The sequence below is a fragment of the Williamsia muralis genome (assembly GCF_051487485.1).
Taxonomy (GTDB): Bacteria; Actinomycetota; Actinomycetes; order Mycobacteriales; family Mycobacteriaceae; genus Williamsia; species Williamsia muralis_B.
Window position 1 is genome coordinate 1 of sequence record NZ_JAHVCV010000014.1, and the last position, 56,732, is coordinate 56,732.

Below are 56,732 nucleotides of genomic sequence, written 5' to 3' on the forward strand. Positions count from 1 at the left end.
GGCGATTCCTATCGCCTGCGAGACCACCACGCCCGATCAGAAAACCACCGCACCGCCGCCGGAACCATCCGCCGGCCGCTACAGTAGACCCACCTCACGGGTGGGGAATTTCGATGAGCACCACTGGGGAATTTTCCTGAGCCCCGTCAACTCACCAAGAACGTTCTAGAGACCGCGTTAGACGCGGAGATGACCGAGCACTTGGGCTACGAGAAACATGATGCTGCCGGCCGCGGCAGCGGCAACTCCCGGAACGGTACACGGTCCAAAACCGTACTTACCGAGATCGGGCCGGTGGAGATTGAAGTGCCACGTGACGTCGACTCTTCGTTCGACCCGCAGATCGTTAAGAAGAGACAGCGACGCTTGACGGGTATTGATGAGATCGTATTGTCCTTGACTGCAAAGGGTTTGACGACCGGCGAGATATCCGCGCACTTTCAGGACATCTACGGAGCGTCGGTGTCGAAGGACACGATCTCACGCATCACCGACAAGGTCGTCGGGGAAATGACGGAGTGGCAGAACCGGCCACTCGATCGGGTGTATCCGGTGATATTCATCGATGCGGTGCACGTGAAGGTGCGCGATGGGCAGGTCACAAACCGGCCGATGTATGTGGCGATCGGGGTCACCGTTAATGGCGAACGCGACATCCTGGGGATCTGGGCCGGCGAGGGCGGTGAGGGCGCCAAGTTCTGGCTTTCGGTCCTGACCGAGATCAAGAACCGTGGTGTGGCGGACGTCTGCATCGTGGTGTGCGACGGACTCAAAGGATTACCTGAGGCGATCAACACCGTCTGGGAACTCGCCGTGGTGCAGACGTGCATTATTCATCTGATACGCAACACCTTTCGGTTCGCATCACGGAAGTATTGGGATGCGATGGCACGTGATCTCAAACCTGTCTACACCGCTCCGTCGGAGTCTGCGGCCAGGGAACGATTTGCAGAGTTCACGCAGACATGGGGTCAGCAGTATCCAGCGATCATCAAGATGTGGGACAACGCGTGGAGTGAGTTCGTTCCGTTCCTGGACTACGACGTCGAGATTAGGCGGGTCATCTGCTCGACGAACGCGATCGAGTCTGTCAACGCTCGCTACAGGCGCGCGGTACGGGCGCGTGGGCACTTCCCGACCGAACAGGCGGCGCTCAAATGCTTGTATCTGGCCACGCGTGCTCTGGACCCGACAGGGAAAGGTAAGGCACGATGGGCAATGAGGTGGAAGCCCGCGCTCAATGCGTTTGCGATCACCTTCGAAGGACGCATCACCCCGAACGGTAACTAACCGACATCAAGGTCGGATCCACCGTTAATCGGACACTCCCGCCCCACCGGACCGCGCTAATACAAGCAGCTAGTGTGAGCGTTGTCGTCTCGCGAGATGTGAATGGGTGTTGACCGGATCGACATCGCGAGCGCTAATGCTGCTGTCACGGTGGCTTCGTGTCTGTGGGTTCCGGCCCACCCAATCAGCCTTCCTCGAATGGGCAATTGCCCACTTATGAGATTCGTTGTGCGGCTTCACCGCGGCTTTCGGATGTGGTTCTGGGAGTCAGTGCGAGCCGACGACAGCCCTGCCGAGCGCTCTCCTTCCGACTACTCGACCGCAAGGGCAGCGACCTTTCGGGATGTTCACGTCATCGCTGCCGGTGTAGCGGCAGCAGTAGCGAGCTCGGGGCAACAGCACATACGTGGATCGCACCCTTGCCTTGGAACTGGCAATAGACGTGCCTGGACTCGCGGGGCACCTCGTAGGTGTCACCGGAATGCACCGACCGCCCATGTCGACGTCGGCCCCGTCAACTTGCGGTCCTACACACCGCCTTTTAGATTGCTTGGCAGGCCTTGCGGTCGAACAGGGAGCCGCAGTGCCGCTGTACTTCCCCGGGGGTGAGTGAGGGTAAAGGGCAATGATGGCGAGTCAGGACGAGACCCGGCAATGCATGGTCGTCGGATGCCGCCGACCAGGGACATGGACCGAGCTGGAATACGCCTCAGACGGAGTGTCTGAAACTGAACGCGTGCGGTTGTGCGGCGAACATGCAGTCGGCCTGTCGGGCTAGGCAGCTCGGTTCACGGAGGGATTAGTTCTGGCAACCCGAGTGGGCAGGCTGAACCGTCCTGGACCGGATGGAGACCCGGTTCAAGCCACCTCCGCCTCGGAGGCGACCTGCTCACCGTAGCGGCTCTCGTACTCGATCGGCGAGCAATAGCCGATGGACGAGTGCAGTCGGTCGCTGTTGTACCAGTGCACGTATGCCGCTGTCTCACGTTCAACCTCGGCCCGGTTGCTCCAGGAACGATCCCGCTCAATCAACTCGGTCTTGTACACACCAATCGCTGATTCCATGAGGGCATCGCCCACCGTTCCGATAGATCCGGTGATGCCAGCCTCGCGCAGTTCCTTGCTGAAAGCGATCGACGTATACTGACTCCGGGTGTCGTTGTGATGCACCAAACCCGTTGCAGTGAACGAGAAGTCGTATCTTCGACGACAAACAACCTTGCTCGACGACACTGGAAACCAGCGGAGTTTCCTTGTTCGACATCACTCGCCACCCCAAAATGCGACGCGAGAAGACGTCGACAAGGAACGCCACGTACACAAACCCGGCCAGCGTCCAGACATATGTAACGTCGGCGACCCACAACTGATCCGGACGGTCAGGCGAATCTCATTGCCGCTTACCATGATCAGGGTACCTGGGCGCCTTGTCCTCGCGCCGGGTGGTGACCGTGCGGTGTGTGCCGCGAACCGCGCCGGAGATCCCGCTGATTCCCATCAGTCGGGCGACCTGGTCGCGGCCCATCATGTGGCCGGCGCGCCACATCGCATGCCACATTTTGCACACTCCATAGGCAATAGCTCGGTGGTGCATCGAACTACGCTGGCGGGTGAACTCCAGGTAGACCGCGTGTGCGTCGTACGCCTCGGCCAGCATCGCGGCCGAGGATCGGGCCCGTTTTCTTGCGGGCGTAGTAGGTGGACGGGGCGATGTGCATTCCGTGCTCGTGGTGAGCACTCGGCAGATCGGATTGACCCCGAACCGGCCCCTGTGAGCGTCGATGTAATCGACGATCACCGCAGTCGGCGGTCGACCTCCGCCGCTGCGAAGAACGCCGAAGCAGTCTTCAAAATCTCATTGGCCCTGCGTAATTCAGCATTCTCTCTGCGCAGCGACGCGAGCTCAGAATCTTGTTCAGCGACTGTCTTCGAACCCTCCGCCGCCGCAACGGGCAGGTCCTTCTCGATCCAGTTCCGCAGAGTCGCCGGATTGATATCCAACAAGGCGCCGACGTGCTTACGTGCCGCCAGCTTAGACTCATCATGCGACGCCAGCCGGTCCTCGTACATCCTCACAGCCCGCTCGCGGGTCTCTTGGCCGAACTTCACATTCTCCTGGTGAGATCACGGTCCACCAGACCCAGGACGGTTCACGTGAGCCCTCCAACTAGCGCGCAAAGTGCGTCTTTGACGCCCGCCGTGCGCACGGTGCGCTAAGGGGGCCGTCGGCCTACTCGAGGCCACGGCAGGTGCACCCGCGAACGGCTAGTCGATTGGTGGCCGGAGAGGTACCAGATTGTGGCGCATTTGGCTCTAGCCGTGCTTCTCGTACGTCGAGTCGCGCGGTCAATGACTGCGGGCCGGAGTGCCCGGCCATTTCGTCACGTGACAGCAGGCTGCGTGCGTTGTCGGCATCATTGGCGGAAGCGGGCTTCACGCCTCCTAGTCACAGATGTCTTGCGTCGAACTAGGCTGTATTGGCGTATCTCCGCGCGGTTCCACAAGGCACTCCCGACTGGCTGGACAGCCTTCGACGAGCGTCGTTGGAGTCGCGTCGGCCGCAGTCGCGGAACATGCTGTCCGTCAGCGGTGCACTGAAGCGGCAGCGCGGTAGCCGCCCTGGTTGCCGAACTCACCCGAATTAAGTCCCGCGTTAATGCACGCATTACGTGTCGCCTTAAGTACGGTTGACGTGGGTCCTGCAAGCGGACGCATGCGCAAGCTGGGCGGGTCCGCGAACTACTTGCCATGAATCTGCGCGCCGGTCGGACAAATGAGCAACGCAATATCTACACCTGTCGGCGAGGGGGTAGGCCCACGGCTTCCGGATCGGGATAGTCCGGACGTACAAGTCCACCGTCTCGACCTCGGGCTTGGTCTGTTCCGTGTGCCTCGGCCATTGACTACCGCGCCCGTTCATCGACCGCAGGACGCACGCGTTCCCGAAAGTAGACCATGTCTGACGCACCGGGTCGGTCTCTACGTACGGAGCGCCACCACCGCATATCGCCCACGCCGACACCCCACAACTGTCACGCCGTCGATGACCGTTTGACCCGTTATCGCCAGGCGGAGTCCCTTGTACACGAAGCTAGTTCGCCCAGTTCAGAGCCTATTAAGGCTGGCCGTAATGCACGCATTAATGCCGCCATTACGTAACTACATACGTCCATCCTTAGCGTCGGTCCCGAATACGGCATGCTTTCATACAGTACTTGCCACCCTGCCCGCCGCCGCAGTATTCGATATACGTGCAGCCACACTTCGGCACGGACGCCATCGACTAATTCTTTAACTAAGTTCTCATCTACAGCCCGCGTCATTGCGCACTGTATAGAAGCAACTGCGGTCCTTCCTAGGTCAAGCTACACATCGGCCCCTAGGCTAGGCAGCAGGCTCGGACGCATTAGCAGAACTGAAGCGGGCTGTAGTGAAAACAGTGCGTGTCGCATCAGGCGATGCCATACAGCTTGGACTATCGTGGCTCCTACATCGCGCACCCATACGCACTTCACTTCGTGTCGCACACCGCGCAGCAACTCACCATCGAAAGCAGGAAGTCATGGACGACTTAACGCCGGAGCTTTCTCGCGTCGTCGCCTTTGCGAACGGCAAAGGCGGTGCCGGTAAAACCTCAGTTTCAGTGAATTGTGCGGGGCTTGCCGCTGCGGCCGGCTGGCGAACTCTGTTTATCGACCTGGATCCTCAGGGCAACGCCGGCGAGGACCTCGGGTACAACCAAGCCGGGTCAACCGACAATGGCCAGCATCTCCTCGACGCGCTCGGTTCAAGCCAGAAGCTAGCGCCGGTCTTGAGCGAGGTCCGCCCGAATCTCGATGTAATTCCCGGCGGTGAGGCTCTCGACGACCTGGAGTCCATTCTCGTAGGTCGGGCTCAGCGATCGAAGCAAGTCCACAGCATGTTGGCTGAGGCGTTGACCCCGTTGGCAGGGGAGTACGACCTCATTGTTCTTGACACACCGCCGACGCGCCCCAGCCTTCTTCAGGTCGCCCTGGGCGCTACGCGATGGATAGTTGTTCCAACCAAACCTGACCGTGCGAGCATCCTTGGTTTGGGGGCACTCGCGACTCAGATTATTCAGGTTCGTCAGTTTCATCCCGACATTGATGTCCTGGGCGCAGTCCTGTTCGACGTGTCGACTTCGGCGAAGGCTGTACGACGCAATGCGATTCAGGATATTACTGACGCGCTTGGCGGCGCCGCTCCCTTGTTTAAATCCGTGATCCGCCACACGGAGACCTGCGCTGTGCAATCCCGCGAGGAGGGGAAGCTCATCCATGAGCTCGCTGAGCAAGTCGAGGATGCCGAGCCGTACTGGAAAGCGCTGAAAGAGGGAAGGACCCCGACGCGGGTGCCAGGAAGCGCTCCCGCATTGGCTGAGGACTACGTACTGCTTTGTCAGGAGATCTTGCAACGTATCGCGCAGATGGAATCAGCTGACGCGGAGGATGAAGCCGTATGAGTGAGCGACCATCGCTGAGTGCGGTGCCCGGCCTCAAGCGAGCGAACGCGCTTCCTGGGCCGCCTCCACGAAAACCGCGCGTTAACCCAACACCAGGCGATGCGGTCAAATCGTCGCCGCCAGCAGCAAATACCGAATCGGCCGCGGTCTCGACCGCACCGCCCAAGGAAGTCAAGCAGCCACGCATGCCTAGGCGCGCGAACGACTCGGCTGCCAATTCGCTTGTTCCAGTGACGTTGTCACTGCCTGTACCTTTAGTTCAACGTCTCAAACGGTATGCGAAGGACCACGAACTGGCCTACGCGAACGTGATCATGGATGCGATTGTTGCCCATCGGGATGAGCTAGGAGCACTGGTAGCTCACCTGCGCCCGAATGTAGCGTCCGACGGCATATTTGTGCGAACCACACCGAGAAAATCGGCTGAACGGACAACGCTGTCCTTCCGAACTCGCCGCGCGAATGTTATCGCTTTAGACGAACTTTGGGAGAGCGAGGAGATTGCTGCCGAGAACCGGTCTCAACTGTGCCACGCTGCTCTGGACGCGTACCTGCCTTAACGAAGAACGCGCGCGCCCACACAGACTCACGCCACACTAAGACTGTCATGTAATGCAACCCGGTCTAAGGCTCGGCCGTACGCCATACGCCCCTCAGCATTGGTCGGAAAGCGGCCGTAGCGGACCCGCTCAGGTGCTGCGATAGGCAGTGCGATGGCGGCGGGGTAGATCTCGGCGGGCCGTGGCCCACGTTTTCGTTGCTTACCTCTACGCTTACGCCAAGCAACTTCTTGATTCCACCAGTCGCGAACCGCTCTCTCCCAGCGATGGCGATGTATACGTCGGGTCATGACGCCCGCGACGTCAAGCAACTGACTACTTAGAGTCCAGTTGGGCCACTCCACGAGAAGGCCCAACCGTTGCATTCGGTCCAGCCAACGAGACACCACCACGCGTCCGTACCCCGTACGCCGAACAACGTCCTCCACGGTGCCCACCCCTAGCCCCCAGGCACGGTGGATTTGTTCAGCCGCACCTCCAAGACCACCATTCCAAACCCAAACGTCCCTTTGAGCGTGCTGGAGACGTTCTGTAAGCCCAGATCCGTAGGGGCGTGATTCCACTTGTGTTGCAGCTGTGGATAGTGGGGGACGATTCAACCTCCACGTTGCTGAACAGGTGCCCTCCGCTTCAGCGGTTCTTGTAATCCAACCTTGGGCCTGGAGACGATGCAGTGCACGACAGGCCGTTGCGGCGTGCACGTTCGCACCTTCTGCTAGGCGTCTAACGTCGATGTTAATCGTAGTGCTATGCGCCGAAATGCAAACGGAGAGAAACGCACACAGCACTCGCTCGGCGCTGGCGCCGCCGGGAGCTGACCATCGAGCAGGCCATCTCAGAAGTGCACTCTCTGCCTCAGCGATGGCGCCGCTGACAGAATCATCCGACACCTCATAGGCTGTTCTAGGCCAGGCTGTTTGTGCCGCTACAGCTAACGCTTTGTGCCACTGCTTGATAGCTCGGCCGGGGTTGCTCTCGTAATCCTCACGCAGTCGAGTCAGTCCTGGCCTTCGAATCTGACCAACGACGTCAGTCCAACACCACCCGCTGGCAGCCATGCCTAACAGAACTCTCCACGCCACGGATGACCGATCGCAGGATGCCGTAAGGGGGTCGTTGAGTAGCTGCGCAGTCCCCCCAGTCAGAGGAGTGCGAACTCGGTCTAATCTCTGGGCGGGACCCGAACCGGTCGTGCTAATTCCGAGCGCCTTGTGCGGCGCGTGCTCCCGAGGCGTGGGCCGCGTCGGGAAGCGAGCGTGCAGCCAATCGACGACTTCCACGGGTGGTGCATCTCGATCCATTGCCAATAGAGCTGCGTCGAGGTCATCGGCCCGGAGAAGCGGTTCTGCACAGCCTCCAGCGCGGTGCGCTGAGCCAGGGATCCGGACGGCGCCGGTTGCCGGGTTGCAAAGGGGAGTGATATCGAGAGTGGGTAGGTGGGACCTAACGGCTCGAGCCAAGGCAGCAACTGATTGAGCATCTGCGCCGTATTGCAATCGAACCCAGACATGGATGCCGCCGGCAGGGCCGGACCGCACAGTGAGGTGCGGAACGCCTAGCTCCTCGAGCACCCTGGCCATGACCGAAGCATCGGCGTCGACTGCATCTCGTCCGTACCGGCCGACGTCGAAGTCGAAGGCTAGGAGCTGAAAGACCCCAGACCTGTCTGCTAAATAGCTAGCGGTCGGAATGTCTGACAGTGAAATTGGCCAGGACGAGGAGCGGTAGGAATGATCTTTGTCGACGTCGAGCCTCACCGTTGCGCGTGGCGACCAACGCCGCCACCACGCCAGAAGTGATAGACACGAGGAAGCGGGCCTATCAAGGGTTCGACTGTGCGACACGCGGGGTGTAGGGATTGCGGGCGCTTTCGGGCGCGAGCTACCCTGAGACCTGTCAGGCAAGACAGTCCCTTCGGGGAATGGCGAGACCCGCGAGACGAGCGCTTACTCGACCTCGTATGCCAGATCAAGAGCCCTCCGGCTGGTACCCGGGGGGTTCTTATCGTTTGGGCCCGCGCTACGGGGCGTTCATGAGTTCGTTAAGTGAGCGGGTAGGACTCCGATCGTTCGGCGCATACAGGCTTGGCGATGGCGGTCGCCAATGTTGCCAGCCGCGAAAACTCGGCCGAATTACAACGATGTAAGTATATCGTCGAGCTTTACGCGCATTTTTAACTCGGCCGATGCTGGCGAGTCGACCGCAAGTCCGGACTACCGCTACGCAAAGATGCAGGTCACACGCAGTGCGCCTGGTGCATTTTTGCGCTAATTATGAGACAATAAGATGTGGAACGGACCCCTGGCACCCGGCGTGTAGCCGAGGCTGTCCCAACCACACGTGGCCTTGAGAACGACTCGGGACGCGCACCGGTTGTCACTGCCTACTGCGCAAGACCTCAGTGCCGCAAAGAATTTCGGCGAACTATGGGGCGCGGGCGGCCGCGGACGTACTGTTCGAGCGAATGCCGGCGAGAGGCCGAAGGCGACGCGCGACGGCTTACTGCGCAGATCGAACACCATCGGACCATGGCCGACATGCTCACACGCGACCTCGCCGCTTTCGATCTTGATACTGCACCAGCCGCTCCCAACCACGCCGTAGCTCCAGGTATCGAAGTCGCGGTGGCGCGAGCCGAAGGAGTCTTGCTCGGGCTTAACGATGGGAGCACATTGGCGACGGAGTTCAACCGACTGTTAGAGGCCGTCCGCAGCGCGGCAATACCGCAGGATCAGCAGCATCGGGCTTCTTGAGGTCCGTCCCCGTTTCGTCCACCTGGTGGTGCGTACCCAGCGAAGCCGTCGACCCTGTCGTTAAGCAGGTACAACGTACGTCCAAGCTAGGGCGCCGCAGCCAAATGATCGGCCTGCCTGTCAGCTAACGCTCGAGCCATGCAGTTCTTCACCTTTCTCCGTGACTGCAGCGAACCGCGACGTCGCCGTAGGGGAGTAGCCACCCGTGATCATCGCAGGCGTCGCATAGCAACACGCCTCGACGGCGAACTTCGTATTCTTCTTGCCGAGCGTCATCCAGAGCAGCAGGTCGGTTGTTGAGGTCACCATGGCGATTCAAGATGCCCGCAAGCAACAAAATCGGCCGTTTCGGGTCGTGGGCGACCCAGTTGCCGTTACCGGGAAGCGTGTGGTCGCGAAGCAACTGATTGAGGTCGCGGTCAGTCCAACCGTATGCCGCTGGTTTCGCCAAGACATGTGACCAGGCCGCAGGGGTATACCGCCGAGCCCACTGCGGCGTACGCGCATTGCTTCGCCATCTTGAAGCGAGCAACAGGCCTCTGGTGTCCGGTTTGCGCCGTGACGGTGGGGTTCTTGTAGTTGCTGGGTCGCGCGTAGCGCGGCGTTGTTGCTCTCCAGCATTGCTGGATGGGGTTAGTAAGTTCTTCGATACGTGAGATGAGCGCCCTAAAGGGCGCCCTTCGGGATGGGGTGCCGCAGTTCTATTACCTGCGCGTTTATCCACAACTTGCGCACCGTGCAGTGCGTACACCGAGGCCCATCCACGACCTCGGTCTCCGACTCGGTACGAGGCGAGTCGCTCATCAAGCGTTCGCTGACGGCCACGCATGACTTCGGTGGCAACGCCAATCAGCCGCATCACTTTGCGGGCGCGCTGGACGGTGCGTTCGGCGCACCCGCTTATTGCAGCAACCCGCGCGACAGTAGGCCGGCAGTTACGGCCGGTGCGATAATCAGCGTGAACGGCATGGGCGGCCGCCACCTTGGTCAATACAGCAAGAGAAATGCCGTTCTTTGGGCCACCGAGGTGCGGAAGCACCCGCGCATAGTGCTGCGCGTACGCAATCGGCAGCGTCCACCTCAGCCAATGTTCGTCGCGATTCCAGCACGGAACACCCGCATGTGCATAGTCGCCGAGATCAAGAGCGATGGGCTGTAGCCCAAAGCACCCAAGTTTTCGAAGACGCACGGGGGCTGTGGTGCTCCGACCACGTCTGGGCCGCACCGGGCTGGACCCGCAGTAACGGCGGACCAGAAGAAAAGAGTCGGATTTTGTATCCGACACGCTATGTGCAGGGATTGCACGCGCCAGAGGGTGCGCGCTACCCTGAGACCTGTCCGACAAGACAGTCCCTTCGGGGAATGGGGCGGTTTCGCAACCGTCCTGACCCAGAGTTGGCGCTCTGAGTTCAAAACCTTGAGAAGCCCTCTGGCCCGCCAGCCAGGGGGTTTCTTAATTTGTTGCGAAAACCCGCCGTGTGAAGTTGTGTGGTGTTCCTATGCCGTTAGGCCGTCAGAGGCAGCTGCCCCTCCTTCACTAGGTCGGGGCCGACCTTGAGATCAGATCGACCAGCGATGTCGCATAATAGGTCCGCTACATACCTGCTGACCTGGCTGTATCCGGCGTGCGCTGCAAGTTCGGGTACGTCCACAGGTTCAGGGACGCGCACCATGTGTTCCTTGCGCTTTCCGAGATTCGGTTGAGCCATTCGGTGACCTTCCTTCCTTGCAGCCCGGCCAGCGGAGCACGTTCATAGTCGCGCAAACCTGTACCAGTAACAGGTAGCGACACGCCTGTAACAGAAACAGATTCCCCGAAGGTTCTCCGTTGGAGAACACTGCACCGACAGATCTTCCGTGCGGCTGGCTGTGAAGGTTCAGCGTGCCGATTGCACGAAGATCGCTACCACAGCCTCAAATCGCCATCACGCGCTCGAGAAAGTCGACCTGTGCCGCCATCCAAGCCGATTCGTGCACTCCGTTCTCTAGCTCGAAATGGCCAACAGGAAGCGTTTTCACCTCGCACGTGGGCGCCGCAGCTACCACCTCGTCAACCAGATAGCCCGGGGTCATGGGATCGTCTTCGCCAACGCAAAGAAGTAGTGGGGGAGCGCCCGCAGCGTACTCAGCCGGCCGATAGCGGACAAGATCAAGTAATACTCCAGCCGAAACCTTGTTGCACCAGGAGGTCCCGTCGAAAAGCCGCGAAACCCTTTCTGGCTCTGCGTTAGTCATAGCAGCGGTGCTTCCTACCGCGCCAACGAGCGGAATGTAATGAGGCTCGAGCCGGAGCGCTCGCCGGATCCGATCTGACACGGCCGCTGCGGCGAAACGCATTGTCCCCGGGAGGCCTGACTTGCTCGCGACTCCGACGAAGGGTAGCTGCGCAACAACGCCGCGCACGGGGTGCCTGCTCGCAGCGGCGATCGCGTGAGCACCGCCTAGCGATGTACCCCATAGCGCCACACGATTGGCGTCCACGCGAGAGTGTCTCGCCACCGCCTTCACGGCCGCGACGACCTCTTCAATTTGGAGAGCTACCTCTGCAACTTGGCGTGGAGAACCGTCGCTGTCGCCGAAGGAACTGTAGTCAAACGCGAACACCGCAAACCCAGCTGCATTGAATCCTCGAACGGCACTCTGAACTACGGGACCGTCGCGGGTGCCGCCCAGCCCCGGGCAGACGACAACTGTCAGCCCGTTCGCCTCGTCGATAGCCGGGGCGGTGAAAACACCCCGGCAGGTCGACCGCTCCGTTGAGAACTCAATGGTCTGTTCTGTTTTACTCACCGACTCACCCCCTGCCGGGAGCGGGTAAGATCCGCCGCTCTGCGGAACCAACCCGCCACACGAAACTGGACATTCCTTACTGCTAGCGAACCGCCACCAATCTCTTTCAGACACTGGTCATCTCGATCGTCGCACTGCGACATGTCATTTGCCACACCGCCCCTTCAGAGTAGGCGCGACACCCATTGGTCTAACTGCACGAGTAGCGGACGGACGCGCGCCGAATGCATCGCCGAATAGAATCGGGCGCACGGCTCGGCAGGCGGCCTTCCACCCATGTGTCGGTAATGAGAGTCGGCCCGAAGGTCTACCTTGTTGTTGGCAGATCGGAAGGCGAAGCTGCAGCACGGGACGAGGCTAACAGTTTCAATGCCTACTGTCATCCGTACAACACCTATAGAGTCATCACAACACAAGTATTGCGCTACACAAAGGGGCCTTTATGACGGACTTTGAGGTAGGAAATATCGCTGCAACTGCAGTTCTGACAGCGAAGATGCGTGCGTTGGAGACTGATCGGCCTGAGCCACTTATTTCAGATCCCTACGCGGCGTGTCTCGTTGAGCACTCGGGTCTGGACATGGCATCGGTGCAGCTGGAGCAGATGACGGGCCAGCGCCTGTTCGAGTCGAATATCGTGCGCACCCATTTTCTGGACACGTCGCTGCAGGCCGCGATTGCCGGCGGGGTGACCCAGGTCGTGATCTTGGGTTCCGGTTTGGACACCCGGGTCGCGCGCCTTGAGCTGCCCTCGCAGTGCGTCGTTTTCGAGATCGATCAAGCGAACGTGATCGCTTACAAGAAGCGGGTGTACGCCGAGGAAGGTGTTGTGGTGCCAGCCGACTGGCGGCCGCGTAGTGGCGACCTGGAAGGGGACTGGATCGGGGAGTTGACCACCGCGGGGTTTGACCCCGAGGTGGCGACTGCTTGGGTGATCGAGGGGGTGCTGTTCTATTTCTCCGATGACGTCGTCGCAAAGCTGATTCAGACGGTTTCGGACTACAGCGCACAGGGCAGCCAGCTACTTGCGGTCCACTTCGGCGCGGGGGCTCTCGTTGAAGCCCAGACGCGCGAGATGGCCGCAGCAGCAACCAATGCCGGCGGGTACGGGTTCAAGTCGATTGTCGCTGAGCCGGTTGGCTGGTTGGACGAATACGGCTGGGATGTTGAGGCTGAAACCTTCGGTAGTGCCGCACAGCGCTTGGGACGCACTATTCCCTACGACATCGAGGAGACTCCCGGCCAAGAGATTGCTTGGCTCATCAAGGCTGTTAAGCGATAGAGCCAGTGGGCTGGTCGTCGGCGGGGCGACCAGCCTTACGGTCGGCCGCGTTGCGGGCATCGGCCAGCTCCACTTGAAGGCTGTAGGCCGACAGAGGGTCCTTGGCTGCTGTCCAACACTGCCACTGGGTGGCCGGCGGGTCGGCCATAGGCAGTGCGAACTCCGGGTACTCCTGTCGTGCCGCGAGCCAGGTCGCTGCCGATTTCCTCAGCACTTTGAAGCGCCGCACCCGGTAGGGGAGTCGGACCGCCGGGTAGATCAGGACGGTCGCCATCGCCGCGAGTGCGATGAGCAGAGCAAGTATCAGCGAGATGGTCTTGACGTGCTCGGTGTACCAGTTGTCTTCGATGTCGAGCTCGGTCATCGCGAGATCGACAATTTTGTTGACCGTGTAGATGCAGGCCAGTGCTGCGGTCGTCGCCCAGCCGCTCAGCGTGAGCGCGAAGGGACCACTTCGCACTACTCGGACAGCCTGAACGGCAAGTGCGGCGTTGAGAGCGCCCGCAAGCCCAACTGATCCGAGGAACACACCCCAATACATCCAGACCGACCAAGTGAACGGGATGTCGGTGGTGATGTAGGAGCTGGGGATATCAGCAATCGGTGAGATCACATACGCGATGAACATCGCGCCAGCGATGGCGGCCTGGGCGATGAACCAGGGCCGGTAGGCCACTGGCCGACCTGTGAGCGCGAGCATCAGGACTACCGCCGGAACGGTCGCGCATGCAGCGAGCGACATTCCAACAAATGTCATGACGTTCGCCAGGCCAGTGACAGTCTTTAAGGCCGGGTTGATGACGTCGTCGGTGATGACCGGGGTGCGAGCGAGTTTTGCCAGCCCCACCAGCAAACACACTTGGGTGTAGGCCCAGTAGGTCGGCGTCGATTGTGCCGAGCCGTTTCGGATTCGCACTACGCCCACTGCCACCAGGAGTAGGCAGATGCCGGCGGTCAATACAGAGATCATCCGGTTCTCCGGTTCACGGTCACGGCCAGCCGAATGTTTGAGCGGCTTTCTCGAGCATCCGCCGCTGGGCTGCGGTCGCGTTCGCGGGAATGATGGTGTCGCGGTACTCATCTGCGCGCGCGATGAGCAGACGAGCGAACCACTCGGCCTGCAGTTCGAACGGGTGCTCATAGTTGGACCGAGCGAGAGAACACGGCAGCGTGAGCACGTTCGCGACGATTCGCGCTGGCATCAACGGAAACAGCGATGCGAGGTAGCTTTCGCGTTCCTCGGCAGAAAGCGTGTGTTGCAGCAGAATGTGGCCGAGTTCATGTCCGATGGCAATCTCCCTGGGCACGCCAGTGAGATCTGGACGGACATACACCTGGTCGCTGTTCGCAGTCGGCACCCACGCCGCGGAGCACTCGTCGACAAGATCAGGTGGCAGATCGTGCAGGGTTATGGGTCGGTCACGCTCAAGGGACAGCGTCGCGATCGCTGCCTCGATAGTCCACGGCCGACGGAACGGTACTTGCGCAACGGCGGCCGCGGCCACCGTCTCCGGATCAGACGCCGTCATCGAGAGAGTTGTCAGGGTTGGCCAGACGCGCGAGTGCACTCCGGGCCTTGTCACTCATGGGCTTCTCGGACGCGCGTAGCGCGATAAGACCGGTGGTGTTGTTCGCAATGAGGAGGAAATTCTCAAGTTGAAGGGCATATGGCGTGTAGACGTCAGGGTTGTCCGAGACCAAGTAGGCAGCTGCCTCGCCATCGAAGCCGAACGAGACAGCCAAGGCAGTGCGTTCTTCCAGGGAGGGGAGTGCCTCTCCGGCAAACCACCGGTCCACTGTGTGGCTGTCGATGTGGCGATGCAGCCTGTCACTGAGGGTGCGGGACAGTTCCGCGCTAGTTTTAGGTTGCTCCCCGACATAGTTAGCCAACTCGCGCAGTCGGCTGATGCGGACCTCGAGCGGCAGAGTCGTAGACATGGAACCCCCTCCTAGTCGTTCTCCTGACGCAGCATAATCGATCGCCGCTTAGCCCTCCACCGCGCCGTAAAGACATCAATGAGGCCTTTTTCATCCTCCGGAAGCATGCCGGCGAGCCACCGTCGGTACAACTGATCGACACGAGCAGGGTCGCCCGCGGGTGCGAGCGGGGAATTCAGATGCGCGCGAAAGGTCAGCTCGATCGCCGGCGCAATCGTCGCACCAGGTCCGCCCACACGCTCGAGTACTTCGGTGGCGTAGATAGCGGTCAAACGCTGAACACACCTCCGCAAAGCCTCATGCGTATCGGGCGAAGGGGAGCCAATCGCTCCATCAGCCGCACGAACAATGTCTCGAACGATCGCCACGGGCATTTCAATCGTGGTGAACGACAGCGCATCTGTTAACTCGAGCGTTTCATTGTCAACGGGAGCACCGGACGAGGATGTGCCGCCGTGAAGCATCTTGGCGGCCGTGCCTTCCGGCCATTGCAGCCCCTTGTCCAGGCGCCGCAGGGTTGTCGGCCTCGGCTCGGTTGTTTGAGCATCGGGGTTTTCGATCCGCGCCATCGTAGTGTCGGCCGGACCGCCATTTCCGTGCACCTCTGCGCGCGTGAGGGCGAGCGCGCGACGCCGTTCTAGTACGGCCTTCGCAAGGCGCTGCAAGCGTTCTAAATCACCCGGCATGATCGAAACCGTATCCCAGCTAAAGGCCGCCTCGAAGCCAAGATCTGACGTGTTTGGGGCCGCTTTGGGTTCCGAATCGTCTATTAGAGGGAACATCGCCGTTTTGCTCCTAGTTTTGCAGTCCTTGCAACCACCATATGATTGGCTTACAGTGCCTTTATAACGTACGAGTGGTACTCAAAGAGTGGACCGTGTGCGCTATGCTACTGCCAGCAACTGCGAACGGGGAGGTACGACGTTGCTACCGACTACGGACTTCACTGCGTGCCCGGGGGGCCCGGTCTCGCGCTCCGGCTTACGCCCGTCAAGTACCGCATCAACGCCCAGACGCCACTCGGCGTACTAGTGGCGTCCGTCGCGGGAGATAGTCCTGCCATAAATCGCTGGTCGCGAGCCGACCGCCGGGTACCGCAATTCGAAAGACGGAGCCACGGATGAACATTCGCCGCGGGCGGCCACCTGACAGACCGGGGGGCCCTGGGAGAGGCCAAGATTTGCCGTCCAACCTCTCCCAGGGCGAAAAGGCCCTAACGAGTGCTCAAGATTTGCCGTCCAAGCACTCACAAGGCCCCCACTGTCCAGCCGCTGATTTTGTGCCCACAGAGCCGAACGTCCCCAGCTTAGGCGTTATATCCAAGCCTGCCTCGAGGATTGGCTGCCCGGCGCAACCTGTGGGCTTCATCTGTCTTCCCCATCGCGAGGAAGCTGCTGCCCCGACCTGTCCCCTCGGTCACACGGTTGAACGACTCCACATCCCTTGATGCATCGCTAATACCGCGATGCCTCGCGGAGATCTACAAAGCCCCTCAGTTTGTTCACGTCGAAAGGAAATGCCTTGCCATATAACGCCGTTCATACTCCTCGTCACGCCTTGCCAGCGCGTGGCAACAGCTTCACCCGCTCGTTGGAGGCCACGTCGTTGGCGTCGCGGCGGGTGATCGCGGCCGCGATCGCGACGGCTGCTGTGGTCAGTTGCGGTACCGCCGCTGCCGGGGGAGCGTTCGCCGAGCCCGGCGGCCAGGGCGGGGTGACTGTGCCTCCGTCTGGAGGCCCCGGCCAGGGCGGTGTTACCGCCGCACCGCCGGCACCGGCCGAACCGGTCGCCCCCGTGTTTGATGACGGCCCCGGCTCCATCCCTGACCCGGTATTTAGTGCTCCGCCGGTGTACGAGGGAACTCCTGAGGACTCGTCGTACGATCCGTCCTACTACCAAGCGCCGCCGTCGTATTCGACGATCTACAGCCCGGTCCCGCAAGGACCGATCCACGCACCCGTGGCCACCAAGCCGGTCCGGCCGATTCTGCCGAAGCCAGGCAACGTCCGGGTCGGCAACATCACCGCCCCGCAAGGTGTGCTCTCCGATGCCGACACCCGCTCGATCAATCGGTGGTCTGCCTACGGTGAATCGGAGTTCGCTCGCGCGTTAATCTCGGTGGGGGTGCCTGCTGATGTGGCCTCGCGGCAGGCCGCAGCGATGGCCGTGGGTGCGGGTACCGGAATGCTGATCGCGACTGTTCTGTTCGTCCCGCCGGCGACGCTGATCGGCGCACTGGCCGGGCTGGGTATCGGTGCCGCTGTCGCACCGTTCACTCCACTTCCCCCGGTAGCACCGCTGGTCGGAGCCGGCGGCGGTGCTGCTGCTGGCGCGGCCACCGGCCTCGCATTGGCGCTGACGATCGGTGGTGTGACCGGCGGAACCCTGGGGTGGCTGTTCGGTGCTGGCGATCCAGGAGCGAACGGAGATACACCGACCGCGCCGGGCACCCCGGAAAGCGAGTTGAGCAAGCCGGAGCCGCCGAATCCGGATGCCAACCAGTACGAGCTCAACGCACAGGGCCTGCCGGGCAACGGCACTGTCAACTATGTCGTCAACTCTCGCGGTGATGTCAGCGGCAACGTGAATGTCGGCCCGGTGAACGTGCCATTGGAGTGGTCAGCTGAGCAGGCCGACGCTCCGTATGAGGCGGCTGGGTTCTTGGCGCAGACCGCCCGCGACACCGTCGCTGATGTGACCGCGCAGGTCAGTACGCAGATCGAGAAGGTCATTCCCGGTGTGCGCGTGGAGTTCCCGCAGCTGATTCCGGCTGCTACTCCTGCTGTGAGCTGAGCCCGGTTCAGTAATGGCTGCGACGCGATACTCCGCGAGTCGCCGCCCCTCGGTGGGGCAGCGACCCCGATCTGCGGGCATGCCGACGGCACCGGCACCTCAGCCACGGCAGATGCGTGGCGGTCGCCGGGGCTGGCAACGCCCCGGTGCCCGCCCGGCCGCGGCCACGCCAATGCCCACAGGGACCCGGGTTCCGGCTGCTCCGGCGGCACCAGCTGCTCGGCGGCGACCACGCCCGACGGGTTCGCGACGTCGTCGGGGATCGGTCATCGTGGCCGCGGCGATCGTGGTGCTGGTGATCGTGGTGGCCGGCGGTGTGATGGTGCTGACGTCGTCGTTGTCGGTTTTGCGGTCGGACCCACCGAATGTGGACCTGCCGGCCGCCGATCAGGCGAACTGGACCACGATTCCGTCGCCGTCTCCTGCGCCGCCGCCGTCGGTCACCAATCCCGCCTGCCCCACCACCACGGTGGGCAAGGTGTCGTGGGGCCGAGATGCCGGCGGCACGAGCAACGGTGTCGACGCCATCAAGGCGTTCGACTACGGCTACTACGTGCAGCGCTCGGGCGAGGCGGCCCGCGCGGTCGTGGCACCGGATGCGGCCCTGGTTGCTGATGCGCCCACGATCCAACGGGCCGTGGACGCTCTGCCGGCCGGGACGACCCATTGCTTGGAGATCACCGACACCGGCCGCGGTGTGTACGAGGTCAGATTGGCTGAGTTCCTGCCCAATTCGGCTGCACCGAGCCTGACGTTTCAGGTGATCGAGACCGGTGTTCGTGAGGGTCGCACGGTCATCACCGGGATTCCAACAAACGTGTCGATAGGGGAGTGACCAGTGGTCACGCACACAGTCCTACTGCGAGTAGGGCGGCCTGGGAGCGGTTCAGATTGGCGTCGAGTGACGCTCCCAGGCCGCGGGTTGCCGATGTTCATCCACACGAAGCGGACGCCGATCGGCGTCCCTCAGTCTAGGCGGTAGGGACATACATGAGTCGAGCGAAGATGCGGCCACTAGTGGCTGGATTGGCGACCCTGTCGGTGACGCTGACCGTGGTGGCCACCGTGCCCGCCACCGCCAGCGCCGCCCAGCCGTCGAGCTGCACCCCGTATATGGCGTACCTGGTGCCCGGAACGTGGGAAACCACCGCCACCGCTGACCCCTCCAAACCGGCCGGGCTGCTCGGCAAGGTCGGCGCCGAACTCGAAGAGTCCTACGGTTCGCAGATCACCGTGATCTACCCGAACTATTCGGCGTCAGCGTTCGACAAAGGACAGACCTACGCCAGCTCGGAAGCCGATGGCGTGCAACGTCTTCGCGGCCTGCTCGAACAGTGCCCCGAATCGCAAAACGTGCTCGGCGGCTACTCCCAAGGCGCTGACGTGGCCGGCGATGTGGCCTGGCAGATCGGCAACGGACAAGGCCCCGTCGATCCGGACAAGATCGACGCGGTCGGCCTGGTCGCCGACCCCAAACAGGGCAACGCCCCGGTCGCCGGACCCGCCCCGACCGGTAAAGGCATCGCCGGCACCCGTCCCGGTGGTTTCGGCACACTCGCCGACAAGGTCCGCCAGGTCTGCGCACCCGGTGACCTCTATTGCTCGACGAACTCCTCCGAGCACTCCTTCATAGCCGGTCTAGGGCAGATGCTCGGATCATCGGGCAACGGTGAAACCGCACCCACCACAACCACAGTCGCCGACACCACGACCAGCACCACACCGACTACGGGTAGTGCGGTGACATCGCCGGCCGATGCTCAAGCGTTGACCAGTGACTACTCGCGCACCGATGTGCCAGGCACCGTCGGGGCGGCGACCGCGCTCAACGATCAGATCGCCGAGCTCCAGGGCCAGCCCGCGCCGGCCTCGGGCGGTCAGGCCAGCCAGATCGCCTCGCTGGCGTCGTTGGCCGGACAGCTCCTGGAAACCTTCACCGCGGTGGCCGATACCCAGCAGTGGGTGCAGACCACCCCCGGCGCAGACAAGTACCTGAGCAACGCCAAGCCTGGCACTCCTGCCGCGCAGGCGAACTCGCTGCTCTCGACGTTCAACGCGATGGACGTTCCGGCGATCCTGTCGACCACCAGCTCCATTGCGTCGTCGCTGTCCCAAGCGCTCGGGTCAAGTCCCACCGTCCCCCTCGCCGGCACCACCACCACGTCGTCGACCACACCCACCACCGCGTCGAGCGGTGCGGGGTCGACGACCACTCCATCCGCTGCATCGCCGACGTCCGAGAGGGGTGAGGCCGGCGGTGCGGCGGCTGTTCCGACCGGTGAGGCTGTTTCGGTCTCGCCGACGGTCCCCACAGGGGCAGGGGAGGGGAGTGCACCGGCCTGGCAAGGCACCGGTGCACTCCCCACACCCCAAACCGGTGGCGCCGCTCCGGATTACGCCGCTCTCGGTGCCTCCACGGCCCAGCTGGTGGCCCAGGTCGCACCGTTGAACTCGGCCGATAAGACAGCGTTGACGTCGGCGGCCACCGTGCTCGGTGGCCTCAAACCGGAGGTGCTGATCGGGCAAGGGCTCAACGTGGTGACCGCGGTGACCAGCACCGACTACCGGGGCATCGTGGCGGGCCTGCAACGGCTGCCGCAACAGATTTTCACCGGCGACATTCCCGGGGCCCACAAGACTGCCGGGGATCTCAACAACATGTTGTCGCCGTGGGTGACGATGGCCGCCCAGATCGATTTCAAGACCGCCGCCAAACTCGTGGCGTTGATTCCCGATCCATCGGGGACCACCCAAATCGCGTCGGTGGTCCTGGGATTGCTGGGCAACCTCGACATCGTGCGCCTGGCCCGCAACGTCGGCCAGCTCCAAGAAGTGGCCTGGCAGGTCCTCGAATCGCACAACCTGATGGCCCTGACCCAGCTCCTGCCGATCGGGTTGGATTTGGCGTCGGTGGCCTTGGGTGTGCTCGAACCAGGCGCGAAGATGTCGCCGGAACTCCTTGGCGCGGGCGCCACCCCCGAACAGCAAGCGCTGGCCACCCACAGCCAGGGCCAGGACATGGTCGGCATGTTCGGGTCGCTGACCCAGTTGGTCTCTTCTCAAGGCGCACAGGACCTTTCCAAGCTCGTCGGGGAGGGCCTGACCGCTGCCACGTTCTACGCCTCCAATGCGCACGGGCAATACGACAAGCTGATTATCGACGGCAAAACCGCCCTGGACTGGCTCTATGACTTCTTCCGCGAAGCGCTGGGCGGGTGATGTGCAGCTGATCTGACACCCGCCGTGCGCGCTACGGGCGCGCACCACTTTTCCTCTTTTTGCTTGTCCTGGCCGGGCGCGTGAAAAGCGAAGTAATGCAACCAAAGTGAGGAGGTAGACCCGATGGCACAACAACCTGGCACCACCAAGAAACTCTCGTTGGCCGGTGTCGTCGGTCTGCTTCTGGCGGCGATCATGTTCGTCGGGTTCGGATCAGATAACCCCGAACCACCCACCGATTGCCTACCTCAGGTCGCCGCCCAAGGCCCGACCGTGCAGGGCCCGGGCACCAAGGTGCTGCCCATGAAAAAGGACACCTACCAGTTCAGTTCCCCGTTCGGGCCGCGGTGGGGAACGATGCATCAGGGCGTGGATTTCGCTGCACCGCTGGGCACCCCGATCTATGCGGCGATGAGCGGAACGGTCGCCGACGCCGGGCCCGCCGGCGGATTCGGCTACTGGATCATCATCGACTTCGACGCCGACGGCAAGAAATTCTCGAACGTGTACGGCCACATGCCTGGCAGCTCGTTCAAGGTCAAAAAGGGCGACCAAGTCTCCTCCGGCCAGCAGATCGCCACCGTCGGTTCTGAAGGCGGATCCACCGGACCCCACCTGCACTTTGAGGTGTGGGACGGCGGCCGTCTACCCGAGGGGGCCGGCACTGCTGTTGACCCCATGCCGTGGCTCTCAGGTGCCGGCGAGCCGGGAGCCCCGGCCAGTGACCCGTCGGCAGATCCGGGCGCACCCCGCGGACCACCACCGGCCGAGCAAGTCTCCGATCCGGCCGTGGTGTCGGTCGCCGACTGGGAGAAAGTCGCCAAGCTCGAGTCCGGCGGCGATTGGGCCATCGACACCGGTAACGGCTACTTCGGTGGGCTGCAGTTCAACCCGCAAACCTGGACCGGTAACGGCGGCGGCGAGTTCGCCCCCACGGCGAATGCTGCCACTGCCGGTGAGCAGATGGAGGTCGCCAACCGGGTCCTTAAAACCCAAGGCTGGGGTGCCTGGCCGGTCACCAGCAAAGAAGCCGGTGTCACCGACAAAAAGCCCGCACCCGACGGCAGTTTCGTCGACGCAGCCACGTCCACACCCGAATCGGCCACCGTCGAGCTGGCCGCAGCACGCGGACCTGCTCCCGGTGCCGGTTGTGCCCCCGCCGGCGGTTTGGGGACTGCCCTCAAACCCGGATCGGTCCCGGCCGAGTACGAGCCGTGGATCATCAAGGCCGCCACCACCTGCCCCGAAGTCACCGCACCGCTACTGGCGGCGCAGCTGGAAAACGAAGGCGGCGGCTTCAACCCGAAGGCGTACAACGCCGAATCCGGGGCGATGGGCAACGCCCAGTTCATTCCCTCGGTGTGGCCATCGAAAGGCGTCGACGGCGACGGCAACGGTTCCAAAGACCCCTACACCGTTCCTGACGCGGTGATGTCGATGGCCTCGTTCGACTGCGAGCTGGTCGGCATCGCCAAAGAGGGCCTACAACAGGGAAAGCTCAAAGGCGACCTGACCGAGCTGTATCTGTCGATGTACAACTGCGGCCCCGGTGCCACCCAAGCCCAAGGTGGGGTCTGCCAGAACGACCAAACCCAGAACTACGTCCGCAACATCCCGGCGAACGCGGTCGCCAAGTTCAGCGCTCCCGCACCCGGCGGCGCTGACCTTCCCCGGGGTGGCCCGTTCGGGCAGCGTGCGGTCGCTGCAGCGATGAAGTGGCGCGGCACCACCTACGCCTGGGGCGGTGGCACTGCACACGGGCCTAGCGGCGGGATCTCCGACGGCGGCGGTGCCGCCGACGCTGCCGGTGACTTCGGAAAGATCGGGTTCGACTGCTCGGGACTGATGATCTACGCGATCGCCCAAGCCTCCGATCAAAAGATCATCCTGGACCACTACACCGTCAACCAGCTCAACGATCCACGCGGAAAACCCGTCCCCATCAACGCCTTACAGCCCGGCGATGTGGTGTTCCCCGGCGGCGGTAACCCCCAGCACGTGGCCATGTACATCGGCAACGGCCAGATGGTCGAAGCCCCCCAATCAGGAGACGTCGTCAAGGTCTCCCCGTTGTCGAACCTCGGCGACGGTATCGACGCACGGAGGTTCGGATGACCACCACCCACATACCTACCCGCCGATCAGCTGCTGGCCGGCTGACGGTCGCAGCGGCGGCGATCGCTATCACCGCCGCACTCATGGCCGGGTGCTCCGGTGAGGACGGCGAACCCACCGCGGCATCGACGACACCGCGCACCCCGGCCCAAGCCCAGCAGTGGGATCCGGGCGACCCGCCGCGCACCATCGAGCCCACCGCGGCCACACCCAGCTCCGCTCTGCCCGACGCAGCGGCCGAGCTCGACCGATCCAACCCTGATGCGGTCTCGCAAGCGGCGGTTCAGATCTGGTTTTCCTGGGACACCGCCACCGACCGTGGCCCCAACGACGCCACCGCCCGCGCGGCCCCGTTGCTGACCCAAAAGTTCGCGGACAGTTTGTTCGCGACCGGCTCTAACAGTCCTGGCGGGCAATGGCTGACCTGGGCCAAACAAGATGCCGTGGTCACACCCACGATCCGGTTGATGCCCGACCAAGGGGCACCGCAAACGCCCGACCGCAAGTACTACGTCTACGAGGTCACCCAGACCGCGCGCACCCCCGACGGTGAGCAAGTCGGTGCACCGGTGACCACCTCGGCCTGGGTGATCTGCGTGCGCAACGGACCGATCTGGGAGGTGAGTCAACTCGCCCAACGATGACCACCACCGACCTGTCCCTGCCCCGGACCCAACCTCGAAGGAGGACCGTATGAGCTTTTCCAGCAACGCCTATCCGCAATCGAGCGTCGGCAGCCCGTACGACGCCGAAACACCAGTGAACCTGCGCGCACAAACACTGCGCCGCCGCCCACCCGAACCAGAACCAGAACCCGTCGACGACACCACCGTCGACGACAGTGAGGCCACCGATACGGTGGCGGCCGAACCCGTCGAGGGTCCGCGCACCACCCGTGAGGCCGCCGAAGCCACCCGCGCAGCGATCTTCGCCGCCGCGACCACCGACCCGACCGACGCCGCGAAAACCGAAGTGGTGCGGCCCGCGCCGGTCGGACCAGGCGAAGCCCCGACTATCGAGTTCGGTCCACCGGTCCGCGCGATCGCGCCGCCTGTCGTCGACGAGGACTATCGCCACCAGGTGCTGCGCGGGGAGCTGCTCGCCGCGAACCCGGGTATCGAGACCGACCCGGCCGAGTGGGGCCGGCGGGGCCGGATCAATCAGACCCTCGGGATGAAGCTGCGCCCTGAACCCGCCGAGATCGACTACCGCTACGACGTCGAGCTGATTTCCCGTGCGGTCTTGCCGCCGTGGTTCGTGGTGATGATCGCCAACCCCAAAGGCGGGCAGGGAAAAACACCGACCACTCTGATGCTCTCTTACATTTTCGGGCTGTTCCGCGGTGCGGGCGTGGTGGCATGGGACAACACCGAATCCAAAGGCACCCTGGCCGACCGCGCCGAAGCCACCACCCCTGGCGAGCAGCTGCACGTGTGGGATCTCCTCGAGCACGCCAGTGAGCTCGCCGGGCCGAACGCTCAGGCCGGGGCGCTGGGGGCGTACCTGCGCCGTCAGCCGATCACCATGGTCGATGTCCTGGCCTCGGATAGTTCGTCCAAACGCGACAAAGCCATCGGCAACGCCGAATGCGATGCGGTGGCCGCCGTGCTGCGCCGACACCGCCACGGCGTGTTCGTCGACACCGCCGGCGAGGACCTGTCGGACAACTGGCAGTGGACCGCCCACAATGCCCACCAGCTGGTGATCCCGATGACCTACCGCCGCGACGCCGCGCGCGCGGTGCTGGAAATGCTCGACGGGCTGCGCAGTCGGCACGGCCGACCGGACCTGGTCACCGACGCGGTCGTGGCACTCGCGGCCATCCCCGGCAGCGCCGACCCGACCGACCGGGATGCCATCATTGCCGACCTGGTCGACCTCGGCATCACCCGGATTATCGACGTTCCCTACGAGCCGCTGTTCGAGGGCTCCGGTACCCGCATCGCCGAAGCCCAGCTCGCCGCGCCCACCCACATCGCCTACACGCGGGTGGCAGCGGAGATCGCCGACCAGCTTTCCCAGCTGCGCAGTAGCGCACCCATCGAGTACACCGCCGGTGCGGTACCCACCTCGATCACCCGTCCGGCTGTCCACATCGGCCCACCAGCAGCAGTCGGGCCACCGCCCAACACCGGTCCCTACAACCCCCACCCAGCAATGAACACCTATCCACCACAAGGAGGTAACTCATGACCACCAGCACTAGCACCGGTAGCAGGTTGCAGCGCAACAGTATTCGCGCTGCAACCATCCTCGGCATCGTCACCTTGGCCTGGCTGACCAGCGCCGGTGTCGCCGGCGCCGACACTGTCGTCGCGATTGACAGCCCACTGGACGGCATCACCCCCGACTTTTCTCTCTGGGGTACCGGCGTAGGGGACACCTGGCGTCGGCTCATGGCTGCGTTCTGGGCTGCCTGCCTGGCCGCCTGCGCCATCTGGGTCATCGCCGCCTCGGTGAAGATGGCCATGGCCAACCGGCGAGGTATGGCCGGACAGCAAGTCGAGGCCAAAGCCTCCTTCATGGACGCCCTCACCGGGCTCGGCGCCTGCGCCGGGGCCTCGATCCTCATCGGCGGCGTCCTGTTCGCCGTCTCGGGCTAACCCAAAACCCACCAATCCCACTCACAGAAAAGGACATTGACATGACATCTTCTCCCAGCCCCCGCGCTCGCCGCCCCATCAACCCCGGCGCCGCCCCCGTCCCCCCACGAGCTGGCGGCGACCGCCACAAGCTGCGCCGCGTTCGGTTCGTCGTGTTCTTCGGCGTAGCGCTCGTGATCACGCTGCTCATCATCCTGCTCACCGTCATCCTCTAACCCCGCCCAACGTCCTAACAATCAAGGAGCACAGCATGATTGGCAAGAAACTACCGAGCGAGTCGCCCAACCCGACGGGGGGTGTGCGGTGATGGCTCGCGACTACAGCCGAGTCGGCACGCCTTCGGCCGCAGGGGGCGGTGCCCCGGCACGATCGCGTACGCCGTGGTGGATCGGCGGCGGAGCATTGCTGATCATCGTGGTCCTCATTTTTGTTCTCGCTGCTGCGTGCGGCGGTGATGACGGCGGCGACTCAGGCGCAGCGAACAAGAACTCGACACAGGGGATCGGGTCCGCCCATGGCCCGCAATCGATCACCGACGGCATCCCTTCGGGGTACACCAGGGACAAGGTCGGCGTCACCACGGCCGGGGTGAATTTCGTGCAGGCGGTGACTCAAGCTGGCCAGGGCCGTATCTCCGGGGAGAAGCTGCGTGAGCAGTCGGTCGGCACGAGCGCAACGCCGGCGCTGCTCGAAATACTGGATCAGGTCAGCGGTCGCGGCGAGACCGAGAACGTCTACCTGACGATTCCGGTTCTCCCAACTGTGACGGAGTTTTCGCCCGACAAGGCCGTGGTGAGCGTGTGGCAGGTCGATACCGGCCAGTCAAAGATCGGTGACGCGGGCAAGGTTGGCGTGCAAACGATCTGGTCGACAACGACAGTGACCCTGTCGTGGAGCGGCACTGATTGGAAAGCGGTCGACTGGAAGTTCGCACGGGGCCCTAATCCTGCTGACACCACCTTCCCGGCCGCCGATTCACCGCTCGCGCAGAAGGCGACCAACGGCTACTACAGCTTCTACGTCGACTAAGTCGCCGGGCTACAGGAGAAACCCATGAGGACCAGCATCTTTCAACGAATCCGCACACACTATCGCCGTACGCCCCGAACTGGTGGGCACTCGGTGTGGGTGCGGGCGCTGCTGCTGGTGACCGCAGCACTGGTGCTGGTCACCGTGGGGGCCGGGCAGGCCGCCGCCGCACCCGAAGACGCACCGGCATCGTCCATGACCGGCGGTAAGCAACTCCCCAAAGGGATGCCCGCTGAGCTCAATCAATTCGTCGCCGGCACCGACGAGTTCAAGAACGGCCCCTGGTTCAAAGGGGTCTGCGCGGACAAGGGCGGTGACTTCGCCGGCTACCTGGCCGCGATGTTCCCGAACGAGGAAGCGTTGCGGTACTGGGGCCTTCCCGCTGATCAGAAGGTCAAATTGATTCAGGCCAAGGCGATGGGCTTGGTCGTGTCGAATGTGGAGCTGCCCAGCGGGGAGTCGCTGCCCGCTGAGGCGTTGCGCGACGAGAAGAAGGCCAAAGAAGCGGTCGACGCAGGCTGGGCACCCCCGAGTGACTGGTATCAGGAGACCTTTCCCAACGACCGTTCTGAGTTCTACCCCTCGACCACACCGGTGTGCGCCGACGACCTCAAACGCTGGACCAGCGAAGCGATCACAACGTGGGGCTTCAAGTGGGCCAAACAACCCGACGCGGCATCGATGGACATCATGACCGCCGCCGAGGACGGCCCCCGACGCACCAACGCCGAGGCCGGCGACCCGCAACGCAACCGGATCGAAGATCCCTGCAACACCGGCGAGAAACGCGGATGGGCGTACTGCGAACACGCATTCTTCGTCAACTGTGACCAAGCAGCCCGAGGTCCGGATGTCGCGAGCTGCACGGACTGGAACATCAACGTGGGCAAAATGTTCGACGAGACGGCAGCGTGGATCGACCGCAACACCGAGCTCAGTGACCGGGTCGACGAGGCAATCAAGGAGACCGGGGCCTACAAGCTCGGTGCCGCCGCAGTCGATGCGTTCTCGATGCTCTGGACCGGGGCGGTGGCGATCGCCAAGTTCGTCGAGGATCCCAGCAGTGTGATCGACGATTGGGCCAACACGATGAAAGAAGGCTCGATCGGACTGCTGCAGAAGGTGTTACCGGGCCTGGCCGAGGTCGGCAATTTCGACTTCAAGGCCCAGTGGTTCATCGCCTGGTACGCCAAGGCCGTAGGGCTGGGCATCGCGGTGCTGGCGGTGCTGTTCCTCGCCGCGACCGTGCGCGCCGCCCGCAGCGGTGGGGGGCGAGAACTGCTGTTCAACACCCTGGGCTATGCGCCGATGGCAGTGGCGTTCATGCTCTTCGCGCCCGGGGTGGCGTACATGATCGAAGCGTTCTGTGCGGCATTGTCCGATGCCCTCGTGGGCTTTATGGGGACATCGGTCGACGAGCTGGTCAACAATGTCTCGGCCACCCTGGGCGCGGTCAACAAAGACACCCTGGTCGGCGGAACATTGATGGGACTGATCGGCTTTGGCCTGCTGGCGATCGGGGCGTTCGCTCTGTACGTGGGTCTGTTGATGCACCAGATCGGCATCCCGTTGGCCTCCTGCGCGATGGCGATCGGGTTCGCCTTCTTCGTCTATCCGCCGATGCGCAAGAAGGCGTTGCGGATCCCGATGACCCTGCTGTCGCTGATGCTTAGTGTGCCGCTGCTGTTCTTCATGCTCGGGCTGCTCAGCGACCTGCTCAACGACGCTGCTAAGAACTCGATCGCCGGCACCGGGGAACTGCAATCTCTCGGCATGCTCACGCTGATGGCACTGGCGTTCGTCGTCATCGGTCTCGCGCCGTTCTCGATGCTCAAATGGGCACCGGTCCTGCCTGACACCGAAGACTCCGACCGAATGGGCGACTCCGGAGGCGGATCAGGCCAAATCATCGGCGCCGGCATGGGCGGTGCGATCGGGGCCTCCCGCGGAGCCTCCGGTGGTGGTGGCCACGGCGGCGGAGGCGGCGGTAGTGGAGGGCCGGTGGGTGGGCAGAGCGGACAGACCGCCCACAAAGCGACCAGCGCCGCGAACGCCGGCCCCGGCGGAGGCCATACCGGCGGCAAGGGCGGCGGTGGACACAGCGGCGAGCTGGGGTCGGGCATCACCAAGGGCTCCAAAGCTTTGGGCAAAGCTGGAGCGCTCGCCGGCCCCGAAGGGGGCGCCGCAGGCCGGCTACTGGCGGCCGCCGGTTCCGGGCTCGGTAGAGGCGTGTCGATGACCGGCCACGCCGCGAGCGCCGGAGTCTCGGGCGGTGCCCGGGCCGCAGCGATCAACGCCGCCAGCCGCACCCACGGCGTCGCCGCTGACTCCGCGCCCACCCCCGACAACACCTGACCAGCCATGCCTGACCAGAAAGGACAACGACCGCGATGACAGTCCCCATGCACGAAGAGGTTCGGACTTCGGTCCTCGGCGGCGAGGTCGCCTCACGTGGCCTTCCGGCCGCCCAGCTGATCTTGTGCACGATCGGGGCGCTGAGCGGGCTCATGGTCATGATCATGATGCCTGGCCTGATCGGGTTGGGACTGTGCGCGGTCATCATTGTGGCCACGGCCGGGTCGACATTGAAGTTGATCGGCGACGAATCGCTGGCCGGGATTGCTGCGCACCGGTGCTCGACGTGGTGGCGGCGGCGCGATGGCCGCCACATTTGGCTCACTCCCGGCGACCCCGCTCTGGGTATCGCCCCTGACCCTGATTACGGCGACCCGCAGGTTGATCCGGGGTGGACGTTCCCGCCGGCGCTGGGGGCGTGCGAGCCTATCGACCTGACCGGCACGGGTCTGGATGATCTGTTCATCTTGTGGCACCACAACCCGGGGGAGCGGCCCTACTTCCAGCTGATCATGTCGGTCCAGGGTCAGGCCGAAGGGCTGCGGTCGAACGAGCGGTGGGCGCAAAACCAGGCGGCCTACAGCGAATCTGTCCTCAACGCCGCGGCCCGCGACACCGTGTTCACCCGCAGTTTGCAGCTGGTGCTGCGGGTGGTGCCGGCCGACCTGGACCCGCACGAGCAGTGGGTGCAGAAGAAGATCGAACAGCTCCGTGAAACCTCACCGGAGAGGGTCGAGTTACTGACTCCGGCGATCGTGTCCTACGGGCATCTGATCGACGACGCCCGGCCGTACTCGGAAGAGCCGTATTCGTATCTGTCGATCGCGGTCCCGGAGAACGGGCGGTTGATGCGGGAGGCCGCGCGGATCGCCCGCAGTAAGAACGCGACCCCTGAAGGTGGCGTGGCACAGGTGATCCGCGACGAAGCCGCCCGGATTCAACGGGCGCTGCAGTCGGCCGGGTTCGGCCGGGTCGACGTGCTCGGCGAACAACGAGCGTGTGCGGTGATGCGGGCCATGATGAACCCCTCGTTCGCCCTGGACCGCCACCAAGGCGCGAGCTGGCGGAACTGGATCCCCTCGTTCTTCGGTGGCCACGACTCGGTGCTGGTGCGCGCCTCCACCGACCCCGACCGCCGCGACGAGTATTGGCACACCCGCGTCGGGGTGATACCGCCGAGCAAGATCCCGCCGGTACAGCTGGGGCCGGCATGGCTGACCCCGTTGCTCTCGCGCGTCGAGCCCGATCCCGGTGACCCCGGCGATGATCTGCCCCCGGCGCCGACCATGCGCACGATCACCGTCCGCATGGATCTGGTGCCCGCCCGGATCGCCCGTCAGGCCACCAAACGACATGCCACCAACGACGCGGCCAAAGCCATTGAGCTGCAACAAAAAGGGCAGATCAGTGACGGCTCGGAAGAAGTGCTGTCCTCGTCGTCGGCGCGGCGCCGCGAAGACCTCAAAGCCGGCACCGGCTACCACGGGGTCATCTGGTCTATGGCGGTCGCGGTCACCGGCCGCGACGCCGATGACCTGGACCGGGCGTGTGACCGGGTGACCGCCGCCGCCGGCGATTCAGCGATCCCGGAAATCCGTTGGTGCACCGACGATCACGACATCGCCCAGTTCTGGACCCTGCCCCTCGGGCGTGGTCTGGCCCGTACCAAGTTCACCCGCAACTAGCCCCCAAGGTCGCACTGATGAGTACACGAACCGGCGCCCACGCCTACCCCGACGAGCCCTACTATTCCGACGAAGACGTCGAGCGTTCGCGCAGCCAGGCCATTCGCGGCTGGATGCGCTGGGTGATGGGTAAAGCCGACGAGCCGGTGTACCTCGATGACGACGGTATGGAGCACTACGACGCCGACCTGGCCGATGTGCAGCTGCTCAGAGAACAAGCCCGCCACGGTAATGGGGGCGGCGGCCTCGACGAATGGGGCGCTTACGCCCCGATGATGGAGCGGCGTGATCCGCCGCTGCGTAAACGTTGGCTTGATCGGGCGGGCTGGTACGAACGCCGCCCCGCCGGCGGCTGGACCACCACCCGCCAGGCCGAAGCGCTCAACCTGTTCACCACCCGCCGCGCCATTGCCCACTCCGGCCTGATCACCGGCCAGAACCTGATGGGCCAATCGGTTGTGCGCCTGGACCCGTTCGAGCTGTACAAAGAAGGCGTCATCGACGGGGTGAACACCTGCAACATCGGCGATGTCGGGACCGGCAAGTCCTCGGACATGAAAACCAGTGTGTTTCGGCAACTTATCCTCAACCGGCAAGTAGTCGTCTTCGACAAAAAACGCCAAGGCGGGCGGGGTGAGTACGGGTCGATCGCCGATGCCTTGGGCGCACCGTCGATCGAGTTCCTCCTCGACGGGGCCGGGGTGAGCCTGAACCTGCTCGACCCGGCCATCTCCACCGACGGCCGCCACAAGGGCGGTGTGGCCGGCGTCGTCCCGGCCGGCCAGCAAGCCCTGCTGCTCGCGGTCCTCAAAGACGCGATGGAACAACCCATCACCCCGAAAATGCGGGCCGCGGTGCGCCGCGCCCTGGCGATCGTGAACGAACGCGCCAAAGCCGCCAACCGAGAGCCGCTGCTGGTCGAGGTCGCCGGCCAACTCCTCGATCCCGACCCCGGCATGTCGACTGCGGCCTACGACGCGGTCCGCAACGGCGCCGAACTGTCACCGGAAATCTTGGACAACCTTGGCGACGGCGGCTACTTCGGCTCCCGCTGGGCCTCCCGCTCGCTCGAATGGGGCGTGGACGCCGGGCTGACCCTGCTCGAGCTCATCGACGGCGAGCTCCGCGGACTTGTCGACCGGCCCACCAGCCAAGCAGTCCACGACGCTCTCGAGCACCCGTTCGTGCACTTCGACATCTCCGGCCTGCCTGAGCAGGGCAAAGCCGTCCAGGTCGTGATGACCACCGCGCAAACGTGGTTGTCGAACCGGCTTGCTGCCCGCTCACAGAACCGCACCCAAACCGTCGAGGTGTTCGAGGAAGGCTGGTCACTCGGTGACGGCTCCACCGGCGACACCGCCCGCGCCAACATGAAACTTTCGCGCGGGCTGGGTCTGTCGACGTCGAGTGCGTTTCACCACCTGTCCGATCACCCCGCCGACTCTCCGTCACGGGCCCTGATGCAGGAAGCCGACATCGTCAAGCTCTACAAACAGGGCCGCGCCGATGACGCCGAAGCGGTGTGCGACATGTACCACCTGCCCCCGGAAACCCGCGACGTCCTCATGCAACTCGGCCGCGGCCAGTGCCTGGTCGTGATGAAAAACCGCGACCCGATCCTCATGCAACACATGCGGTCCTCCGACGAAATCGCCCTCACCAACACCAACGACGTCCTCGAAGGCACCACACCCTAAAACCCCTGCACCGCAGCGAAAGGACGATCCATGGCCACGATGCTCACGGCTGTACCGACCATGATGGACGGGATTGATCGGTTCACCGTCCGCTCCTCAATGAAGCCACCCCGGCGCTACACCGCGATCGTCCATGGGTTCCTCGCCCCGGCGACGGCAGCCGATATCGGGTCGACTGAACGCGAGTGCACGGCCTTGATCGGTGACTACCTGCACGCGGTGCCGACCGTGGAGGTCATTCCCACCCGCCGCGCCGGGGAGGTCTTCGTGGCGATCGAGGTGATCACTGCTGAATCTGAGCGACGCGTGCGGCGGGCCCTGGATGCCGCCTGTGATCACGTCGTCGCCCACAGCTCCCGACTCGGGCTGACGTACGCCGCACGCACCGACCCACTAACCGACGCTGCCGGACGCGACTGACCTGCCCTGCCCTGCCCCAATCATCCACCACGACAAGGAGAACGACCGATGAGCACCAAAGCTGACTGGACCACCGCTGAAACGGCTGTGCGCGAGAACGCCGACGAGCTGCGCACCCTCGACACCCACACCGCCCTGTACGGGTGGGCCAAAACCCACAAACTCGACACCCGCACCTTGTGGCCGAAAGTGAAAACCGAGATGCGTAAACAACTCGGCATCGACTACAACGAGATCCGAGACCGGGTGGTGGCCGAACGCGCCGCCCAGGTCGTCGAATCCGCGCACGAGGCACCAATGATCGAGTTGTGGTCAGCCGGCGACGCCGAAGTCAGCACCTACGCGGTGTGCAACGCCGACGGCACCGAAGCCTGGTACGGCGAGTTCCATTCCAACGACAACATTTACGACCGGGGCGACGATCTGTCCGCGGAACTGTCGGCGGCGGAGAAGGCGGTGTTCCTGGCCGGCAAAGCCCGTGAACACCAAGGGTTGGAGGTCGTGCGGCTGCTGCTGCACACCTGCCACCCTGACATCGATGCTGATTCGGTGGCCGCGTCCGCCGCCCGCCACCAAGTCGCGATCACCGTCGATGTCGCCGAGCAAAACCCGGCCGTGCCGCAGTGCCGGGTGCCCGGCTATCAGAGCTGGCACGAAGTGCGCCTGGACACCCTGTTCGTCGTCGACGACAGCGAAACGGCCGCGTCATGACCGACACCGTCGATCCTCGCCGGATCGCGCTGCGTGCGGAAATCTCCCAACTGTTCGGGCGGGCCGATGCCCCCGGCATCGACGCGACCGAAGCGCGAACCCGGATCGCGGCCGCAGCTGCGCTGACCGCCGTCCTGGCCAGTAGCGAGCCCGACCACTTCACCACGACGATCCTCGCGGCCGCCGACACCGACTCTGACCGCACCGTGGCCGCTCACCTGCGTGAGGTAGCCGCGAACCTGCCCACTGCACGCCCGGTACCTGTACCCGCCGGCCAGCTGACCACAACCCAGACAGGGGCCCGATCGTGAGCGCCATCGGAGGACGACCCGCACCCGCACCGCCCCGCACACCGCTGATCGCGTGGTGGGTGTTCCCGCTGTGTTTGCTGGTGTTCGTGGCCACGGCGACCGTTCCCTTCGGCGGGGCCATGTCGGGCCTGCTATCCGGTCACGGCTTCGCCTGGCCAGCAGGACCATTCGGCGTGGGCGGATACAAAGCCATACTCACCTCACCCGGCGACCCGGCCGCGCGGTGGCCCTCACAGCCCGTGCCCGGCGGACCGGTCCTGACCTGGATCTGCATGGCCATCGGCCTCATCATTTCCGGCGCCTGCGCGGGAATCGCCGAATCGATCGCCCAGAACCGGGCCCACCGCAATAAGGCAAAGACATCGGGCTTGGGCGATGACCGGGAGCTGCTGCGGTTGCAAATGAATGAGAAGGGCGCGACCGAGCGTGCACGGAACGACTTCCGGTCGCTGCAAGACCGGCCTCTGCGGTCCATTGACAGCCAAGCTGCTGCGATCAGGCTCGGATCGAACGTGCTGACCGGGACTCCGATCTATCTGCAACACCGCGACTGCGTCCTGTGTGAGGCACCCACCGGTGCCGGCAAGACCTCCCGTGTGGCAATTCAACGGTGTTGGGACGCCCCAGGATTCCTGCTCGCCACCACCACCAAACGTGACCTGATCGCCTCAACCTGGCGGTACCGGTCGGCGCTGGGTCAGGCAGAGATCTTCGACCCCGAAGGGCTCATCGGCCATCCCGACCCGCTGCGCTGGTCGTTGCTGGCCGGCTGCGACGACGAGGAGACAGCTGCCCGACGCGCCGAGGCCTGGGTCAAAGCAGTGCCGATGGGCGACACCAAGGACTCCTCCTTCTGGGAAGGCAAAGCGAAAACCCTGATGCGTTGCTACCTGCACGCTGCCGCACACCGCGAAAAGGGCTTGGCCGCAGTGTGTTCGTGGGTCACCAACCGGCGAGCAAGCGAGCCCCTGGAAATCCTGGACTCGGTCAATCCAGCATGGGCGGCCGAGATCCGGCAAATCGTCGAAGCACAATCAGATTCCAGCGACGACATGTTCCACGCGGTGGCCACCCTGGTCGAACCCCTGTCGAATCCGCGACTGCTGGCGGCCGTCGACACCCCCGCTGACGAATCCGTGGACCTCGAACAGTTGGTACTGGGTGGGCCCAACACGCTGTACCTGGTGTCCAAGGGGACCAGCGGTTCGGTCGCCCCGATCGTGGCCGTCTTCGCCGCCGAGGTCTACCACATCCTCGACCGGGCATCGCTGCGCACACGCAGCGAGCGACTCGACCCACCAGCTCGCCTCGTGCTCGACGAAGTCAACACCGTCGCACCCATCCCCGGGCTGCCGAACATGATGAACGACACCGGCGGTCGCGGTATCAGCATCTGGGCGTTCGCCCACAACAAGGCCCAGAACATCCAACGGTGGGGCAACGCAGAAGGCGAACTATTCACCGATTCAGCACCCGTTCGGCTGATCCTGCCGGGCCTGTCCGGCGACCGTGAACTGGCTGAGCTCTCCCGTCTGTGCGGAACCATCGACGAGTACGAACCCATCACCGACCCCACCCACACACCCCGCCTACGAACCCGCAACGTCATGGAACCCAGCGACATCCGCCAGATGCCCACCGATCATGCGTTGCTCGTCGCTCGCGGCGCTGCACCGTTCGTTGTGCATCTGCCGACCGTGTGGGAAAACAAGCCATGGCGCAAAGAAGTCGATGCTTCTAAAGCCCTGTTCGACAAAGTCGCACCGCTGCTCGGCAGTGACGGAGACGGCGACACCGACGTGCGAGTGTGGGCGTGACCGTCCAGGTCCGTTGGGGGCCGCTAACTTGGCGGCACTTGGACGCCGACCAGGCCGGCGACCTCTGGGACGAGCTGGTCGACTGGGTGGAATGGCTACGCCGCCGTTACGGCCTGAGCCATTCAAAACTCCCCGGGTGCTGGCCCAACCACCCTGTGGCAGTGGAAGAACTCACTGCCCTGATGGGCTCCTACACCGCCGCCTACCAAGCACTATCGACCAAAGATGGTGTCGTGGTTCGCTACCACGACACGATGATCGTCTGGCATCGACTTGAGCTGTGGTCCTGCCTGTCGCGGCTCAAAGAGCACGCCTCATTCGGCGACTGCAACTCCAAAGACTGCAACTGGTACGAACGCGAGCTCAAACCCCTGCACCCCTCAACACGGACAACAATCAACGCCGACATCCAAGCCCGCAGAGCGGTATCCGCGCAGCACCACACGATGACCGAGCGAGCTATGGCAGAACTCGTCGCCTCAGGCGATGCGATCTCGGCCGACGACGGATCAATCCACTATCGAGACGGTCGCTGGGTCTACAACGACGCCACCCGCGAGTTCGACTGCGCCTCATAGGCGCCCCACATACCCGGTGGTCGGCACGAAAGTACCGGCCACCGAAACAGGTGAAGGTCCGGTCGCTCAGATACGGTGCTGTTATTCCCGGCCAGGAACAGCACGCGCAACTGAGCGCCGGGCCTTCATCGCGACGTGAGCACCGGGGCTACGAGCAGACACCAAATTCTCGCGCGCCGAACTCCGTAGTCGACCGGTTTTCGGACAAGAAACCTGAAGCTCTTTTATCGTTCCAGCGGTGTGCGCTGACGTAACGTTTTTCAGTAAGGACAAAGGGGCACAGGCAGCCTGGTCGTGCCCATGACGGGGGAGATGATTCGTGGTGTACGCATGATACGAATTGCCGTATTCGAACAACGCTGTTGCCGTCATTGGTGCGTTCTCCACTCGGAGTTATGACGACTGGCCGATTGGAGTTCACCGGCTGAGTATCGGTGTGCAGCTGGACCCGGACTTTGTGCTGGGGTACCGGGCCAATCCGGACGACCCGAGATGGGCCGGCGCCTACCCGCCGCACGACCCAGAACTGACTTTCCTGCTGCCCTACACAGCTCGAAGGATGGCCATTGAAGTCGAGACCCACCAAGGCGAGCCGCCTCTGGGCAACCTGGAGCAGTGGGATCACATAGAGCAAGGAGGCAGCGAGTTCGGGCTGATGCCGACCCGCATTGAGCCGCTCGCTAGAAGCTCAAGAGCAGACCATGATCGTGTGTTCGGCCCAGTTCTGGACTCAATCCCGGACGGATGGAACATGATCCGCGTATCAAGTCGCGATCTGCGCCCAGACACCGACGAGACGGTGGTCCGGCTCGACATCTGGCCCATCGCCGGATCGGCCGGCCACACAATCATCCGAGACGCGTCTCGCCATGCTCCGCCACCGCCCATAACCGCCCCGCCGCATCGCGCGGGGGAGTTGCCGCGCATGTCTACCGCGAGCGTGGGGTCCGATGAACTCAAGAACGAGTCGGTACTCATTCGCGTCGATTACGACGACTTCGAGGCATGGAATGACGTGTGCAGGGCGGCGATCGCACCTGAGCCGAACGAAGGGTTCAGGGCCGACCTCATCGCGGTCGATAACCCTGCCTACCTCAACAATTCGGTAGAGGAGCTTCTCGAACGGATCGGTGAGCCGCCACCGTTTTACGTTTTCGTGGCCGACCGAGTGACCCTGACCCATCCCGAGCACCCGATCTTGGCCATCAACATCGGCGGCACCACATACCCCGACGAGCACGGGCAGACCCTGCGAGTACTCCCGTCAGCGATGTCGTGGATCGAGAACAACCTGGCACTAGGCAACGCACACCTCGACAGTTACCACCGTCTGCGGGAACTGTTGATCGCCGAACACGACGCCGGCGGACACCCGGTGCACGTGCTCGCGGCCGCCCTGGGCGACCACACCTCACTGGCCGACGCGCACGACCCGGCCGCACTGATCGCCCACCGCATCGCCGAACAGCAGTGCCTCACGCATGGTCAGATGAATCGTCTCGGGCAGAGCTTGATCCAGCAGACCCGCACACCACGTCCGGTCGACGATGATCCGAACCGACTGGCTCCCCTGCCGCCCCGCCATCCCGGCACCGACGCCGAGCTGGCCGACTGGTGCCAGATCGCCGCGAACACCCACCAAGAAGCCCTCGAACGGCAGACCGATCCCCTGGCATCCGCGCTCGCCGATTATCGGGCAGCGGTCGCTCAGATCGACTCTGCACGACTCGATACAGCACTGTCCGTGCTCCCGGCTGAGGACCGCGACCACGTACGCAACGACCCAGCGACCCGCCGCCTCATCGCACGCTTGGGTGCAGCAGACCGCGCCGGATACGCCCCCGACCTGGTCACCGCAGCGGCGGTGCGTGACCTCCAGCTTGCCGACCAAGAGATCTCGGCGGCCGCCATCACCGAGCACCTCGACACCCACCTACCCAACGCACTCAACATCGCGCGGAACCGCTGGATCGACGCCCACCAGGTCGAAGTGGAACGCCTCGAAAGTGCCGGCATCGCCATCCGCAGCGGACACCCGACGCTCGGCACACTCATCGACGACATCGCTGCGCGAGAACGACTCTCCGGTGAAACCGCGATGCAGCTGGCGGGCCAACTGCAAGTCCGCAGCACACGTGCGCGGACCGCAGCCGGCGACGTCGACCCCGAAAAACTGCTCACCGCATGGCGTGAAGACCACCCTGTTGCCGCACTAGCAGCCGATCCGCGCGTACCGTCCTGGCTGCCCGCCCCTCCGCTGGCCGAGGGCAACGAACACGCCGTCGCCCACCACCGCCACCTCGCCGAAACCATCGCCGCCGCCGGGTCACAACTGGCCATCGACCGACCCCTATGGACCGAAACGCTCGGCGACTACCCCACCGACCAGACCGCCCAGCATCGATGGGAACACCTCGCCGGACAGATCCAAGCGTGGCGCACCGACCACGACATCACCTCCGACGTCGACCCCATCGGCCCCAAACCCGTTGACGCCAACTACCTTCACCAGCAGGCCCACCGGGACCTGCAACGCGACCTTGAGGAACTACGGCGCGCACACCACGCCGAACACGAGGGCGCGGCCGCTGCCGAACTCGAGCACGACCCACGGATTTACCGTGGGCCCACCCGCGACACCGGTGACCACACCAGCCGCGAAAACACCCACAACCGAAGGCTGTAGAAGCTGGAGCGGCGTCGCGGGATCGGTTGAATTCAGATCTCGACGGCCTTCTCGCGCTCGAGGACCAGCGCCTGGCCGGCGGGGTCGGACATGACGCTTTGGCGGTCAACGGCACGGTCCGCGAAGAGCAGATGAAAGCGCTGTTCGGAGAAGCGTTGCACCCCAACGCTGATGCTCTGATCGACACGATGGTCGGCGAGGGTATGAAGCCGGCGGCGGCGATCAAGACCGCCCGGTTGGGCCGCAAGTTCCCGCACTACAACAACGACATCGAGTTGGTGAAAGCCACCGAAGCGAGCATCGAATCGTTCGTGGCCACCCACCACCGCCGCCCGAAAGTGGCCGAGGTCCGCGACATCGAACGCGACCACGGCCGCCGACTGTTCACCGCCGACAAGGGCCGGGCCCCGCTGACCGAGCGGGAACTGTCGTCGTGGATTGCCTTCGAGAAAGGCAAAGTGCGCCAACCAGTTGCCGGGTTCGACCTGGTGTTCACTCCCCCCAAATCGGTGTCCACGCTGTGGGCATTGGGTGATGAGCACACGCGCCGCACCATCGAACGCTGCCACCACGAGGCGGTCAACGACGCCCTCACGCACCTGCAGCAGGAAGCGATCTTCACCCGCTCCGGTGCCAGCGGTGGGCTGCAAGTCGACACCAAAGGGCTGATCGTGGCCCAGTTCGATCACTACGATTCCCGGGCCGGGGATCCGAACTTTCACACCCACGCCGCGGTGTCCCAGAAGGTCCAGGGCACCGACGGTGTGTGGCGATCCATCGACTCCAAAGCCCTGCACAAGGCCGCTGTGGCGCACTCGCAGCGCTACAACGGCGCAGTGATGGACCTGGTCTGCCGCGAGCTCGGTGTGGGCCGTGAGGTCCGCCAGATGGGCGAGGGCCGCCAGGCCGTCATCGAGATCGCCGGGGTGCTGCCCGAGCTGCGTGAAGAGTTCTCCGGCCGCCGCACCGCCATCGAGGCCCGCTACGACGAGCTGCTGCGCACCTACCGCGACGAGCACGGATACATGCCACCCAAACGCAGCATGTACCGGCTCATGCAGCAAGCCAACCTCGACACCCGCGAAGGCAAACAGGCCGGCAAGTCCCTCGCTGAGCTGCGTGAGGGGTGGCGTGATCGCGCCCTGACCGTCCTGGGATCCGAACGCAAACTCAATCGGATGATGGACCGAATCCTGCAGCGTGAGAACGCCGCCGACCGCGACTTTCTCGGCGTCGAGACCGAAGCACAGCAGGTCCTTGAGCACCTGTCCGAGCGGCGCTCGTCCTGGACGATGCACTCCCTGCGCGGGGCTGCCGAAGCACACTTGGCGGCCGTCGCGTTCGATGCTCCACACCAACGCCGAGCTGCGATCGACGCTGTCATAGACCACGCCCGAGCGGGTGTGATCGCATTGGCCACCCCCGAGTTCGCCCCCACCCCAGCGGCATTGCAACGCGCCAACGGCGAATCGCAACTGGTGCGCCACGACGAAACTCTGCTCACCACCACCGCCATCCTGGCCGCCGAAGACCGCGTGCACGCCGCGGCGAACACCCCCACCGGGCACGTCCTGACCCGCGCCCACGTCGAGCACATCTGCCAGCAGTTGCAGGCCGAGAACGGCCGCGAACTCAACCCCGGCCAACGCGCCCTGGTCGACCATTTCACTGGCTCCGGCGCCCTCCTCGCCGTCGGCGTAGGCCCCGCTGGTGCCGGCAAAACCACCGCCATGTCCGCCGCAACCAAAGCGTGGGAAGCGGCCGGACACAACGTCATCGCCCTCGCACCGTCCGCGGTCGCGGCCGAGAACCTGGCCGAAGAGATCGGTGTGGAAGGCCGAACGGTCGCCTCGTTTACCTATGCGTGGCGCGGAATCACGTGGGGCGGAACACACAAAGGCGTCTTCGACGACCGCCTGCCCGTGCGCCAGGGAACAGTCATGCTCGTCGACGAAGCATCGATGATGTCCACCGCCGACTGGGATGCGTTGCTCGCCCTGGCTCGTGAACGCGGCGCGATCATCCGGGCGTTGGGTGATCCGGCTCAGCTCGACGCAGTTGAGTCCGGTGGCCTGCTGCGGTCGCTCGCCGACCAGACCTACGCACCTGAACTCGACGAAGTCGTGCGGTTCGGCGACGACCACGTGCAAGCGAAGAACTCGATGGGATTGCGCAAAGGCGACCCTGCCGCGATCGACCTGTACGCCCGTCGCGGGTGGGTGCATGACGGCACCCTGGCCGAGCTGAAAACCCAGCTGGTGGCCGACCATATCGCTGACCTGGGCGCCGGCCGCAACAGCATCGTGTTGGCCTCCACAGTCAATGATGTGCGCGAGCTCAACTCAGCGATCCAGTCGATTCGCCGCGCCGAAGGTGTTGCCCGCACCGGCCGTCTGGCGGGTCTGTCCGATCAGCACATGGCCGGCGTCGGCGATCAAGTCGTCACCCGATCCAACGACCGCGGACCCGATGGCCGCACCAAAGGAGGAACGCGCCGCGGCGCCTATGTGCGAAACGGTGATGTGTGGACGGTCGTGAAAGTGCACCGCGACAAGACACTTACGGTGCGCCACCGCGACCACAAAGGCACCGTCCGGCTGACCGCCGACTACGTCGCGAAACACACCGAACTGGGCTACGCGATGACGATCCACCGCGCCCAAGGATTGACCGTCGACGTGACCCGCATGCTGCACTCGGTCACCGCCGACCGCGCCGGCCTCTACGTCGGATTGACCCGCGGCCGCTCCCAAAACCATGCCTACGTGCCGCTGGATCAAGAGCTGCCCATCGACGTGGAAAAGGTCCACGTCGACGGCGTACAACGCGCCCCCACCGCCGTCGAACTGCTGCGGGTCTCAGTCTCCCGCGACAACGGACACCGCACCGCCACCGAGGAACTACGCGCTGCTCTCGCTGCCGCATACGACCCCGAACGCCTCTCGGTGCACTCCACACGGGCCTTTCCCTACTCGCCGCGGTAGATCCCGTCGGGGCCCGCGGATCGAACGAAGTCTGCGAAGTCTATCTGACCGACCAGGTGGCCAGTCAGGATCGCGAGCGCGAGCGGGGCCAGGAGATGGCCGATTACTACACCGCCCATGGCACTCCCCCGGGGTTGTGGTGGGGCGATGGGCTGAGCGACTCGACGCGGCGTGTCATCACCGGTGGGGTTGCGGCGATTCGTCTAGCTGTAGCCGTCACCGGCATGCAGCACGTGCAGGGTCATCACCACCGCACCATAACCCGGCCACGGCCGTGGTGGAAGAAGCGCGCCGCCCCCGAAGTCAGAAGATCTGCCAGAGGTGTGTCAGAACTAATCACTCACAGCAAAGCTGTGGGATCAAACAAGCAGGTCATGACCGAAGGGCATGGCGAAAGGCGACGATGGTTCGAAGAACCGAGATCAAAAATCGGGCACAGAGCAGACAGCGGAGACAGACAGGGCGAAAAGACGGTGCAAGGCCCCCCGGGGCCGGCACACCGGCGATTCGACCACCAGGCGACAACGGTCTGCCAGAACCCCCCAACGGCCGCGTCAGCGGGTAATGTTGGGGCTGCATTCAACTGGCGTCGAGTGCTGCAAGAAGTTTCGTATGCACGTACGGGGCTTACACAGGTTCAGATGAGGGAGGGCCCTCGTGGCTACCACCGAAAAAAGAATGTCCGCACGCGATCTCGCACGGAAGAAGGTCGCCGCGCAACGCGAAGCGCAGCGACTGCGCGACCAGGCCAACGAAACCGATCTGGCCACTGTCCTCAAAGCGGCCGAAGCGGTACCGGCTGCAGAAACGGTCCGCGACAAGGCGATCGCTGCGGCCAAGACCAAGTGCCAGAGCAAAGTCGACGAGGCACACACTCGGATGGGCGCCGCGCTGGCAGCGATGCGGGATCGCGGTGAAACGATCGCCGCGCTCGCCGAGCTCTCCGACCTGCCCGACACCGAAGTGCGTCGGCTGATCAGGCTTCACGAATCCAAAGCCACCGCAGACAGCGAGACCGCTGCGCCAAGCGCCGAGCACAGTGGCACCGACGGTGCACCACACCTGCCGGCGCCGGCGGCCGGGGGAGACGGCGGCAGTCAGCCGGTCCAGTCGCCGGCAGAACTCGCGTCGTAGTCCTGGGGTAGACCACACCCATGGACATCACCACCGCGCTTGCTCTTTCGGTCGAGGCCGGGTCGTGACCAGCCACCGGCTGGTTGTCGACCCGGTCGGTCACGCCGGCGAGATCCGGCGGTTCAACCGGTACGTCATCGCCGGCCCCAACCCGCACGACTGTGCGGTGTTCGTCGGCGCGATCGGCGACGACGGCTACGGCCGGTTCTGGCTCGGCCGACCCGGTGGTCCGAAAGTTGTCCGCGCTCAACGATTCGCCGTCGCCGCCGTCCACGGCGTGATGCCGGCCGGGTTGGTCGCCATGCACGAATGCGACAACCCACTCTGTGTGCGCGTGGGCGCCCGTCACGTCGTGATCGGTAGCCAGTCCGACAACCTCACCGACATGGGCCGCAAACACCGCGGCGGCGGCAGCGGATGGGGCCGCGGCGCCAGCGGTCTAGATCGCCAAGCCCGACGAGCCCGCGCCCACGCCGTACGCGCCGCACTCACCGGCGGATGGGACCGCACCGCGGTCTCAGAAGCGTTAGGTGCTGGGATGCCCGGACAGGAACCGTTGTTCGCGTTAGGAACCTAGGGTCCTAACGCTTCTCGCGCTCCACACGCAATTACTTTTCGGCCGATCCGATCTTCAGTTGCTCGATCACGGTCGCGGCGATGGAGAGAACTGACGCATCGTCAATCTTGTTGGACCGTTCGATCTCTGGTGCGCCAAAGACTCGCACTCCCACGTCGTGCAGGATCTCGGCCTTCTGCTCGGCGTTGAGTTGTTCGACAAATCCTCCGACGGAGCGCAACTGAACCGCGGTTGCCTGTGCCCACCACCAGCTGCGTCGGTGGTGCGCCGACAAACTAGCGGCGTAGGCGGCGAGCACCGCGAAGGGAAGTGTGAGCGAAAGGTGCAGGAGTTGTTCAACCCAGGTGTCAGCGCGCAGGAACCATAGGGTGCCGCCCGCCACGGCGGCCGTTGCTGCCAACGCCCCGGGAACGACACCCGACCAAAATCGCGAGACTCGTCGTTCCGACTTCGCCAAATCGGTGAAATAGGTGGAGATCGATGCAGTGCCAGCAACCCCGGCGGCTTGCGCCGCAAGCTGCGCGGAACGTTGCGCGCTTTCGACTGCGTCTCCGGCGTCGCTCGCTGCTTGGGCACGTACCACTCGTGCGCGATAGTCCGCCAGCAACCGCCCAAGCTGGCTGGTCCACAAATCGCCCGCAGCATCCATGCTCGCGGAGTCATCCCATTGGACTGCAAGATTGATATTCCGCCACAGGCTGGTCGAGTTGAGACCGGTACCCGCGACGCGGCCAAGCCACGCGTCGAAGAACCTGGTGATGTATTCGGGCCATCCCTCGATCTTTGCCGTTGCTAGATCGTGTAGCAGGTTAGTGAGGAACCCGGTCAGCTCATCGACGGCGACCGGACTTACAAACTCGACCAAGTATCGCTCTGTCGCACTGGGGCGGTCTGAAGCCAATCCCGCTGAACCACCAATCGGAAAGGGGGTCTCATAGAGGACGCGTCGTATCTCGCCACAAACCCATCCAAGTATGTCGATGAGGTGCGAGTCGATGCGGGCAGCGATATTGCGTGCCTCTTTGGAAGGGGGGTGCTTCACGTCGTCGACCGCGTCGACGATTGCCTGAAGTGCTTCGTTGGCGCGAAGCCACGTATTGAGAACCGCGTCTCGGTCAGCACTTTCGAGGATCGTGGAACCTGATTGCCAGGTGGGCTGTGACGCTATCGGCTGGCTCATCATGATGCCAACCGTAACTGCCATGGGCGACGCAGCCGGTGATTACCGGGTGGGGATGGGTGCCAGGAGCGAGAGAATGGGTAGCCGCCACACCACGAGCGCGAGGTGTGAGCGCCACAGTCGGTGTTTGAGGGCGTAGAGCCAGTGGCCGGCGAGCCAGAGGGCCAGGCCGATGCCGGCTTCGATGGGGTAGCGGGTGTTGGCGAGGTCGCCGCCGTGGATGAACATTCCGCCGATGCCGTCGATGAACAGGATGATGCCGACCAGGCGGGCCAGGCCAGAGCCGATGCCCCACAGCAGGATGGCAACGAGCAGCACACCGGTTGCGATGAACACGAGCGAAGCCATGTCGGTCACCTTCTGTGAGTTGGGGCCTGTGTGGGTGGAGTGTCGTAGGGGTCTGACAGTGGGCAGGGGTTAGCTGTCGGTCGGGCAGTGGCCCCACAGTCCGTGACGGTCGCGTTGAGCGTCACTCTGGGCGGCGCGGAAGGCATTCCGGTAGCGGTAGCGGGTGCGGTCGTAGGTGTATTCACGGGCAGCTCCGGCTTCGATGAGCGCCAGGTTGAACAACCGCTGATCTTGGACGGTCCACACGTACGCCAGCTGGCGGTCGTAGCGGTCGGTGTCGCCGACGGTCTGGTCGTGTTCGAGTCGCACCGCGCGGCCGGTGAGGATCGTGCTGGTGTAGTCGCTCGCTTGTGGCCCGAAGCATTCAATGGGGGCGTTGGGTTTGACGGTTTCGGGGGTGTCCACGCCGATGAGCCGGACGGTGGACGTGGCGCCGGCGCGATCGGTGACCTCGATGGTGTCGCCGTCGACGACACGGCTGACTGTCACCTCGGGCCCGGCGGTGTCGGGGATCTGCCCGCGCATCACATCGACGGCCGTGTCAGTCACGGGCGCGGCGTCCTCGTCGGCAACTGAGGCGCACCCTCCGAGAAGGGTGGCGCCGAGTGTCGCGGCGGCGATGAGTGCTCGGTAGCGAGAGGTCATGTGCGAACTGGTCCTGTGTTCGGTGGGTGGCTGGGTCTGCTTGCGCGTTCAGGCGTGCGGCAATCGGGCGTCCGCACGCCGCACGTATTCGTCGCCGTCGATGTCGCCGCGTTCCAGCGCGGTCAGGTCAGCGATGTCGGCGCGGCCTGGTGTCCAGCCGTCGAGGACGTGGCTGGCAATGTTGTTGTGCACGTTCCATTTCTGCTCGATGGTCAGGCCGGCGAATAGGTCGGGGTAGCGGACGGCGTAGCTGGGTTCGGTGTCCACCTGGGATCTCCTTCCTTCGCGGCCTGGCGTGCGTGCTCCGGTGGTTAGCGTTCGATGCCGTGGTGGTGTCCGGGACGTTCGGGGCCGTTGTCGCGGTAGTGGTGTGGGGTGTCGGGGAGCTGGTTGTAGTGGACCGGCTCGGGATGTTGTTGGTAGGCGATGGGTTCGGGGCGTTGGTCGTAGCTCAGCTCGTGCTGGTGCTGGTGCTCGTGCGCAGGGCTGGTGGTTTCGGCGGCGGGTGTGGGGGTGGGCCGTTCGATGGTGATGAACTCGAGCACCGGGGTCAGGGCGGCGGGCCGGGTGGTGAAGTCGCCCGGCCTCGGGGCGGCTCATCCCGGAGCGCATGTTCCACACGTAGGGGTCGATGGCTGTGAAGTTGTAGTCGTAGGCGGATTGTTCGGCGATCTGGGCCATGAACAGTTTCGCGGCGCGGCCGTTGCCTTCACGGAACGGGTGGGCGTGATTGATCAGGGTGTAGATGACCGCTGATTGGTCGGCGAACTCGCCGCGGTCCACTGTCGCCCACGAGGTTTCGGCGGCGGTGGTGGCGGCCGCGGCAAGGTAGTGGTCGATGTCGTGGCGGTGCGCGAACGGTTTGCCGTCTTTGCTCATGTTCACTTCGCGGTACTGCCCGGCCCACTCGTACACGTCTTGGAACAGGTAGCCGTGCAGCGCTCGCAGGTGTTCGGCGTCGAACGTGCGCTGAATTTGGGCGGTGCCGTTGCGGACCAGTTCTTCTCGGGCGGCGGTCCAGATGTATTCCTCGCCGGAGAGGTCGTGTTGGTTGTGGTGGCCAAGTTTGTTGGCCAGCACTGTGGTTCCTGGCCAGTAGTAGTCGTCCCAGTCCATCGACTCGACGTTCCCCCCGCGTGTCGGTTGTTTAGGACGATGGGCGTTTGGCGGCCAGGCCGGCGCGGCCGCGACGCACGTACTCCTCGAGGGTGATGTCGCCGCGTGTGAGGGCGATCAGGTCAGCGACGTTGTCGCGGGTGGGTTCCCACCCTTCCATCTCGTTGTTGGCGATCGTGTTGTGCACGGACCACTTTTGCTCGATCGTCAGCTCGGCGAACAGGTCGGGGTAGCGCACTGCCCATTCGGGTTCCTGTGTCATGACGGTCATCGTATTTCTCCCTCGCTTGTTCTGGTGGTGGTCTGTGTCAGCGTTCGATGCCGCGGTGGTGGCCGGGGTGTTCGGGGCCGTTGTCGCGGTGTGGGGTGTCGGGGAGCTGGTTGTAGTGCACTGGTTCGGGGTGTTGCTCGTAGTGCTGCGGGGCAGGGCGCTGATCGGCGCCCAGGTGCTGTTGCTCGGTCAGGTGCTGGTTGCCGGCCAGTTGCAAGGCGGGGTCGGGGTGCGCGGTGTGGGGGTGGGTGTACTCGCGCAGCTGGGTACGGAGCTCGACGACGTCGTTGTAGGCCTGGCGTTCAGAGTCCGAGGCGCAGGCCTGTGCCCGGTTCGCGGCCACGGCGAGATCTCGGGCAATGCCAAGGTGCTGCCGACGCTGGGTTCAGCGTGGATGCGGTGGCCGTCGACGAGTCGGTCGTAGTGGTCCATTGCCCATCCTGCCGACCCCAGATCGCGCCACAGGTTTGATGATTCGACGTGCCAGGTGCGGGTGTCGGTGTAGGGCTCGTCGATGGCGCGTTCGGGCAGGGTGACGAAGGCGGCTGTCACGGCGTAGCCGCGGTCGCTGCGCTGCAGGGACACATCAGCGATGTGGGTGTGGTCGGGAACGTGGTAGTAGCTCATCGAGAGGTCCTTTCGGGTCAGAACAGGGTGTGTTGGGCCTGGGCGGCGGCAGTGTCGGTGAGCCGTTCGTAGGCGGCGGCCATGCGCTGCACGGCGGCGTGGGGTTCTTCGAGCTCGTCGGCGATTTGTTCCCAGCTCATGCCTTCGTCGTAGTGCATGTGCCAGGCCATCTTGTGCAGATCCTCGGCCCGCAACACCGGACCCCCGCTCACGTAGTCGGTGCTCATGCGGTGCCCTGGTGCAGGCGGGCGAGCTGGTCGCGTTTGGTCAACCACAGTTCTTCGGCCCGCTGCTGGTGGCCGGTGAGGCTTTCCCAATGGCCGGCGAGCTCCTCGACGCTGACGGTCTCGCGGATCTGGGACATGCGGGCCAGCAGGCCGGCGTAGCCGCGGCGGTACCACTGATCGATCACTTTGGCGGCCAGGTGCGGCAGCTCCACACCACCGATCAGCGGTCCCTGAGCGGGGGACAGGATCGCGAACAAGTGCTGCTCGACGCGGGCCAGGCGGCCCGTCTCGAACAGCCGAGCTTGGACCAGGACCGGGGTGGCCGGTCCGCCCTCGTCCAGGACACTGCTCACCGCGTCGAAGATCTCGGTGTGTGCCGGGCTCCAGAACGGATTCCACCGGTCGGGTCCGGTCATGATCTGACGGACCTGCTGGGCAAGGTCATTCGGTGCCCACATCAGTGCAGTCAGGAACGCGGCCTCGACGCTGGTGGTGATGGCGTCCTCGGTGCTGACGTCCGGGCCCAGGTGGCTGGGGAACTGATCGACGGTGAGGGCTTCGTCGTCTGGGGTGAGCGCGCCGGCCGACTCGATATCGGTGGCCATGTCGCTTGCTGTGATGGTCATCGGGTCCTCGTTTCCGTCGCTCGTGGGCGTTCGGCCTGGGTCAGTCGGTGGCATAAGACAAGTCCGCGTACACACACCCCGGCCCGTGCGGATCACTGAGGTGCTCGTGGCATTCGCGGCAGCAGTCCTGGTCGTCGTAACGCAACGCTTCGTGCGCGGCGGACCATGGCCGCAGCTGGTGTGCCTGCTCGGCGCGCTGCGCCAGCTCCTCGAGACGGGCGGTGTCCTCGAGGTCGCCGGCGCCGCGCCGGGCCTCGGCTTGTTGCCGGTAGTGCTGTGCTCGGTCGGCGTAGCTGGTCGCTGCGGTCATGGTGTCGGTCTCCAATCGAAAAGACTGCTCAGGGAAGGGAAGTGATGATGCGGTAGGCGGCTCGGATTTTGCGCGCCGCGTCGTCGATGAATCGCTCTGCATCTTCGCTGCCAATGTCGTTGGTGTACTCGATGTCGTACAGGTGGCCCTCACCCAGCAACACGGTCAACCGCTCAGCGTGGTCGAGGTGTTCTTCCGCCGCGCGTAGGGCCGTCGCCAACTCGACACGGGTGGACGCGATGTACTGCTTGCGCCGCTCCTCGGTCTCATCCCTCTCCTGTGCGAACTCGGCAGTGTCAGCGCCCATTTGCTTCCCCTTCTCTTCATGCCGCCACGTGAGCAGCGAGTGCTTTGATGCGGTCGGGCCGGAAGCCGGACCAGTGGTCATCGCCGGCCACCACGACGGGTGCTTGCAGGTAGCCCAGTCCCATCACGTAGTCGCGGGCCTGGTCGTTGGTGGTGATGTCGACGACGGTGTAGTCCAGGCCGTTCTTGGCGAGGGCTTTATAGGTGGCGTTGCACTGCACGCATGCGGGCTTGGTGTACACGGTGATGGTGTGCTCAGTCATTGTTTTGGCCTCTCGATTAGTTACGTGCGACTGGTTGCGTTGATACGTCTATTCTATTTCCTATTGCGTTGATTCGCAACACTTTCCGTGAATTGGTGTGCATTCTTTCGGTCATTCATTTTTGGGCATTTCCTGATATTAGCGCCGCCCTGTCGGGGTGGATTCGAGTCAAGTTGTGCAGGAGAGAAAGGGCCGCGATATAAGCGGATCGGCGCGCCAGCGGCGGGTAGCGCGTGGGTCTTTGTCGACGGAGCTGCTTGACGCGGGGCCAGCCCGATCCAGTCAGAATCGGCGCATCAGGGGATGACCGGCCAGGTGAGACAAACACGCAGCACACACCGCACGTATGGGTTAGGGTGAGACGTCGGATTGGCGTCGGACACCTTGTCAGAACTCGCTCGCATGCATGTGTGCGCGAGTGGTTTTGTGGTGCGTGTTGTGCGCGCCCCCTGCGTGCTGACCCTTTCTGTCCATTCTGCTCAAACCTGAGCGTGAATGTCCGCATATAAAGGGGGTTCATTGTGACATTTGCAAAAAGAATTGGTGTGGGTCTCGGCGGAATTGTGGCCGCTGTTGCTGTGTCGTTGGCGGGGGTGCCGGCCGCCGGTGCTGACACCATTAACGTGGTGCAAAAGACTCGGTATTGGTGGGACAATGCAACGTATTACGAATACGGGCCGTTCCGTGATGCGAATCATTGCATTGGTTTCGCTAAATCGAATCCGCAGCTGTCGGAATTGTTCATGGTCAATGAAGCGGTGTGCAGTGCCGACAGCGGTTCGCCGTGGCACTTGAACGCGCCGATCAACATCCTGTAGCCGACGCGCCGTTGGTGGCCCCACCCTTGCGGGTGGGGCCTGGCGGCCGCCGTTAGCTGTTGTCGGCGAATGGGTTTGACGGTGTGCCGTCGGGCAGGTGCCAGTCGGTTTCGAGTTGGCTGGTTCCGTCTTGGCGGATCGTGTGGGTGGTGATGCCTTCTCGGATGATGATCGTTCCGTCGGTGCTGGCGTAGGCAGTGGTGATGGTCATGGTGGGTTCTCCTCGTTGTGGGCGACGCTGTCGGCTTCGCAGTCGCTCAGTGCGGGGTGGGCGGTCAACCCCGAAGAGCAGCGGCGGCCGGAAGCCACTTTCACGCGAGCGCAGCGAGTGCGGTGTGAAAGTGGTTGGAGCGCACGGGCGTAGCGCAGCGGAGAACGGGCGGAAGCGCCGGTGCGTGGGTTGACCGGTCGGGCCCCCGGACTGAGAGAATGAGAAGACGCGCGCCCCTTGGTGACCACAAGGGCGAAGCTCGGGCCGAAGGCCCGACTACGCGGGTGGCCGCGCAGCGGACATACCGTCACGCTGCGCGGCCACACCGTTTAGCCGGCCTTGTCCGCCTCGCCTGCGCCGGTCGCGTTCTGGTCCGCAGTGGTGGTGCGATGGCCGGTGAGGTGGGCGTATTTGATGGTGTGGGTGAGGGTGCCGCCGCCGTAGGCGGGATATTCCACGGTCACCGATTTGGGGTTGACCCGGCGGACTCGATACCAATCGTCGTACCGGCCGCGCACCAGGTCCCCGACACGGATGGTGTCGCGGGTGTAGTTGGTGGTCTCGCCGCTGGCGATCTGCTGCTGGCGGACCTGTGTCCAGTAGGCGATGTCCTCGGCGCGTTGGGCCATGCGGGCGGTGAGCCGGTCGCGGTATGGGCCGGACGCTGCCGTGGTGACCTCGTCGCGCTTCTCGCCGGCGGCGTCGGTGAACAGGGTCCGGCGGTGCCCGTCGAGCGCTCTTTGATCGGCGCGCTGTTCGGCCTCGAGTGTGTCGATGCGGTTGGCCACGGTGACCGGGTTATATCGGTGATCGGTGGTCGCGGCGGCCGCCGCTGCGCGCTGCTCGACAGCCTTGGCGGTGTTCTCGGCCTCCACGGCCTGACCGAGTGTCTTCCACGCTTTGTCGATCGCGCCCCGGTGCCGGCGTTCGGAGTGATGGCCGATCTTGATTGGCTCCCCACCTGGGGGCAGGGCGTCGGTGGCGGCGCGTTCCCTCGCCCACGCCGTCTCGGCGTCGCTCTTCTTGCGTGCGGCTTTCGCGGCGAGGGCTGCGGCGCGGTCGTCTTGGCGGGTCAGGCGGTCGGCCTCGGCCTCGGCCGCTGGCCGGTGGGTGCGGTCGATCTCCACGGTCACGGTGTGGCCTGCCTCCCGCAAGGCGTGGGCGGCCCGGTTGATCTTGTAGTCGTTGGGCTGGCGGTCGCGGCTTCCGGCGATGCCCCACAGTCCCAGCGTGCGGAACCAGCGAAACCCGTTGGCTTTCAGAATCGTGTTCGTGCCGTCGCCTTTGCTGGTGCCCTCGACAAGGGTTCCGTCTGTGTGGGTGTGGCGAATGGTGATCGTCATAGCGGCGTAACTCTTTCCTGTGGAGTGGATATTGAGGTGTGGGTGGCTGCCCGTGTGAGGGGTCGGGCAGCCACCCGGCCAGAGGGTTTGCGGGTGTGCAGTGCCGGTGTGGCGGTAGTGAAGTCGGTAGCCGACAGGGCGCTGGTGATCGCGGTTCCCATGTCGTAGGGGGAGCGGGGCAGCGGTTCACCCAGGTACGACAGCCAGCGGTCGGCGTCGAGGGTGAGCATGGACGCTGAGCGGTGCAGGGTGTTGTAGGTCAGGGCCTCGGGGTCGATACCTTCAACAGCGAATGCGGCTGAGATCCAGGTGTTTTCGTCCATGAGCTGGCGCACGGTGGTACGCACTGCATCGTCGGTGAATGCGCGTTCGCCGTTGATCCCGTCGCACGAGTACGAACGCACCTCGGGCAGCTCGGCCGGGTCCGTGCACACCAGGCGGTCGTCGAGCTGGTCGTAGCTGTCGGTCATCCCGTTGAATTGGGCGCTTTGGAACTGAACCCACTCGCTTTGGGCTTGGGTGTAGGCCGGTCCGTCGACCCAGGCGACCCGCAGCCATGCGCTGGCGGTGCCGCGTCCACAACGGACGGAGAACTTCACGGTGGGCCAGGTGGCGCGCAGGTGCTTACGCAGCTCGGCGGCAGTCTCTTTCGTGGTGAACTTCGGCATGGTGACCCTCCGGCCTCGGTGCGGCAGACCTGGTGTCCGCCCACTGTTTTGCCCTTCTGGCAAGGGAGAGGTGGACCGGCATAGGAGGACAGAACACAAGACCGCGGGCGGAAAGTTTTCACGCGGAGCGAAGCGGAGTACGGGTGTGAAAAGTTTCCGAGCCCGCAGGGCCGCAGCCGCGGTCTTGTGTGGCGGACGACGCCGGTCACACTCGGACGGCCAGAAGGGACAAAACGAGGAGAAAGGCCGTCAGGCCGGGCGCTGTGCGCCGCAGGCGCTTCCGCTCAGGTGACCGCGCAGCGGGCATGGCCACCGCATCACCGAAAGCAGGATCTCGATCATCGAGAAGGTCGCTGACCTACTGTCAGGTCATGACGATTCATCCGGGGGCACGCAGGCTGTGGATGGCCGCGCTGGTGGTCGTCTGCGTCGCTGGGTGCGGCGCACCGTCGCAGCCAGCACCTGAGACCACGGCCTGTGTGACGGGGTGCGACGCTCCGTGGGAGCCGGCACCTGAGGCGGTGAAGATCGGCACTGCCTATCGCTACAACCTGTACACCCATTGCGGGGCGGGCGATGCCAAGTTCGCCGGGCAGTACTGGGAAGCGGCCCCCACCGAAATAGTCTCCGGCAGTGCGCCTCCGGGATGGTCTGATCCCCATCAGACGGGCGTCATGACGCGGGTGTCGGAGACGTCCGCTGTCTTCGAGGCCACAGGACAGAAGAGAAGTTTTCAGCTACGACCAGGAGCCACCGAATTCCTCCGGATCTGTATGTGACCGGGCGCCACATCGGTGTCGAGAACGCACCAAAAAGGCCCACCCCCGGGCGGGGGTGGACCGCAGCCTGCCGGCGCTTTAGGGGGCTACCTCGAGGCGCCAGTAGCCGATCGTGCGGGGGAACAACTCGACAGTCTGGGTCTTGGTGGGGCTCAGGTAGGCCTGGGCGGTCGGTATCGACCCGTCTGCCATCTCTACGTCGACGAGTCCGACTCGGTGGACCAGCTCGGCGTTGGTGACGGTCAGTGGTCCGTACTGAACTCCGTCGATGGTGGTGTAGACGTTCATGATTGGCCCTTTCGGTAGGTGGCGCTGACGCCTCGCAATCGGGCTGGGCGGGGTGGGCTGTCAACCCCGAAGAGTCCCGGCGGCCGGAAGCCACTTTCACGCGAGCGCAGCGAGTGCGGGTGTGAAAGTGGTTGGAGCGCACGGGCGCAGCGCAGCGGAGAACGGGCGACACCGCCGGGGCGTGGGTTGACAGGTCGGGGTCCCCGGCCAGCCACCATGAGAAGGCGCGCGCCCCCGTGGTGACCACAGCAGCGAAGCTCGGACCGCCAGGTCCGACACGGGCTGAGGGGGTGGGGGGATGAGAAGCCTGGCCAACGACACAACCAGGGGAGATGGTGTCGGGACCGGGGGGAGTGGTCCCAGGACCGGGGGAATGGTCCGGTTGGCCAGGCTCTCGGTGAGCACGCTAGCAGGACGAACTGACATTGCCCATCTCAGCGGCGCTCGCGGGACGAAGCGGGGCAGGTTGTCTCACCCTACCCCGCTCCGACTGCCTTTAGTTGATGTCCGCCAGGACGTTGTAGCGGGTCGGGGTTAAGCGTCTTCGAGGACTTTGACGGTGGACAGGTCGGTGGTTTCTTTGGCGACTTCGAGGTCGTAGTGGGTTTGCATGTTGAGCCAGAAGGTGTCGCTGATGCCGAACATTTTGCCCAGGCGGAGCGAGGTGTCGGGGGTGATGGCCCGCTTGCCGTGGATGATTTCGTTGATACGCCGTGGCGGGACGTTCATCAGATCGGCCAGTCGGCGCTGCGACAGGCCCATGGGCTCCATGTAGTCCTCGAACAGGACGACACCGGGATGGATCGGGGGATGGGCTGTGGTGGTCATGGTGGGAACCTTTGGTCGGGGATTTGTTCTTGGTGCGGTAGGGGATGTGGGTTAGTGGTAGTCGACTATTTCAACGTCGGCGGGTCCGTGTGCAGTCCAGGTAAAACAGATTCGCCACTGCTGGTTGATGCGGATGCTGTGTTGCCCGGCCCGGTCGCCTTTGAGCGCTTCGAGTCGGTTCCCCGGCGGGATCCGCAAATCTGACACCCGGTCGGCGGCGTGCAAGGCCAGGAGTTTGCGGTAGGCGCGCTGTTGCAGGTCCGGGTCGAACTTCTTGACCACTTCCCGCCGCCACACCTTCTCGGTTCGAGAGTCGTGGAAGGACTGGATCACCCCTTTAGTGTAACGCGTACCGTTACGGGGGTCAAGTGGTGGATGGTCTCGGGTCGGGCGGTGGTCAATCGCGCCAACGCAGGCTGGGGCGGGGTAGGTTGTCTCACCTGCCCCGCCCCCAAACCTGTTTAGCTGATGTTGATGTCGTCGGCGTTCATGTCGCCGGTGACGACCTTTTCCACGTCGGACAGCACGTATCCAAACGCTTCGGTGAGGAATGTCAGGTAGCGGGTGCGTCCTTCGCCGATGCTGCGCAGGTATTCGTGGCCACCGCGCCAGGCGTCCTTGGGCAGGTTCGCCTCGTGCGCGGCGCACGTGATCGCCAAGGCGATCAGCTGGGCGCGTTCACCGGTGGCTCCGTCGAGCGCTTCGATGGGATCGCCGCCGAGCAGGTCGGCTGCGATCTCCTTGGCGTTGGCGTCCTGGCGGGTGACGTTGTACATATCGGCGTCGTGCCACATCGTGGTTGCCAGGAACGCCGCGACCACAGCGGCCTTACCCTTGGGCAGGGTTTTACGGCCGAAGGCCTCGGTCAGCTTGTCCCGGCGCACCGTCTGCGCCGCCACACCCAACTTGTTGAGCGTCTTGACCTTGCGTCGTTCGCGGGTCTCGGCGTCTTTGTGGGCCTGCTCGGCCTCGGTCAGCGGCCGATCTTTCGGGGTGCTCTTTTTGCTTGACCGGTTCTGCTGGTCCCACTCCCACACGGTCAGTAATCCGGCCTCTTCGTAGCAGCGGTGAAACCACACCACCTCAGCCGTGCAGCTCTCGGTCCGGGTCACTGTGCGCGGGTCGTGGTAGCCCTCTTCAGGCTTGAGGTCGGCGTCTTCTTCACCGTCGAGGTCCCAGTCGATGTCGTCGCGGTCGAGTGCGACTCCTTCGGCGCTGGTGTACTCGGTCCGCCACCGCGCCGACAAGAGCGCGAGCAGGTGATCGGGGTCAAGATCGGCCACGGTGGCTTTGCTGCCTTCAGCGTCGACGAGCTGATCGAGGCGGCGGTAGCCGCTGACAACGTCGCTCCGGTCGGTGGTGGCGATAAAGCCCTGGGCGGTCAGTTCATCGCGCGCGGCCTGATCGCGGCGCGTGCCGGTGCGGTCTCCTTGAGCTCAGCGGCTTTGTGGTCGAACCGGCCCTCGGCAGCGGCGGCGACCAGCTCGGCCACGGCCTCGGGATCGTCGTCGTACTCGGCGAAGATCATGCCCTGGTCCAGGGTGAGGTTCGCGGCATCGACCGCGCTGCGGGCGGTCTGGGAGGCTGCGGTGGCCAGCGCTGCATCGACCGTCTTTTTGTTGGTGTGCAGCGATTTGGCGATCTTGGTGGCCGACAAGCGGTCAAGGACAGTTGCTCGACCGCTGCGGCCTTCTCCGATGCTTTGAGGTCGGCGCGGGCTTCGTTGGCGATGACCTGGTCGATGATGCGGCGGCGGGTCCGCTCGGTGTCGTCGCTCTCGGCCTGATCGGCCGCGACCACATAGACCGGGATCGATGTCAGACCGGCCTCACGGGCGGCGAGCATCCGGCGTTGGCCGTCTCGGACCTTCACGGTGCCATCGGCGTCACGGACGGCGTACAGCGGCAACCGGACACCGGTAGCGATCGAGGCGATGAAGTCTTTGCCCAGCACCGGATCGGTGCGCACGTTGTCATCCAGGACCAGCTCGGCCGGGTCGATGTGCAGCAGCTCCCCGGTAGCGGCGGTGATGGTCTCGACAGCAGTGGTCTCGGCGTCGGGGGTGATG

55 protein-coding genes, 2 pseudogenes and 1 other annotated feature (1 of these 58 running past the window's edge) are annotated in these 56,732 nt (G+C 64.2%); of the genes and pseudogenes, 28 read left to right on the forward strand and 29 right to left on the reverse strand.

What is annotated here, in order from left to right; translation table 11 throughout:
- Together KXR83_RS25280 and KXR83_RS25285 are read left to right on the forward strand one after the other, a co-directional pair.
- Positions 1-87, forward strand: a pseudogene (locus KXR83_RS25280) (IS21-like element helper ATPase IstB); the annotation flags it as partial.
- A gap of 57 nt (positions 88-144) precedes the next feature.
- Positions 145-1,290, forward strand: a pseudogene (locus tag KXR83_RS25285) (IS256 family transposase); the annotation flags it as partial.
- An 858-nt stretch (positions 1,291-2,148) separates the two neighbouring features.
- On the opposite strand, the gene KXR83_RS25290 reads toward KXR83_RS25285, so the two are convergent.
- The 4 genes from KXR83_RS25290 to KXR83_RS25305 all read right to left on the reverse strand — a co-directional run bounded on the left by KXR83_RS25290 (position 2,149) and on the right by KXR83_RS25305 (position 3,399).
- On the reverse strand, positions 2,149-2,355 hold the full coding sequence (locus KXR83_RS25290) for an IS3 family transposase (RefSeq protein WP_369792574.1): 207 nt from the start codon (positions 2,353-2,355) through the stop codon (positions 2,149-2,151).
- The gene (locus tag KXR83_RS25295) at positions 2,315-2,611 is read right to left on the reverse strand and encodes a hypothetical protein (RefSeq protein ID WP_369792575.1); all 297 of its coding nucleotides are present in this window, start codon (positions 2,609-2,611) and stop codon (positions 2,315-2,317) included. The genes KXR83_RS25290 and KXR83_RS25295 overlap by 41 nt, the downstream gene beginning before the upstream one ends.
- Positions 2,612-2,680: 69 nt before the next feature.
- Complete coding sequence (locus KXR83_RS25300; RefSeq protein ID WP_369792573.1) at positions 2,681-2,947, reverse strand: IS3 family transposase; 267 nt, start codon at positions 2,945-2,947, stop codon at positions 2,681-2,683.
- Between the two features lie 46 nt (positions 2,948-2,993).
- Positions 2,994-3,127: a sequence feature (AL1L pseudoknot), on the reverse strand.
- Complete coding sequence (locus tag KXR83_RS25305) at positions 3,085-3,399, reverse strand: IS3 family transposase (protein ID WP_023955297.1); 315 nt, start codon at positions 3,397-3,399, stop codon at positions 3,085-3,087. (Overlaps the previous feature by 43 nt.)
- A 1,453-nt stretch (positions 3,400-4,852) precedes the next feature.
- Between KXR83_RS25305 and KXR83_RS25310 the strand changes: the two genes are divergently transcribed.
- On the forward strand, positions 4,853-5,773 hold the full coding sequence (locus KXR83_RS25310) for a ParA family protein (RefSeq protein ID WP_023955295.1): 921 nt from the start codon (positions 4,853-4,855) through the stop codon (positions 5,771-5,773).
- Positions 5,774-9,206: 3,433 nt separating this feature from the next.
- Here the strand turns inward: KXR83_RS25310 and KXR83_RS25315 are convergent.
- Complete coding sequence (locus KXR83_RS25315) at positions 9,207-9,395, reverse strand: hypothetical protein (protein ID WP_023960034.1); 189 nt, start codon at positions 9,393-9,395, stop codon at positions 9,207-9,209.
- Positions 9,396-11,000: 1,605 nt separating this feature from the next.
- Positions 11,001-11,876, reverse strand: coding sequence for an alpha/beta hydrolase (locus tag KXR83_RS25320; protein WP_023960028.1), 876 nt, complete (start codon positions 11,874-11,876; stop codon positions 11,001-11,003).
- Between the two features lie 442 nt (positions 11,877-12,318).
- On the opposite strand from KXR83_RS25320, the gene KXR83_RS25325 reads away from it, so the two are divergent.
- Positions 12,319-13,158 (forward strand): class I SAM-dependent methyltransferase, encoded by an 840-nt coding sequence (locus KXR83_RS25325; protein ID WP_023960026.1) that lies wholly within the window; start codon positions 12,319-12,321, stop codon positions 13,156-13,158.
- Here KXR83_RS25325 and KXR83_RS25330 read toward each other — a convergent pair.
- The 4 genes from KXR83_RS25330 to KXR83_RS25345 are packed head-to-tail and all read right to left on the reverse strand — an operon-like array spanning position 13,148 to position 15,878.
- Positions 13,148-14,128 carry a hypothetical protein gene (locus KXR83_RS25330; protein ID WP_023960024.1) on the reverse strand — a complete coding sequence of 327 codons (981 nt, stop codon included), beginning with the start codon at positions 14,126-14,128 and terminating at the stop codon, positions 13,148-13,150. The two genes, KXR83_RS25325 and KXR83_RS25330, sit on opposite strands and share 11 nt — an antisense overlap.
- Before the next feature lie 19 nt (positions 14,129-14,147).
- Entirely contained in the window at positions 14,148-14,663 is a 516-nt protein-coding gene (locus KXR83_RS25335; RefSeq protein WP_133248754.1) for a hypothetical protein, read from the reverse strand.
- 10 nt (positions 14,664-14,673) lie between these two features.
- Positions 14,674-15,096, reverse strand: a complete 423-nt coding sequence (locus tag KXR83_RS25340; protein ID WP_023960020.1) for a hypothetical protein — start codon at positions 15,094-15,096, stop codon at positions 14,674-14,676.
- A gap of 11 nt (positions 15,097-15,107) precedes the next feature.
- Positions 15,108-15,878, reverse strand: a complete 771-nt coding sequence (locus tag KXR83_RS25345) for a hypothetical protein (RefSeq protein ID WP_023960018.1) — start codon at positions 15,876-15,878, stop codon at positions 15,108-15,110.
- 775 nt (positions 15,879-16,653) lie between these two features.
- Between KXR83_RS25345 and KXR83_RS25350 the strand changes: the two genes are divergently transcribed.
- The 21 genes from KXR83_RS25350 (at position 16,654) to KXR83_RS25450 (ending at position 43,810) form a co-directional block, all read left to right on the forward strand.
- Entirely contained in the window at positions 16,654-17,889 is a 1,236-nt protein-coding gene (locus tag KXR83_RS25350) for a hypothetical protein (protein ID WP_023960016.1), read from the forward strand.
- Positions 17,890-18,160: 271 nt separating this feature from the next.
- The gene (locus tag KXR83_RS25355) at positions 18,161-18,724 is read left to right on the forward strand and encodes a hypothetical protein (RefSeq protein ID WP_023961849.1); all 564 of its coding nucleotides are present in this window, start codon (positions 18,161-18,163) and stop codon (positions 18,722-18,724) included.
- 155 nt (positions 18,725-18,879) lie between these two features.
- Complete coding sequence (locus tag KXR83_RS25360) at positions 18,880-21,108, forward strand: cutinase family protein (RefSeq protein ID WP_081729898.1); 2,229 nt, start codon at positions 18,880-18,882, stop codon at positions 21,106-21,108.
- A gap of 123 nt (positions 21,109-21,231) precedes the next feature.
- Complete coding sequence (locus tag KXR83_RS25365) at positions 21,232-23,223, forward strand: peptidoglycan DD-metalloendopeptidase family protein (RefSeq protein WP_023961851.1); 1,992 nt, start codon at positions 21,232-21,234, stop codon at positions 23,221-23,223.
- A complete protein-coding gene (locus KXR83_RS25370; RefSeq protein WP_023961853.1) occupies positions 23,220-23,867 on the forward strand; it encodes a hypothetical protein in 648 nt (215 codons plus the stop codon). Before KXR83_RS25365 ends, KXR83_RS25370 begins: the two co-directional genes overlap by 4 nt.
- A 49-nt stretch (positions 23,868-23,916) precedes the next feature.
- The gene (locus KXR83_RS25375; protein ID WP_437427121.1) at positions 23,917-25,416 is read left to right on the forward strand and encodes a MinD/ParA family ATP-binding protein; all 1,500 of its coding nucleotides are present in this window, start codon (positions 23,917-23,919) and stop codon (positions 25,414-25,416) included.
- Positions 25,413-25,826: a hypothetical protein gene (locus KXR83_RS25380; protein ID WP_023961857.1), complete on the forward strand. Its 414-nt coding sequence runs from the start codon at positions 25,413-25,415 to the stop codon at positions 25,824-25,826. Before KXR83_RS25375 ends, KXR83_RS25380 begins: the two co-directional genes overlap by 4 nt.
- Before the next feature lie 41 nt (positions 25,827-25,867).
- Positions 25,868-26,041 carry a hypothetical protein gene (locus KXR83_RS25385; RefSeq protein WP_023961859.1) on the forward strand — a complete coding sequence of 58 codons (174 nt, stop codon included), beginning with the start codon at positions 25,868-25,870 and terminating at the stop codon, positions 26,039-26,041.
- Between the two features lie 91 nt (positions 26,042-26,132).
- Positions 26,133-26,855: a hypothetical protein gene (locus KXR83_RS25390; protein WP_023961861.1), complete on the forward strand. Its 723-nt coding sequence runs from the start codon at positions 26,133-26,135 to the stop codon at positions 26,853-26,855.
- A gap of 24 nt (positions 26,856-26,879) precedes the next feature.
- Positions 26,880-29,210, forward strand: a complete 2,331-nt coding sequence (locus KXR83_RS25395; RefSeq protein ID WP_437427122.1) for a hypothetical protein — start codon at positions 26,880-26,882, stop codon at positions 29,208-29,210.
- Between the two features lie 35 nt (positions 29,211-29,245).
- Complete coding sequence (locus KXR83_RS25400; protein WP_437427123.1) at positions 29,246-30,895, forward strand: hypothetical protein; 1,650 nt, start codon at positions 29,246-29,248, stop codon at positions 30,893-30,895.
- Between the two features lie 17 nt (positions 30,896-30,912).
- Positions 30,913-32,592 (forward strand): hypothetical protein, encoded by a 1,680-nt coding sequence (locus KXR83_RS25405; protein ID WP_023961528.1) that lies wholly within the window; start codon positions 30,913-30,915, stop codon positions 32,590-32,592.
- A 30-nt stretch (positions 32,593-32,622) separates the two neighbouring features.
- Complete coding sequence (locus KXR83_RS25410; RefSeq protein ID WP_023961526.1) at positions 32,623-33,012, forward strand: hypothetical protein; 390 nt, start codon at positions 32,623-32,625, stop codon at positions 33,010-33,012.
- 48 nt (positions 33,013-33,060) lie between these two features.
- A complete protein-coding gene (locus KXR83_RS25415) occupies positions 33,061-33,723 on the forward strand; it encodes a hypothetical protein (RefSeq protein ID WP_023961524.1) in 663 nt (220 codons plus the stop codon).
- On the forward strand, positions 33,720-34,034 hold the full coding sequence (locus KXR83_RS25420; RefSeq protein WP_023961522.1) for a hypothetical protein: 315 nt from the start codon (positions 33,720-33,722) through the stop codon (positions 34,032-34,034). Before KXR83_RS25415 ends, KXR83_RS25420 begins: the two co-directional genes overlap by 4 nt.
- Positions 34,031-35,851: a type IV secretory system conjugative DNA transfer family protein gene (locus KXR83_RS25425; RefSeq protein WP_023961520.1), complete on the forward strand. Its 1,821-nt coding sequence runs from the start codon at positions 34,031-34,033 to the stop codon at positions 35,849-35,851. Before KXR83_RS25420 ends, KXR83_RS25425 begins: the two co-directional genes overlap by 4 nt.
- 38 nt (positions 35,852-35,889) lie before the next feature.
- The gene (locus KXR83_RS25430) at positions 35,890-36,429 is read left to right on the forward strand and encodes a hypothetical protein (RefSeq protein ID WP_023961518.1); all 540 of its coding nucleotides are present in this window, start codon (positions 35,890-35,892) and stop codon (positions 36,427-36,429) included.
- Positions 36,430-37,354: 925 nt separating this feature from the next.
- Positions 37,355-39,115 (forward strand): DUF6924 domain-containing protein, encoded by a 1,761-nt coding sequence (locus KXR83_RS25435; RefSeq protein ID WP_437427124.1) that lies wholly within the window; start codon positions 37,355-37,357, stop codon positions 39,113-39,115.
- A gap of 26 nt (positions 39,116-39,141) precedes the next feature.
- Complete coding sequence (mobF, locus tag KXR83_RS25440) at positions 39,142-42,099, forward strand: MobF family relaxase (RefSeq protein WP_437427125.1); 2,958 nt, start codon at positions 39,142-39,144, stop codon at positions 42,097-42,099.
- Between the two features lie 657 nt (positions 42,100-42,756).
- Positions 42,757-43,233, forward strand: coding sequence for a hypothetical protein (locus tag KXR83_RS25445; RefSeq protein WP_437427126.1), 477 nt, complete (start codon positions 42,757-42,759; stop codon positions 43,231-43,233).
- A gap of 64 nt (positions 43,234-43,297) precedes the next feature.
- Positions 43,298-43,810 carry an HNH endonuclease gene (locus KXR83_RS25450; protein WP_023961508.1) on the forward strand — a complete coding sequence of 171 codons (513 nt, stop codon included), beginning with the start codon at positions 43,298-43,300 and terminating at the stop codon, positions 43,808-43,810.
- Positions 43,811-43,841: 31 nt separating this feature from the next.
- On the opposite strand, the gene KXR83_RS25455 is transcribed toward KXR83_RS25450, so the two are convergent.
- From KXR83_RS25455 to KXR83_RS25475, 5 genes are all read right to left on the reverse strand, one after another.
- Positions 43,842-44,993, reverse strand: coding sequence for a hypothetical protein (locus tag KXR83_RS25455; protein ID WP_023961506.1), 1,152 nt, complete (start codon positions 44,991-44,993; stop codon positions 43,842-43,844).
- A 39-nt stretch (positions 44,994-45,032) separates the two neighbouring features.
- On the reverse strand, positions 45,033-45,338 hold the full coding sequence (locus KXR83_RS25460; RefSeq protein WP_023961505.1) for a hypothetical protein: 306 nt from the start codon (positions 45,336-45,338) through the stop codon (positions 45,033-45,035).
- Between the two features lie 69 nt (positions 45,339-45,407).
- Entirely contained in the window at positions 45,408-45,983 is a 576-nt protein-coding gene (locus tag KXR83_RS25465) for a thermonuclease family protein (RefSeq protein WP_023961503.1), read from the reverse strand.
- A 48-nt stretch (positions 45,984-46,031) separates the two neighbouring features.
- Positions 46,032-47,099 (reverse strand): Fic family protein, encoded by a 1,068-nt coding sequence (locus tag KXR83_RS25470; RefSeq protein ID WP_051406667.1) that lies wholly within the window; start codon positions 47,097-47,099, stop codon positions 46,032-46,034.
- A 31-nt stretch (positions 47,100-47,130) separates the two neighbouring features.
- Complete coding sequence (locus KXR83_RS25475; RefSeq protein WP_031333106.1) at positions 47,131-47,361, reverse strand: hypothetical protein; 231 nt, start codon at positions 47,359-47,361, stop codon at positions 47,131-47,133.
- Between the two features lie 43 nt (positions 47,362-47,404).
- Here KXR83_RS25475 and KXR83_RS25480 point away from each other — a divergent pair, with 43 nt between their 5' ends.
- Positions 47,405-47,794, forward strand: coding sequence for a hypothetical protein (locus tag KXR83_RS25480; protein WP_152538151.1), 390 nt, complete (start codon positions 47,405-47,407; stop codon positions 47,792-47,794).
- A 220-nt stretch (positions 47,795-48,014) separates the two neighbouring features.
- On the opposite strand, the gene KXR83_RS25485 is transcribed toward KXR83_RS25480, so the two are convergent.
- From KXR83_RS25485 to nrdH, 5 genes are read right to left on the reverse strand one after another with little or no spacing between them, the layout of a single operon-like run.
- Complete coding sequence (locus KXR83_RS25485) at positions 48,015-48,224, reverse strand: hypothetical protein (RefSeq protein ID WP_023961495.1); 210 nt, start codon at positions 48,222-48,224, stop codon at positions 48,015-48,017.
- Complete coding sequence (locus KXR83_RS25490; RefSeq protein WP_023961493.1) at positions 48,221-48,850, reverse strand: DnaB-like helicase N-terminal domain-containing protein; 630 nt, start codon at positions 48,848-48,850, stop codon at positions 48,221-48,223. The genes KXR83_RS25485 and KXR83_RS25490 overlap by 4 nt, the downstream gene beginning before the upstream one ends.
- 40 nt (positions 48,851-48,890) lie before the next feature.
- Positions 48,891-49,160 (reverse strand): hypothetical protein, encoded by a 270-nt coding sequence (locus tag KXR83_RS25495; RefSeq protein ID WP_031333101.1) that lies wholly within the window; start codon positions 49,158-49,160, stop codon positions 48,891-48,893.
- Between the two features lie 28 nt (positions 49,161-49,188).
- A complete protein-coding gene (locus KXR83_RS25500) occupies positions 49,189-49,467 on the reverse strand; it encodes a hypothetical protein (RefSeq protein WP_023961489.1) in 279 nt (92 codons plus the stop codon).
- A 16-nt stretch (positions 49,468-49,483) separates the two neighbouring features.
- A complete protein-coding gene (gene nrdH, locus KXR83_RS25505) occupies positions 49,484-49,729 on the reverse strand; it encodes a glutaredoxin-like protein NrdH (protein ID WP_023961487.1) in 246 nt (81 codons plus the stop codon).
- Positions 49,730-50,250: 521 nt separating this feature from the next.
- Between nrdH and KXR83_RS25510 the strand changes: the two genes are divergently transcribed.
- Entirely contained in the window at positions 50,251-50,547 is a 297-nt protein-coding gene (locus KXR83_RS25510; RefSeq protein WP_152538150.1) for a hypothetical protein, read from the forward strand.
- Between the two features lie 52 nt (positions 50,548-50,599).
- Here the strand turns inward: KXR83_RS25510 and KXR83_RS25515 are convergent, their stop codons facing one another.
- The 3 genes from KXR83_RS25515 to KXR83_RS25525 form a co-directional block, all read right to left on the reverse strand.
- Positions 50,600-50,758: a hypothetical protein gene (locus tag KXR83_RS25515; protein WP_023961483.1), complete on the reverse strand. Its 159-nt coding sequence runs from the start codon at positions 50,756-50,758 to the stop codon at positions 50,600-50,602.
- Positions 50,759-51,087: 329 nt separating this feature from the next.
- Positions 51,088-52,101, reverse strand: a complete 1,014-nt coding sequence (locus KXR83_RS25520; protein WP_437427127.1) for a DUF3560 domain-containing protein — start codon at positions 52,099-52,101, stop codon at positions 51,088-51,090.
- Positions 52,098-52,769 carry an LPD29 domain-containing protein gene (locus KXR83_RS25525; protein WP_023961481.1) on the reverse strand — a complete coding sequence of 224 codons (672 nt, stop codon included), beginning with the start codon at positions 52,767-52,769 and terminating at the stop codon, positions 52,098-52,100. The genes KXR83_RS25520 and KXR83_RS25525 overlap by 4 nt, the downstream gene beginning before the upstream one ends.
- A 371-nt stretch (positions 52,770-53,140) precedes the next feature.
- Here KXR83_RS25525 and KXR83_RS25530 point away from each other — a divergent pair, with 371 nt between their 5' ends.
- Entirely contained in the window at positions 53,141-53,548 is a 408-nt protein-coding gene (locus tag KXR83_RS25530) for a hypothetical protein (RefSeq protein WP_023961479.1), read from the forward strand.
- 78 nt (positions 53,549-53,626) lie between these two features.
- On the opposite strand, the gene KXR83_RS25535 is transcribed toward KXR83_RS25530, so the two are convergent.
- From KXR83_RS25535 to KXR83_RS25560, 6 genes are all read right to left on the reverse strand, one after another.
- Positions 53,627-53,836: a hypothetical protein gene (locus KXR83_RS25535; protein ID WP_023961477.1), complete on the reverse strand. Its 210-nt coding sequence runs from the start codon at positions 53,834-53,836 to the stop codon at positions 53,627-53,629.
- Positions 53,837-54,370: 534 nt separating this feature from the next.
- Complete coding sequence (locus KXR83_RS25540) at positions 54,371-54,664, reverse strand: HigA family addiction module antitoxin (protein ID WP_023957686.1); 294 nt, start codon at positions 54,662-54,664, stop codon at positions 54,371-54,373.
- A gap of 51 nt (positions 54,665-54,715) precedes the next feature.
- Positions 54,716-54,997 (reverse strand): type II toxin-antitoxin system RelE/ParE family toxin, encoded by a 282-nt coding sequence (locus KXR83_RS25545; RefSeq protein ID WP_023957688.1) that lies wholly within the window; start codon positions 54,995-54,997, stop codon positions 54,716-54,718.
- A 128-nt stretch (positions 54,998-55,125) separates the two neighbouring features.
- Positions 55,126-55,947: a hypothetical protein gene (locus tag KXR83_RS25550; RefSeq protein ID WP_031332139.1), complete on the reverse strand. Its 822-nt coding sequence runs from the start codon at positions 55,945-55,947 to the stop codon at positions 55,126-55,128.
- 98 nt (positions 55,948-56,045) lie between these two features.
- Positions 56,046-56,192 (reverse strand): hypothetical protein, encoded by a 147-nt coding sequence (locus KXR83_RS25555; protein ID WP_161634001.1) that lies wholly within the window; start codon positions 56,190-56,192, stop codon positions 56,046-56,048.
- Positions 56,189-56,732, reverse strand: the 3' portion of a protein-coding gene (locus KXR83_RS25560) for a ParB/RepB/Spo0J family partition protein (protein WP_051406492.1). Its footprint extends 20 nt past the window's final position; only the last 544 of its 564 coding nucleotides appear in the window; its start codon lies off the right edge, out of view; it ends in the stop codon at positions 56,189-56,191. The genes KXR83_RS25555 and KXR83_RS25560 overlap by 4 nt, the downstream gene beginning before the upstream one ends.

Bases quoted from the DNA above. Each gene is read 5' to 3' on its own strand.
- KXR83_RS25290 (WP_369792574.1), bottom strand. From the start codon at position 2,355: ATGGAATCAGCGATTGGTGTGTACAAGACCGAGTTGATTGAGCGGGAT.
- KXR83_RS25300 (WP_369792573.1), bottom strand. From the start codon at position 2,947: ATGCTGGCCGAGGCGTACGACGCACACGCGGTCTACCTGGAGTTCACC.
- KXR83_RS25310 (WP_023955295.1), top strand. From the start codon at position 4,853: ATGGACGACTTAACGCCGGAGCTTTCTCGCGTCGTCGCCTTTGCGAAC.
- KXR83_RS25315 (WP_023960034.1), bottom strand. From the start codon at position 9,395: ATGGTGACCTCAACAACCGACCTGCTGCTCTGGATGACGCTCGGCAAG.
- KXR83_RS25325 (WP_023960026.1), top strand. From the start codon at position 12,319: ATGACGGACTTTGAGGTAGGAAATATCGCTGCAACTGCAGTTCTGACA.
- KXR83_RS25330 (WP_023960024.1), bottom strand. From the start codon at position 14,128: ATGATCTCTGTATTGACCGCCGGCATCTGCCTACTCCTGGTGGCAGTG.
- KXR83_RS25340 (WP_023960020.1), bottom strand. From the start codon at position 15,096: ATGTCTACGACTCTGCCGCTCGAGGTCCGCATCAGCCGACTGCGCGAG.
- KXR83_RS25345 (WP_023960018.1), bottom strand. From the start codon at position 15,878: ATGTTCCCTCTAATAGACGATTCGGAACCCAAAGCGGCCCCAAACACG.
- KXR83_RS25360 (WP_081729898.1), top strand. From the start codon at position 18,880: ATGAGTCGAGCGAAGATGCGGCCACTAGTGGCTGGATTGGCGACCCTG.
- KXR83_RS25365 (WP_023961851.1), top strand. From the start codon at position 21,232: ATGGCACAACAACCTGGCACCACCAAGAAACTCTCGTTGGCCGGTGTC.
- KXR83_RS25370 (WP_023961853.1), top strand. From the start codon at position 23,220: ATGACCACCACCCACATACCTACCCGCCGATCAGCTGCTGGCCGGCTG.
- KXR83_RS25375 (WP_437427121.1), top strand. From the start codon at position 23,917: ATGAGCTTTTCCAGCAACGCCTATCCGCAATCGAGCGTCGGCAGCCCG.
- KXR83_RS25380 (WP_023961857.1), top strand. From the start codon at position 25,413: ATGACCACCAGCACTAGCACCGGTAGCAGGTTGCAGCGCAACAGTATT.
- KXR83_RS25385 (WP_023961859.1), top strand. From the start codon at position 25,868: ATGACATCTTCTCCCAGCCCCCGCGCTCGCCGCCCCATCAACCCCGGC.
- KXR83_RS25390 (WP_023961861.1), top strand. From the start codon at position 26,133: ATGGCTCGCGACTACAGCCGAGTCGGCACGCCTTCGGCCGCAGGGGGC.
- KXR83_RS25395 (WP_437427122.1), top strand. From the start codon at position 26,880: ATGAGGACCAGCATCTTTCAACGAATCCGCACACACTATCGCCGTACG.
- KXR83_RS25400 (WP_437427123.1), top strand. From the start codon at position 29,246: ATGACAGTCCCCATGCACGAAGAGGTTCGGACTTCGGTCCTCGGCGGC.
- KXR83_RS25405 (WP_023961528.1), top strand. From the start codon at position 30,913: ATGAGTACACGAACCGGCGCCCACGCCTACCCCGACGAGCCCTACTAT.
- KXR83_RS25410 (WP_023961526.1), top strand. From the start codon at position 32,623: ATGGCCACGATGCTCACGGCTGTACCGACCATGATGGACGGGATTGAT.
- KXR83_RS25415 (WP_023961524.1), top strand. From the start codon at position 33,061: ATGAGCACCAAAGCTGACTGGACCACCGCTGAAACGGCTGTGCGCGAG.
- KXR83_RS25420 (WP_023961522.1), top strand. From the start codon at position 33,720: ATGACCGACACCGTCGATCCTCGCCGGATCGCGCTGCGTGCGGAAATC.
- KXR83_RS25435 (WP_437427124.1), top strand. From the start codon at position 37,355: ATGTCTACCGCGAGCGTGGGGTCCGATGAACTCAAGAACGAGTCGGTA.
- KXR83_RS25455 (WP_023961506.1), bottom strand. From the start codon at position 44,993: ATGATGAGCCAGCCGATAGCGTCACAGCCCACCTGGCAATCAGGTTCC.
- KXR83_RS25460 (WP_023961505.1), bottom strand. From the start codon at position 45,338: ATGGCTTCGCTCGTGTTCATCGCAACCGGTGTGCTGCTCGTTGCCATC.
- KXR83_RS25465 (WP_023961503.1), bottom strand. From the start codon at position 45,983: ATGACCTCTCGCTACCGAGCACTCATCGCCGCCGCGACACTCGGCGCC.
- KXR83_RS25470 (WP_051406667.1), bottom strand. From the start codon at position 47,099: ATGGACTGGGACGACTACTACTGGCCAGGAACCACAGTGCTGGCCAAC.
- KXR83_RS25475 (WP_031333106.1), bottom strand. From the start codon at position 47,361: ATGACACAGGAACCCGAATGGGCAGTGCGCTACCCCGACCTGTTCGCC.
- KXR83_RS25485 (WP_023961495.1), bottom strand. From the start codon at position 48,224: ATGAGCACCGACTACGTGAGCGGGGGTCCGGTGTTGCGGGCCGAGGAT.
- KXR83_RS25490 (WP_023961493.1), bottom strand. From the start codon at position 48,850: ATGACCATCACAGCAAGCGACATGGCCACCGATATCGAGTCGGCCGGC.
- KXR83_RS25495 (WP_031333101.1), bottom strand. From the start codon at position 49,160: ATGACCGCAGCGACCAGCTACGCCGACCGAGCACAGCACTACCGGCAA.
- KXR83_RS25500 (WP_023961489.1), bottom strand. From the start codon at position 49,467: ATGGGCGCTGACACTGCCGAGTTCGCACAGGAGAGGGATGAGACCGAG.
- nrdH (WP_023961487.1), bottom strand. From the start codon at position 49,729: ATGACTGAGCACACCATCACCGTGTACACCAAGCCCGCATGCGTGCAG.
- KXR83_RS25515 (WP_023961483.1), bottom strand. From the start codon at position 50,758: ATGACCATCACCACTGCCTACGCCAGCACCGACGGAACGATCATCATC.
- KXR83_RS25520 (WP_437427127.1), bottom strand. From the start codon at position 52,101: ATGACGATCACCATTCGCCACACCCACACAGACGGAACCCTTGTCGAG.
- KXR83_RS25525 (WP_023961481.1), bottom strand. From the start codon at position 52,769: ATGCCGAAGTTCACCACGAAAGAGACTGCCGCCGAGCTGCGTAAGCAC.
- KXR83_RS25530 (WP_023961479.1), top strand. From the start codon at position 53,141: ATGACGATTCATCCGGGGGCACGCAGGCTGTGGATGGCCGCGCTGGTG.
- KXR83_RS25535 (WP_023961477.1), bottom strand. From the start codon at position 53,836: ATGAACGTCTACACCACCATCGACGGAGTTCAGTACGGACCACTGACC.
- KXR83_RS25540 (WP_023957686.1), bottom strand. From the start codon at position 54,664: ATGACCACCACAGCCCATCCCCCGATCCATCCCGGTGTCGTCCTGTTC.
- KXR83_RS25555 (WP_161634001.1), bottom strand. From the start codon at position 56,192: ATGATCTTCGCCGAGTACGACGACGATCCCGAGGCCGTGGCCGAGCTG.